Annotated in this window: 48 protein-coding genes (2 of these 48 only partly in view); 29 read left to right on the forward strand and 19 right to left on the reverse strand. The window is 42.9% G+C overall.

Annotated elements, in window-relative coordinates:
• The 3 genes from ACEN9X_RS13745 to ACEN9X_RS13755 form a co-directional block, all read left to right on the forward strand.
• Nucleotides 1-134 carry the 3' end of a PorP/SprF family type IX secretion system membrane protein gene (locus tag ACEN9X_RS13745; RefSeq protein ID WP_413670903.1) on the forward strand. 865 nt of this gene lie to the left of the window's left edge, so the window shows 134 of its 999 coding nt (coding positions 866-999); its start codon lies off the left edge, out of view; its stop codon occupies nt 132-134.
• Between the two features lies 1 nt (nt 135).
• On the forward strand, nt 136-2,085 hold the full coding sequence (locus ACEN9X_RS13750) for an OmpA family protein (protein ID WP_413670904.1): 1,950 nt from the start codon (nt 136-138) through the stop codon (nt 2,083-2,085).
• Nucleotides 2,086-2,205: 120 nt separating this feature from the next.
• Nucleotides 2,206-3,108 carry a sugar transferase gene (locus tag ACEN9X_RS13755; protein ID WP_413670905.1) on the forward strand — a complete coding sequence of 301 codons (903 nt, stop codon included), beginning with the start codon at nt 2,206-2,208 and terminating at the stop codon, nt 3,106-3,108.
• Between the two features lie 361 nt (nt 3,109-3,469).
• Here ACEN9X_RS13755 and ACEN9X_RS13760 read toward each other — a convergent pair whose 3' ends face one another.
• Entirely contained in the window at nt 3,470-4,663 is a 1,194-nt protein-coding gene (locus ACEN9X_RS13760; protein ID WP_413670906.1) for an anhydro-N-acetylmuramic acid kinase, read from the reverse strand.
• Nucleotides 4,664-4,779: 116 nt separating this feature from the next.
• Here ACEN9X_RS13760 and nagB point away from each other — a divergent pair, with 116 nt between their 5' ends.
• From nagB to ACEN9X_RS13780, 4 genes are all read left to right on the forward strand, one after another.
• Nucleotides 4,780-6,699, forward strand: a complete 1,920-nt coding sequence (gene nagB, locus ACEN9X_RS13765; RefSeq protein WP_413670907.1) for a glucosamine-6-phosphate deaminase — start codon at nt 4,780-4,782, stop codon at nt 6,697-6,699.
• A gap of 270 nt (nt 6,700-6,969) precedes the next feature.
• Nucleotides 6,970-8,088 carry an acyltransferase family protein gene (locus ACEN9X_RS13770; RefSeq protein ID WP_413670908.1) on the forward strand — a complete coding sequence of 373 codons (1,119 nt, stop codon included), beginning with the start codon at nt 6,970-6,972 and terminating at the stop codon, nt 8,086-8,088.
• Between the two features lies 1 nt (nt 8,089).
• On the forward strand, nt 8,090-8,647 hold the full coding sequence (locus ACEN9X_RS13775) for a DUF2059 domain-containing protein (RefSeq protein ID WP_413670909.1): 558 nt from the start codon (nt 8,090-8,092) through the stop codon (nt 8,645-8,647).
• 72 nt (nt 8,648-8,719) lie between these two features.
• Nucleotides 8,720-11,581, forward strand: coding sequence for a M16 family metallopeptidase (locus ACEN9X_RS13780; RefSeq protein WP_413670910.1), 2,862 nt, complete (start codon nt 8,720-8,722; stop codon nt 11,579-11,581).
• Nucleotides 11,582-11,794: 213 nt separating this feature from the next.
• Here the strand turns inward: ACEN9X_RS13780 and ACEN9X_RS13785 are convergent, their stop codons facing one another.
• On the reverse strand, nt 11,795-12,463 hold the full coding sequence (locus ACEN9X_RS13785; RefSeq protein ID WP_413670911.1) for a hypothetical protein: 669 nt from the start codon (nt 12,461-12,463) through the stop codon (nt 11,795-11,797).
• A gap of 83 nt (nt 12,464-12,546) precedes the next feature.
• On the opposite strand from ACEN9X_RS13785, the gene ACEN9X_RS13790 reads away from it, so the two are divergent.
• The 7 genes from ACEN9X_RS13790 (at nt 12,547) to ACEN9X_RS13820 (ending at nt 20,945) form a co-directional block, all read left to right on the forward strand.
• Entirely contained in the window at nt 12,547-15,525 is a 2,979-nt protein-coding gene (locus tag ACEN9X_RS13790; protein ID WP_413670912.1) for a ligase-associated DNA damage response DEXH box helicase, read from the forward strand.
• 80 nt (nt 15,526-15,605) lie between these two features.
• Nucleotides 15,606-15,923 (forward strand): hypothetical protein, encoded by a 318-nt coding sequence (locus tag ACEN9X_RS13795; RefSeq protein ID WP_413670913.1) that lies wholly within the window; start codon nt 15,606-15,608, stop codon nt 15,921-15,923.
• 420 nt (nt 15,924-16,343) lie between these two features.
• The gene (locus tag ACEN9X_RS13800) at nt 16,344-16,679 is read left to right on the forward strand and encodes a tRNA-binding protein (protein ID WP_413670914.1); all 336 of its coding nucleotides are present in this window, start codon (nt 16,344-16,346) and stop codon (nt 16,677-16,679) included.
• Nucleotides 16,680-17,153, forward strand: a complete 474-nt coding sequence (locus tag ACEN9X_RS13805; protein WP_413670915.1) for a nucleoside deaminase — start codon at nt 16,680-16,682, stop codon at nt 17,151-17,153.
• Between the two features lie 191 nt (nt 17,154-17,344).
• Nucleotides 17,345-17,956 (forward strand): superoxide dismutase, encoded by a 612-nt coding sequence (locus ACEN9X_RS13810; protein ID WP_413670916.1) that lies wholly within the window; start codon nt 17,345-17,347, stop codon nt 17,954-17,956.
• A 494-nt stretch (nt 17,957-18,450) separates the two neighbouring features.
• Entirely contained in the window at nt 18,451-19,914 is a 1,464-nt protein-coding gene (locus ACEN9X_RS13815; RefSeq protein WP_413670917.1) for an amino acid permease, read from the forward strand.
• Complete coding sequence (locus ACEN9X_RS13820) at nt 19,914-20,945, forward strand: 2Fe-2S iron-sulfur cluster-binding protein (protein WP_413670918.1); 1,032 nt, start codon at nt 19,914-19,916, stop codon at nt 20,943-20,945. Before ACEN9X_RS13815 ends, ACEN9X_RS13820 begins: the two co-directional genes overlap by 1 nt.
• Before the next feature lie 65 nt (nt 20,946-21,010).
• Here ACEN9X_RS13820 and ACEN9X_RS13825 read toward each other — a convergent pair whose 3' ends face one another.
• The 3 genes from ACEN9X_RS13825 to ACEN9X_RS13835 form a co-directional block, all read right to left on the reverse strand.
• Entirely contained in the window at nt 21,011-22,177 is a 1,167-nt protein-coding gene (locus ACEN9X_RS13825; RefSeq protein WP_413670919.1) for a PepSY-associated TM helix domain-containing protein, read from the reverse strand.
• 3 nt (nt 22,178-22,180) lie between these two features.
• Nucleotides 22,181-24,601 carry a TonB-dependent siderophore receptor gene (locus ACEN9X_RS13830; protein WP_413670920.1) on the reverse strand — a complete coding sequence of 807 codons (2,421 nt, stop codon included), beginning with the start codon at nt 24,599-24,601 and terminating at the stop codon, nt 22,181-22,183.
• 244 nt (nt 24,602-24,845) lie between these two features.
• Nucleotides 24,846-25,781, reverse strand: coding sequence for a hydrogen peroxide-inducible genes activator (locus ACEN9X_RS13835; protein WP_112568902.1), 936 nt, complete (start codon nt 25,779-25,781; stop codon nt 24,846-24,848).
• A 93-nt stretch (nt 25,782-25,874) separates the two neighbouring features.
• Here ACEN9X_RS13835 and ACEN9X_RS13840 point away from each other — a divergent pair, with 93 nt between their 5' ends.
• Together ACEN9X_RS13840 and ACEN9X_RS13845 are read left to right on the forward strand one after the other, a co-directional pair.
• Nucleotides 25,875-27,374 carry a catalase gene (locus ACEN9X_RS13840; protein ID WP_413670921.1) on the forward strand — a complete coding sequence of 500 codons (1,500 nt, stop codon included), beginning with the start codon at nt 25,875-25,877 and terminating at the stop codon, nt 27,372-27,374.
• Between the two features lie 102 nt (nt 27,375-27,476).
• Nucleotides 27,477-28,982 carry an NAD(P)H-hydrate dehydratase gene (locus tag ACEN9X_RS13845; protein WP_413670922.1) on the forward strand — a complete coding sequence of 502 codons (1,506 nt, stop codon included), beginning with the start codon at nt 27,477-27,479 and terminating at the stop codon, nt 28,980-28,982.
• Between the two features lie 347 nt (nt 28,983-29,329).
• On the opposite strand, the gene ACEN9X_RS13850 is transcribed toward ACEN9X_RS13845, so the two are convergent.
• From ACEN9X_RS13850 to ACEN9X_RS13875, 6 genes are all read right to left on the reverse strand, one after another.
• Nucleotides 29,330-30,151 (reverse strand): anti-sigma factor domain-containing protein, encoded by an 822-nt coding sequence (locus tag ACEN9X_RS13850; protein WP_413670923.1) that lies wholly within the window; start codon nt 30,149-30,151, stop codon nt 29,330-29,332.
• A gap of 2 nt (nt 30,152-30,153) precedes the next feature.
• Nucleotides 30,154-30,681 (reverse strand): RNA polymerase sigma factor, encoded by a 528-nt coding sequence (locus ACEN9X_RS13855; RefSeq protein WP_413670924.1) that lies wholly within the window; start codon nt 30,679-30,681, stop codon nt 30,154-30,156.
• A gap of 49 nt (nt 30,682-30,730) precedes the next feature.
• The gene (gene lipA / locus ACEN9X_RS13860; RefSeq protein ID WP_091220137.1) at nt 30,731-31,612 is read right to left on the reverse strand and encodes a lipoyl synthase; all 882 of its coding nucleotides are present in this window, start codon (nt 31,610-31,612) and stop codon (nt 30,731-30,733) included.
• Between the two features lie 153 nt (nt 31,613-31,765).
• On the reverse strand, nt 31,766-32,095 hold the full coding sequence (gene ytxJ, locus ACEN9X_RS13865; protein WP_413670925.1) for a bacillithiol system redox-active protein YtxJ: 330 nt from the start codon (nt 32,093-32,095) through the stop codon (nt 31,766-31,768).
• 228 nt (nt 32,096-32,323) lie between these two features.
• Nucleotides 32,324-32,818, reverse strand: coding sequence for a 6,7-dimethyl-8-ribityllumazine synthase (ribH, locus tag ACEN9X_RS13870; RefSeq protein ID WP_413670926.1), 495 nt, complete (start codon nt 32,816-32,818; stop codon nt 32,324-32,326).
• 189 nt (nt 32,819-33,007) lie between these two features.
• Nucleotides 33,008-33,685, reverse strand: a complete 678-nt coding sequence (locus tag ACEN9X_RS13875; RefSeq protein WP_413670927.1) for a tetratricopeptide repeat protein — start codon at nt 33,683-33,685, stop codon at nt 33,008-33,010.
• 237 nt (nt 33,686-33,922) lie between these two features.
• On the opposite strand from ACEN9X_RS13875, the gene recF reads away from it, so the two are divergent.
• Both recF and ACEN9X_RS13885 read left to right on the forward strand, forming a co-directional pair.
• On the forward strand, nt 33,923-35,023 hold the full coding sequence (gene recF, locus ACEN9X_RS13880) for a DNA replication/repair protein RecF (RefSeq protein ID WP_413670928.1): 1,101 nt from the start codon (nt 33,923-33,925) through the stop codon (nt 35,021-35,023).
• Nucleotides 35,016-35,306, forward strand: coding sequence for a DUF721 domain-containing protein (locus ACEN9X_RS13885; RefSeq protein ID WP_377025040.1), 291 nt, complete (start codon nt 35,016-35,018; stop codon nt 35,304-35,306). The genes recF and ACEN9X_RS13885 overlap by 8 nt, the downstream gene beginning before the upstream one ends.
• Here the strand turns inward: ACEN9X_RS13885 and ACEN9X_RS13890 are convergent.
• Both ACEN9X_RS13890 and ACEN9X_RS13895 read right to left on the reverse strand, forming a co-directional pair.
• Complete coding sequence (locus ACEN9X_RS13890) at nt 35,293-35,490, reverse strand: hypothetical protein (RefSeq protein WP_413670929.1); 198 nt, start codon at nt 35,488-35,490, stop codon at nt 35,293-35,295. The two genes, ACEN9X_RS13885 and ACEN9X_RS13890, sit on opposite strands and share 14 nt — an antisense overlap.
• Before the next feature lie 149 nt (nt 35,491-35,639).
• Entirely contained in the window at nt 35,640-36,059 is a 420-nt protein-coding gene (locus ACEN9X_RS13895) for a nucleoside-diphosphate kinase (RefSeq protein WP_110586614.1), read from the reverse strand.
• A 199-nt stretch (nt 36,060-36,258) separates the two neighbouring features.
• On the opposite strand from ACEN9X_RS13895, the gene ACEN9X_RS13900 reads away from it, so the two are divergent.
• The 6 genes from ACEN9X_RS13900 to ACEN9X_RS13925 all read left to right on the forward strand — a co-directional run bounded on the left by ACEN9X_RS13900 (nt 36,259) and on the right by ACEN9X_RS13925 (nt 42,099).
• Nucleotides 36,259-37,269, forward strand: coding sequence for a DHH family phosphoesterase (locus tag ACEN9X_RS13900; RefSeq protein ID WP_413670930.1), 1,011 nt, complete (start codon nt 36,259-36,261; stop codon nt 37,267-37,269).
• A gap of 7 nt (nt 37,270-37,276) precedes the next feature.
• The gene (locus tag ACEN9X_RS13905; protein WP_413670931.1) at nt 37,277-38,266 is read left to right on the forward strand and encodes an FKBP-type peptidyl-prolyl cis-trans isomerase; all 990 of its coding nucleotides are present in this window, start codon (nt 37,277-37,279) and stop codon (nt 38,264-38,266) included.
• Nucleotides 38,267-38,327: 61 nt separating this feature from the next.
• The gene (locus ACEN9X_RS13910) at nt 38,328-39,332 is read left to right on the forward strand and encodes an FKBP-type peptidyl-prolyl cis-trans isomerase (protein ID WP_413670932.1); all 1,005 of its coding nucleotides are present in this window, start codon (nt 38,328-38,330) and stop codon (nt 39,330-39,332) included.
• Between the two features lie 137 nt (nt 39,333-39,469).
• Nucleotides 39,470-40,237 (forward strand): TatD family hydrolase, encoded by a 768-nt coding sequence (locus ACEN9X_RS13915; protein WP_413670933.1) that lies wholly within the window; start codon nt 39,470-39,472, stop codon nt 40,235-40,237.
• A 36-nt stretch (nt 40,238-40,273) separates the two neighbouring features.
• On the forward strand, nt 40,274-41,296 hold the full coding sequence (locus ACEN9X_RS13920) for an asparaginase (protein WP_413670934.1): 1,023 nt from the start codon (nt 40,274-40,276) through the stop codon (nt 41,294-41,296).
• A 362-nt stretch (nt 41,297-41,658) separates the two neighbouring features.
• The gene (locus ACEN9X_RS13925; RefSeq protein ID WP_413670935.1) at nt 41,659-42,099 is read left to right on the forward strand and encodes an SRPBCC family protein; all 441 of its coding nucleotides are present in this window, start codon (nt 41,659-41,661) and stop codon (nt 42,097-42,099) included.
• Nucleotides 42,100-42,134: 35 nt separating this feature from the next.
• On the opposite strand, the gene ACEN9X_RS13930 is transcribed toward ACEN9X_RS13925, so the two are convergent.
• Both ACEN9X_RS13930 and ACEN9X_RS13935 read right to left on the reverse strand, forming a co-directional pair.
• Nucleotides 42,135-42,845 (reverse strand): LytR/AlgR family response regulator transcription factor, encoded by a 711-nt coding sequence (locus ACEN9X_RS13930; RefSeq protein WP_413670936.1) that lies wholly within the window; start codon nt 42,843-42,845, stop codon nt 42,135-42,137.
• Nucleotides 42,842-43,861 carry a sensor histidine kinase gene (locus ACEN9X_RS13935; protein WP_413670937.1) on the reverse strand — a complete coding sequence of 340 codons (1,020 nt, stop codon included), beginning with the start codon at nt 43,859-43,861 and terminating at the stop codon, nt 42,842-42,844. Before ACEN9X_RS13935 ends, ACEN9X_RS13930 begins: the two co-directional genes overlap by 4 nt.
• A gap of 235 nt (nt 43,862-44,096) precedes the next feature.
• Here ACEN9X_RS13935 and ACEN9X_RS13940 point away from each other — a divergent pair, with 235 nt between their 5' ends.
• A complete protein-coding gene (locus ACEN9X_RS13940) occupies nt 44,097-44,909 on the forward strand; it encodes a hypothetical protein (RefSeq protein WP_413670938.1) in 813 nt (270 codons plus the stop codon).
• A gap of 274 nt (nt 44,910-45,183) precedes the next feature.
• On the opposite strand, the gene ACEN9X_RS13945 is transcribed toward ACEN9X_RS13940, so the two are convergent.
• The 3 genes from ACEN9X_RS13945 to ACEN9X_RS13955 all read right to left on the reverse strand — a co-directional run bounded on the left by ACEN9X_RS13945 (nt 45,184) and on the right by ACEN9X_RS13955 (nt 49,729).
• The gene (locus tag ACEN9X_RS13945) at nt 45,184-46,572 is read right to left on the reverse strand and encodes a glycosyl hydrolase family 18 protein (protein ID WP_413670939.1); all 1,389 of its coding nucleotides are present in this window, start codon (nt 46,570-46,572) and stop codon (nt 45,184-45,186) included.
• A gap of 195 nt (nt 46,573-46,767) precedes the next feature.
• On the reverse strand, nt 46,768-48,180 hold the full coding sequence (locus ACEN9X_RS13950; RefSeq protein ID WP_413670940.1) for a glycosyl hydrolase family 18 protein: 1,413 nt from the start codon (nt 48,178-48,180) through the stop codon (nt 46,768-46,770).
• Between the two features lie 367 nt (nt 48,181-48,547).
• A complete protein-coding gene (locus ACEN9X_RS13955; RefSeq protein WP_413670941.1) occupies nt 48,548-49,729 on the reverse strand; it encodes an alginate lyase family protein in 1,182 nt (393 codons plus the stop codon).
• 286 nt (nt 49,730-50,015) lie between these two features.
• On the opposite strand from ACEN9X_RS13955, the gene ACEN9X_RS13960 reads away from it, so the two are divergent.
• The gene (locus ACEN9X_RS13960) at nt 50,016-50,546 is read left to right on the forward strand and encodes an OmpA family protein (protein WP_413670942.1); all 531 of its coding nucleotides are present in this window, start codon (nt 50,016-50,018) and stop codon (nt 50,544-50,546) included.
• Between the two features lie 63 nt (nt 50,547-50,609).
• On the opposite strand, the gene ACEN9X_RS13965 is transcribed toward ACEN9X_RS13960, so the two are convergent.
• Complete coding sequence (locus ACEN9X_RS13965) at nt 50,610-51,077, reverse strand: DinB family protein (protein ID WP_413670943.1); 468 nt, start codon at nt 51,075-51,077, stop codon at nt 50,610-50,612.
• Between the two features lie 210 nt (nt 51,078-51,287).
• Between ACEN9X_RS13965 and ACEN9X_RS13970 the strand changes: the two genes are divergently transcribed.
• The 3 genes from ACEN9X_RS13970 to ACEN9X_RS13980 form a co-directional block, all read left to right on the forward strand.
• The gene (locus tag ACEN9X_RS13970) at nt 51,288-53,000 is read left to right on the forward strand and encodes an arylsulfatase (RefSeq protein WP_413670944.1); all 1,713 of its coding nucleotides are present in this window, start codon (nt 51,288-51,290) and stop codon (nt 52,998-53,000) included.
• Between the two features lie 46 nt (nt 53,001-53,046).
• Nucleotides 53,047-55,524 carry a glutaminase domain-containing protein gene (locus ACEN9X_RS13975; protein ID WP_413670945.1) on the forward strand — a complete coding sequence of 826 codons (2,478 nt, stop codon included), beginning with the start codon at nt 53,047-53,049 and terminating at the stop codon, nt 55,522-55,524.
• Between the two features lie 340 nt (nt 55,525-55,864).
• Nucleotides 55,865-57,671, forward strand: partial view of an AsmA family protein gene (locus ACEN9X_RS13980; protein WP_413670946.1) — the 5' portion only. It continues 1,310 nt past the right edge of the window; only the first 1,807 of its 3,117 coding nucleotides appear in the window; its start codon is at nt 55,865-55,867; the stop codon falls past the right edge of the window.

Genomic DNA, 57,671 nt, shown 5'->3' on the forward strand with positions numbered 1-57,671 from the left:
TCGGCGCCAGCTATGATTTTAATACTTCGGGGCTTCGCGCGGTTACATCTGGCCGCGGCGGTTTTGAATTATCAATAAGCTATATATTTAGTCGCTATACCGATTCTCCGGCCCCAATTTGTCCAAGGATATAATATGAAAAAACTATTACCTTATATTTTACTATCGTTTTTTCCGGCGGTTTCATTTGGGCAGGCAAAAAATTTCAAGGCTCTGGCCGACACTGCTTTTAACAGGCATGAATACTATACTGCAGCCTATTATTACAGGCATATTGCCGATGGCACAACCATCGAGTCAAAAAACAGCGTACCTCTTTCTCCAAACAAAAAGAGTGGCTCAAAGAAAGAAACAACCAATCAATATATAATTTATCAACTGGCCGAATCGTACCGCTTATATAAGGATTATACCGATGCCACTATCTGGTATGCCAAAATGAGTGAGATAGGATCAGCCGGGAAATATCCTTTAACCCCGCTTTGGTACGGTATCTGTTTGCAGGCAAACGGGAAATATGATGACGCTCTTGTGCAGCTAAAGCAATTTGCAGCAAATAACCAGGATCCTAAATATACTGTTCTGGCTAATAAAGAAATTACTTCATGTGAGTATGCCTTAAAACAATTGGAGCATCCGCGTGCCGTTGATGTATCTCCTTTGGTATTTTTAAATAAAGATCAGGGCGACTATGCCCTTACCGTGAATTTGGGCAGATACTGGTTTACCTCATCCCGTATGGTTGATAAGGATAAGTTTTTCACCAACAGGATTTACAGTTCGGCTATTTTAGATTCGACAAAAGCGCTTGCTACAAATTTTAATGCTTTTGATAAGGAAGGGCAAATAGAATATGCAACACCTTCGCTGGATGGCACCGGTACTAAAATGTACCTCACCCGCTGGTATAAAAAGAATGGAAAAACGGTATCTGCTATTTATTACAGTAGGTTGGTGAGCAGCATTTGGCAACAACCGGTAAGGTTAAACAGTACCGTGAATGCCGAAGGCTATAATTCTAAACATCCTTTTGTTAGTGCCGATGGCAGGCGCTTGTTCTTCTCATCCGACAGGCCGGGGGGCGAAGGCGGCGACGACATTTGGGAAAGTAATCTGGATGATGACGGGCAGCCAAAAACGGTGAGCAATTTGGGTAATGTTGTAAACACACCTTATGATGAGCAATCACCTTATTATGACGGGCCGGATAAAGTATTGTTTTTTAGCTCGAACGGTTTCATCGGTATGGGCGGCTTTGATGTTTACCGCAGTGATGGTGACTTTGGCCATTGGGCTGCCCCGGTTAATTTAGGCTATCCGGTTAACTCATCTAAAGATGATTTGTATTACAGTATTGATCCAACCAATCCAAACAAGTTTTATCTGAGCTCGGCCCGCGGTTCTGATTGTTGTTTGAGTTTATTCACCGGGCAATACAAGTTTTTATACATCAGCGGCCGCGTAATTGATTGCCACACTAACAGTGGTATGGCGGGGGCGAGGGTGATCCTTAAAGATCCTAATGTTAAAATGGGTTTGGTTGCCAAGGTTACTGACGACAAAGGGGACTATGTTTTCCAGGTAAAAGAAAAGCTGCCGGCCTATAAACTGGAGATTTCACAAAAGGGGTATTTTACTAAAGTTGTCCCTGCACCTTTAGTAAAGCCGGGTATTGACACGCTCATTAACCCAGAAACTTGCCTGCAGAATTATAAGGTTAATGTGCCGATAGTTATTGAAGATATTTATTTCGATTTTGGTAACGCCCATCTCCGGGCCGAATCATATGATGTACTGGATAAACTGGTTGCCATAATGAACGATAACCCTAAAATAAAGATTGAGCTTGGCTCACACACCGATAATATAGGTAGCGACGCAGGTAACCTGAAATTATCGCAGGCGCGCGCCGAGACTTGTGTTGATTATCTGTTGCTTAAGGGAATTAAATCAAGCCGTATTACAGCCAAAGGTTATGGCAAAAGGATGCCTATTGCACCTAATAAATTACCTAACGGAAAGGATAACCCGGCGGGCAGGCAGTTAAACCGTCGTACCACATTCACCGTAAAATCGGCAGACTAAAAACAAATTATTTTATTTGTTGGCGATGGCAAGGTTATGATATAATTTTGTCTTCGCAAGTTAAATGCCCTGCTACATGCAGGGCATTTAATTTCAATACCGATCTGCTGAAATCATACCATGCAAAATCTTGCCCCAATAGCTCTTTTTGTTTATAACCGGCCCGATCATACGCGCCGTACCATCAGTTATTTGCAGCAAAATTTGCTGGCCGATGAGTCGCGCCTGTACATTTTTTGTGATGCGGCTAAAACTGATGCCGATAAATCAAAGGTTGAACAGGTAAGGCAATTGGTACAGGATGTAAGCGGTTTTAAATCGGTAAAAGTTGTTTTACGCTATCAAAACCTTGGCTTGGCCGAATCCATCATTAGCGGAGTTACGCAATTGGTATACGAATATGGCAAAGTGATTGTGTTTGAGGATGATTTATTGTCCTCGCCTTATACCCTGCAGTATTTCAACGATGCCCTTACAAAGTACGCAAACCAGGAGCAGGTAATGCATATTGGCGCATATATGTACAATCTGCATGATAAAACCCTGCCCGAAACTTTCTTTTACCGCGCTGCTACCAGTTGGGGCTGGGCAACCTGGGCCCGCGCCTGGAAAAACTTTGAGCCCGATGTTGATAAGCTGATAGCGCAGTTTGATAATCTGAAAATAGCCCGCTTTTCGATAGAGGGGAAAATGAATTTCTGGAAACAGATTGAGCAGTTTAAAGCAGGCAAAAATAACTCATGGGCCATCCGTTGGTACGCCTCTATCTTTTTAAAGAACGGGTTAACGCTAAACCCATCACAATCGCTGATTCAAAACATAGGCCACGATGGTACCGGTGTACACTCCAATAATGAAGATATATATCACGTGCAAATGGCCCGTAAACAGGTAACACAATTCCCTGATGTGATACATGAAAATGAACAGGCTTACAGGGCTATCAAACATTTCCTGGCTAACAGAAAAGGAACGCTGCTACAGCGGGTGAGGCGCTTTGTGAGGCAGCAGATGGGGCGTTGATTTTTACTAAACCGTATACGTAAAAGATTCGTCATTGCGAGTAACCATCAGGGAAAACCTGAAAAAAATCGTAATGACGTAAAAAATATATTTCCAGCGATACTGCGTGTGGGCCGCGTTAGCGATAGTAGCGGATACCGGCCATGTGGCTAATGCCTGTGCAGTATGAGCGGATAGCACGGGCCGCAGGCAACGCCCATATTCACAAAACAGATAAAAAAACATACTTAATAATCAATAACATACAATCACGTCATTATAAGGAACGAAGCAATCCCAAACTATACAAAGCCGCTCTGCAAGTCGGGGATTACTTCGTTCCTTATAATGGCGATTTTTTTATTAGTGTTTAAGAATATCTTTAAACCGGGAAACAAAATTTCCCCATCAACACCGCGGGGTTAGTGCCAATCCTGAGCGGTTCTCCACATAAGGCCTCATTACCTAATAAAGCAAACAATATCGCTTCCTTGGCATCAGGATTAATCCCCAGCGCATTGCTGTCTTCAATCAAAACCTCTGGCAATAATTTTTTTAATTCACCAACAACAAACGGATTTCTCGCACCGCCACCGCTGGTGAAAATTTTAATATGATCGCCCGCAATATTTTCCTTAATAAAAGCAGCTATAGATGCTGCTGTAAAAGCGCTTAGGGTACAAATAAGGTCTTCATTACTAATGGCACCTATACCCGATTGTTGTAGTGCTTCAGTAACCATATTAAGGTTAAGCAATTCTGGTCCTGTAGTTTTTGGGGCTTTCTCTTTAAAAAATGGATGGGAGAGGAGCGCTGTCAACAGATCTTCGTTTATGCTTCCGCCATAAGCTATTGCCGAATCTTCATCATAAGGTTTATCAAAATACTTACGGCAAGCTGCATCAATGAGTGTATTACCGGGGCCTATATCTGTGCAAAGGATGCGGTTAAAATCGCCATCGCCAGGCAGCCAGGTTAAATTGGCAATGCCTCCGATATTTAAGAGTACCCGGTTTTCGCCGGTTTTGTGGCCCAATAACACATCGCCATATAATGCCAGCGGTGCACCTTCACCTCCGGCAGCAATATGCTTTTGCCTAAAATCGCTAATAGTTAAGATCCCGGTTTTTACAGCAATATGATCCCCGTCGCCAATTTGCAGGGTGGCGTTAGGTGAGCTTTTGTGTTGATGTAAACGCTGCGGCGCATGGTAAATGGTTTGGCCGTGACTGGCGATGAAATCGACGTTGTGTGGCTCGATATTCCATTGGCTCATTGCCTGCAGTATTAACTCCGCGTGATAGCTACCGATATAAGCATTGAGTAAAGTCACTTTTTCAAGATCGATATTGCGCTTTGCAAATACCTGCTGAACATCCTGCTTAAACTCATTCGGGTAGGGAATGGTGATAAATTGTAACAGCTTAAAATGAGTGTTTAAACCATGACCTGTAAACTGGCAAAGCGCAATGTCAAGTCCATCTAACGAAGTTCCCGACATCAGGCCGATGCCCAATTTAGACGGTTTTTGTGCGATGCTGCACAGGCACTGCAGGTTGTGGTTCAGTGGTATCATGGGCTTAAATTACTATTTGTGCGGCAACTGCAAAAGTTAAAATAAAAGCTACGCTATTTAAATATCTGATATATTTGTTTTGAACAACTAACCTCATTTTACATTTCCTAAAATTCATGGCACGATTAAATTTATTGGAAGAGACGCGTTACGAGAAGTTACCTGTGAGCGTGTACAACAACCAGCATGAAGCCTCGGTGGCTGTAGCTAACCGGATAGCCGATCTGATCCGCACAAAACAAGCTAAAGGCGAGAAAGCGGTATTAGGGCTTGCTACGGGTGTAACCCCTATAGGAGTATACGCCGAACTGGTAAGGCAGCACAAAGAAGCAGGTTTGAGCTTTAAAAATGTGATCACTTTCAACCTGGATGAGTACTACCCGATGAAACCCACAGCAGCGCAAAGCTATGTGACGTTTATGTATGAAAACCTGTTCGGCCATATTGATATCGATAAAGCCAATGTGCATATCCCCGATGGCACGCTGGATAAAGATGCGGTAGCGGGTTACTGCCTGGCCTACGAAAAGCAGATAGAAGAACTGGGCGGATTAGACCTGCAAATTTTGGGTATCGGCCGTACAGGCCACATCGGTTTTAACGAGCCGGGTTCAGCACCAAACTCTGGCACCAGGATGGTTACCCTGGATGATTTAACCAGGAGTGATGCTTCAAGGGATTTCGGTGGTAAAGCGAATGTGCCAACCAAAGCTATTACCATGGGTATTGGTACGATCTTCAAAGCAAGGGAAATCATATTGATGGCCTGGAGCAAGAAAAAAGCACCGATCATCAAGAAAGCAGTAGAAGGGGAGATTTCGGGTGAGGTACCTGCAACTTATCTGCAATTATCACAGCATGTGGAATTTGTATTGGACGAGGCAGCGGCTTCAGAATTAACGAGGTTTGATACCCCATGGTTGGTGAAAGATTGTGTATGGGATAGCCAACTGAAAAAGAAAGCAGTGATCTGGTTAGCCAACGAGATCAATAAACCGGTACTGAAACTAACCGAAGAAGATTATAACAACCATGGTATGGCGCAGCTTGCTGTAGAGCAAGGCCCGGTATACAATATCAACATTGATATCTTTAACCAAATCCAGCATACCATCACCGGCTGGCCGGGCGGTAAACCGGATGCGGACGATTCGCAAAGACCGGAAAGGGCATTGCCGGCCAAAAAACGTTCAATCATTTTTTCACCGCACCCTGATGATGACGTGATTTCGATGGGCGGTACATTTATCCGCCTGGTAGACCAGGGCCATGATGTACACGTAGCGTACCAAACCTCGGGCAATACCGCGGTATGGGATGATGATGTGTTGAGGTACATGGAATTTGCCATTGACTTTACCAACAGTATTGGCGAAGACACTACTCATCTTCAGAAATCATATGAAGATATGCGTGCCTTTTTCCCAACCAAGCAGCCAAACGAAATTGACACCCAGGAGATCCGCAATGTAAAAGGCTTTATCAGGAAAACAGAAGCGATTTCAGGTGCAAGGTATGCAGGTTTACAGGATGATCATATTCACTTCATGGCCCTTCCCTTCTATGAAACAGGCAAAACCAAAAAGAATTCAGTAGGCGAGGAAGATATCCAGCTGACTATCGATTTGCTGCAGAAAATAAAACCACAACAAATCTTTGCGGCAGGTGATTTTGCCGATCCTAACGGTACCCACTTGGTGTGCTTCAAGATCATCTTAGCTGCACTGGAAAGATTAAAAGGTAAAGAAGCCTGGGTAGAGGATTGCTGGTTATGGATGTACCGCGGCGCATGGCATGAGTTTGAAACTTACGAGATAGAAATGGCGGTACCATTGTCGCCACAGGAAGTGATCCGCAAACGTAATGCGATTTTCAAGCACCAGTCGCAGAAAGACAGGCCGGTATTCCCGGGTGATGATGCAAGGGAATTCTGGGTACGTGCGGAAGACCGCACCCGTGACACTGCTCAACGCTACGACCGCCTCGGTCTTGCCGAATATGAGGCCATGGAAGCGTTTAAACGATATATGTTTTAAGAACCCAGCGCCGGTGTTGTCACGGGCGCTTTGCACAATTTACCATGAGCACACGATGAATAAAGCCCATCTTTAACAAATATGTCATTTCGATAGAGCAGTGGGCTGGTTTAAGCACAAGGGCGAAAGAGAAATCTTATACGCCCTGTATGCAAACTATACATCGCGGCTTTGTAGGGCGTATAAGATTTCTCCTCACCCGCTCGCGCATTCCCGTCGCGCTGTTCGTCGAAATGACAATTGATATTGGATAACGATCAGACAATATTTATGACCTCAACCTCAACCATAACCGAAAAACCCAAACGGCTCCTTTCCCTCGATGTATTTCGCGGGATAACCATCGCCATGATGATCCTGGTAAATGATCCCGGAGACTGGGGGCACATCTACGCGCCATTGGAACATTCCAAATGGAACGGCTGCACACCTACGGATCTGGTTTTTCCTTTCTTTTTATTTATGGTTGGCGTATCAGTTATCTACGCTATGGAAAGTAAAAAGGCAACTGTATCGCATCGTAAACTCATCCTGAAAGCGCTACGCCGTACCGTGATCCTGTTGCTGATCCCGTGGATAACCCAACTGATATTTCACCCCGATGGCGGGTTGGCTCATTTACGTTTGCCGGGTGTGCTGCCGCGCATAGCGCTGGTGTATTTTATCAGCACGGTGCTTTATCTCAAGACATCACAAAAAACACGCGACTGGATTTTTGCCATCGCGCTTATCGGGTATTTCATCATCATGACCTTTGTACCGGTACCGGGTGTAGGCTATGCCAACCTTGAACCCGAAACAAATATGGGGGCGTGGATAGACAGGCTGGTATTTACCCCCGATCACCTTTGGCGTGAATCACACACCTGGGACCCGGAAGGTTTACTGGGTACTATCCCCGCAGTAGCCACAGCTTTGCTTGGCATACGTGTTGGCAGCTGGCTTAAACGTAAAGACCGTGACGACCAGGTAAAAACCAATTGGATGTTTACGTATGGAATAATAGCCGTTATGGCTGGTTTGTTCTGGGATTTGTTTTTCCCTATTAACAAAGCCTTGTGGACAAGCTCATTTGTATTGTATACCGGTGGCCTGGCAACCATTGCACTGGCGTTAAGTTACTGGCTTATTGATATACAGGGATACAAACGTTTTACATATCCTTTTGTGGTGTTTGGAACAAATGCAATTACGGCCTATGTGTTATCTGGTTTTATTCCGCATTATATGGGGATGATCAAAATAGGCGGTCATTCAATTTATCAAACATTTTTTGCTCCTTATTTTTCACCGGTAAATGCTTCGCTGGTAAGTGCTATATTTACGGTACTCATTTTATGGGTGGTGATGTGGATCTTCTACATCAAAAAAATCTTTATTAAAATTTAAAATGAACCTAAAACTTAAACTTATCGTACTTGCGGGTGTAATCCTGTTCTCTTTTTCAAGCGTAGAAGCGCAAACAACTAATCAAACTATTACCCCGGCACATTTAGGAAAAGCTGTACAAATGCTTCAGTCTATAGGTATTGATAAACAGTTTGATAACATGGTAAACAACCTGATAACGGCATCAAGCAGCCAGATGCCCGAAAATAACCGATCGGGTTATATTAAAGTTATGAAAACCTTTATGGGCAAATATTTTACCTGGGATTTGCTTAAGGATAAAATGGCCGCTATTTATGCCAATGAATTTAGCGAAGAAGAACTTGGCCAGATAACGGCCTTTTATAACTCGCCAATAGGGCAAAAAGTAAGCTCAAAATTGCCCTCTTTGATGCAAAAAGGGATGATGGTTGGCCAGGAAGTAGTTGGTCAGCATAAAGACGAGTTACAGCAAATGATGGAAGCTGAGTTTGCTGATAAAAATGATCCGCCTGCGGTAAAAGAACAGGTATCCCCTGCCGCTAACAAACCGGCCTCAAAAGCACCTGTAAAACATTAAATTTCCAGAACCATACTTTGTAACTAAGATTTTCGTTTTGCATCTTAGTACCCTGATTATTCAAACTTTATAATGAACCTGAACAAATACGTTCCGTTGGCCTTATTGGCTTTAACCCTTTCGGCGGGTAGTGCTTTTGCACAAGTTAAAAAGAAACCTGTTCCATCTCCTAAAAATAAACCCGGAGCCCCGGCAATTGCCCCTAAAAGTGATGTTTTACCGGTTGATCAAAGCGTCATCATTGGCAAACTGCCCAATGGTTTAACTTACTATATCCGTGCCAATGCCGAGCCCAAAAGCAGGGCCGAGCTTTATTTGGTTAACAAGGCCGGTTCTGTTTTAGAAAATGACGATCAGCAAGGCTTGGCTCACTTTACCGAGCACATGGCTTTTAATGGTACGCGCGATTTCCCAAAAAATCAAATGGTTGACTATTTGCAAAAAGCAGGTGTAAAATTCGGTGCCGATTTAAATGCTTATACCTCATTTAATGAAACTGTATTTCAATTGCCTTTACCAACTGATACGGCCAGCGTGTTTGAAAAGGGATTTAATATACTGGCTAACTGGGCAGGTTATGTAAGTTTTGACCCTTCCGAAATTGATAAAGAGCGTGGTGTTGTTTTGGAAGAGGAACGCCTGCGTGGTAAAAATGCCCAGGAACGCATACAACAACAAACGCTGCCGGTATTACTTAATAACTCAAGGTATGCGTTACGTTTGCCTATCGGTAAGGAAGATATCCTGAAAAACTTTAAACCAGAAACTATTAAGGCATTTTATCAAGACTGGTACCGCCCCGATTTGCAGGCGGTTATTGCCGTAGGCGATTTTGATCCTAAACGTGTTGAGGCGCTTATTAAACAAAATTTTTCGCAACTTAAAAATCCGGCTGCTGAAAAACCGAGGACAAAATATTCGGTACCTGCTACACCGGGTACAGCGGTAAAAATTGTTACCGATCCTGAATACCCGTACACCATAGCACAAATCATTGTTAAACATCCCGGCACTGTTACCAAAACCACCGGCGATTATATGCAGCAGGTAAGGGTGCAACTGTTTAACCAGATGCTTAACGCTCGTTTAAATGAGTTGCTTCAAAGACCTAATCCTCCGTTTTTATACGGTCGTACCAGTTACGGTAATTTTATAGGCGATCAGGATGCTTATACTTCATTGGTTGTTGCTAAACCGGGCGAACTGGAAAAGGCAGTTAAAGCCGTAGTGGCCGAATCAGAGCGCGCCCGTAAATTTGGCTTTACCCTTACCGAACTGGAGCGCGCCAAGCAGGATGCGCTGGTAGGCATTGGTAATGCTTATCGTGAAAGAGATAAAACACCATCGGCAAATTTTGTGCGTGAATACCAGGCCAACTTTTTAACCGGTGAAGCTATTCCGGGCATCGACTTTGAATACAATTTTTATATCGGCAATATCTATAAAGTTAGCCTGGCGGATATGAATGCCATGGCCGGCAAATTTATCAGCGATCAAAACCGCGTTGTGATAGTACAGGCCCCGGATAAAGAAAAGGCTAATTTACCCGATGATAAAACATTGCTGAACTGGATTGCCACAGGTGGCCAAAACGTTACTGCCTATGTTGACAACGTATCGAGCGAGCCGCTGCTGGCCAAAATACCTGAAGGTACCAAAGTAGCTAAACAGGATACAGACGAAGCCATAGGTACAACCACCCTTACGTTAGGTAACGGATTAAAGGTGATATTAAAGCCAACAGATTACCGTAACGATCAGATCCTGATAAGCGGATATGCTTTTGGGGGTACATCGCTGGCAAGTGATGACGAATTTACATCGGCAAACCTGGCTTCATCTATTATCAGCGGCAGCGGTATAGCACAGTTTAACCAGGGCATGCTTGATAAAAAGCTGGCAGGCAAAAACCTAAGTATTTCGCCTTATATCAGTGAGTTTGCACAGGGCATTTCCGGAAATACCTCACCTGCCGATTTTGAAACCGCACTGCAATTGATTTACCTATACTTTACCCAGCCCCGTAAAGACAAGGATATCTGGGATGCCAATATGGAGCAGACCAGGGCCGTACTCACAAACCGCGGTCTTGACCCGGGAAGTGTTTACCAGGATACGGTGTCGGCTGTATTGAGTAACTATAATTTCCGCGGTATGGTTACAACTATTCCAAGGCTAAATGCGGCAACGCTTGATAAAGCTTACGATTTTTATAAAAAACGCTTTGCTGATGCCAGTGCCTTTACCTTTACGCTGGTTGGCAACTTTGATGTAGAAACAGTTAAACCCTACCTTGAGCATTATCTTGGCGGTTTGCCGTCAACCAACAGCAAGGAAACCTACAAAAACATGAATATCCAGCCGCCGGCGGGTGTGATAACTAAAACAGTAAATAAGGGCGTAGGAGACAAAAGTACCGTACAGTTGATTTTCAGCGGCGACTATGATTACAACGAAGCTAACAACATACAAGTTGATGCGCTTGAAGAAGTACTCAACATTAAACTGATTGAACGTTTGCGCGAACAGGAAAGTGGTGTTTATGCGCCGGGTGTAAGGGCAAGTTACCGCAAAATTCCGGGCGCCCGTTATTCATTTACTATTTCTTTTGGTTGCGCTCCCGAAAACGTGGATAAGCTGATCAATGCCACAATGGAAGAAATAGGTAAAATCAAACAGAATGGCGCATTACCGGCGGATATCCAGAAATTTGTTGCTGAAGAAGCCCGTTCAACACAGCAACAGCTTAAACAAAATGTTTTCTGGACGGGCTATCTTGCCTCATCGTCACAAAATGGTGAAAACCCGGATCAGATCCTGGCCCACGTAAGCAGTCTTGAGCAAATAACCCCTCAAACCACTAAAGATGCTGCCAACAAATACCTGAGCGGTAAAAATTTGATTAAACTGATTTTAATGCCCGAAAAAAAGTAAGGTGATAATAAAATAAAGAAAGGCTTTGCTGAATCAGCAAGGCCTTTCTTTATTTTATGTAATCGTTGTCATTTCGATAGAGCAGCGAGGGGAGGAGTGTTAGGGCGAAAGAGAAATCTTATACGTGGTGAAGTGCACAAATTCAATTTGGTAGCCGGGCGTATAAGATTTCTCCCGTTGGTCGAAATGACATTTTATTGAGTTAAAAATCAATTAGTGCATATTCAAATAAGCCGCGGCAGTATCATTGGCTTTATGCACTACCACACCAACGCATTTGCCACTGCTATCTATCTCAAAAGAAATCCCTTTAGCAAGATCGGTATAAACCTGCACCTTGCCACTTTTGTTACTATAAGTTGATGTTGGTTTTAGCGTATAAGCTTTTTGTATTTCCTGTTTGGTTGAACCTACACCAACTCCGCCATCGGTTTTAAACTGTGGCGATGTTACCAGGATCTTTTGTACATGGCTTATCTGTTCATCTTTACCACCCATATTATGATGCGTGAAAACCGCTGTACGATTACCCGTAGGATCGTGACCGGCAAACCAAACCATCAATGAGCTGCCCATAGCCGCGTCTGAGCTATCGGGTTTACCTAATTGCTTTATAATATTCTGAACATCGTCGTTTAATACAATATGCCCTATGCTTTTACCGGGAGTGATAAGCCAATCGGAATGGGAGGTATTGGCGGTACCGGTATCTGAAGCCATGGTATGATGAACGGTGGTGTCATTTTTATCGGGGAGATGCTGGCCTGCGGTATCCTTCGGGATTTTATTGGTATCAGCTATGGTAGCCGGCTTGTTCTTATTGTTTCCGCAAGCCAAAAGGCAAATGGCGATAGAGATAATTATTAAGCTATTTCTGATCATATAACTATAACCAATTAAATGGTTATTTTGTTGGCTCGGTTATCCAGCGATAACCAAACAATAAAAAATTTGTTAAAGGGGTAATGACAAGCATAGGCCAACAGGTTATACAACAATGGTACAGGGAGAAAAACTGGGAACAGTTTCCATTTCAGTCCGAAATGATGGATGCTTACCTTGGCGGGTATTCGGGTTTGTTGAATGCCCCAACAGGCAGCGGTAAAACCTTTGCCTTGTTTCTGCCTTTTTTAGCCGGCTTTATCAATGCCAATCCGGATACTTATAAAACCAAGCAGAATAATGGTTTGCTGATGCTTTGGATAACCCCGTTGAGGGCGCTAACCAATGATATCCGCAAGGCCATGCAGGAGGCCTGTGATGAGATAGGCCTGCCATGGCGCATAGCCACCCGCACAGGCGATACGCCTGCTGCAGAAAAACAGGCCCTCAAAAAGAAGCTACCGGAAGTGCTGCTTACAACCCCCGAAAGCCTGCACCTGATGCTCGCCCAAAAAGAGTATCCAAAGTTATTTAATCAACTAAAGGTAGTGGTAATTGATGAATGGCATGAGCTGTTAGGAACGAAACGCGGGGTGCAGGTTGAGTTGGGTTTGTCCCGGCTAAAGCACCTCACCCCGGCCCTCTCCAAAGGAGAGGGAGCTGAAAAGTTTAATGCTGAAGCAAAGGATAAATACCCAGGTTATCATACTACCGATGCATTGAGCAGGCAGGTAAATATTGATAATGCAAAGCTTATGCGTCATCAACCAACAGAAGCCGAAAATATTTTGTGGCAATTGTTAAGAGGGAAAAAGACGGGTTATAAATTCAGGCGTCAACATCTTGTATTGAATTATATACCTGATTTTATTTGTCTTGAAAAGAAATTGATTATTGAAGTTGATGGAGGATATCATAATGAAATTGAGCAACTACAATTAGATGAGGCAAGAACAGCATATTTAAAATCGCATGGATATGATGTTTTAAGATTTACTAATGATGAAGTTTTAAGAAACCCGGATGGGGTAGTTGAATCCATAAAAGAATATTTAGAAAGGGGCTCCCTCCCCCTCGGGGAGGGCTGGGGTGGGGTGAAAATCTGGGGTATCTCCGCTACTATAGGCAACCTCGAACAAGCTGCCGAGGTTTTATTGGGCAATGATTTTCCGCAGGAACGGGTAAAAATGGTGCGTGCTAACCTGGAGAAGAAACTGGATATCCGGTCTATCATACCGCAAAATATCGAGAACTATTCATGGGCAGGGCACATTGGTTTAAAACTTTTGCCCGAGGTAATGGAGATTGTGGCCAAAAGCAAAACCACATTGATCTTTACCAATACCCGTTCCCAGTCGGAGATTTGGTACCATGCTATTTTGGATAATTACCCCGAATATGCCGGTATCATGGCCATGCACCACGGTTCGCTGGATAATGAACTGCGCAACTGGGTGGAGGCTGCCCTGCACGCCGAGGCCTTAAAGTTGGTAGTATGCACCTCAAGCCTGGACTTAGGGGTGGATTTTCGCCCCGTAGATACTGTTGTGCAGGTGGGGAGCCCAAAAGGCGTAGCTCGTTTTATGCAGCGCGCCGGGCGAAGTGGTCACCATCCCGGTGCCACATCGCTGGCCTATTTTGTACCCACACACTCACTCGAGTTATTGGAAGGGGCAGCGTTGAAAGAAGCAATCAAAGCAAAGATTTTTGAAAGCCGCGATCCGATGCTACTTACCATGGATGTGCTGATCCAGTACATGGTTACGCTGGCAGTATCAGATGGTTTTCGGGCCGAAGAGTTGTTTGAAGAAGTTAAAACTACCTATGCTTTTGCCGATCTGAGCCGTAACGAGTTTGGTCAGTTACTTGATTTTATCACCAGTGGCGGCAAAACGCTTGCGCAGTATGATGAATTTTTAAAGGTTGAGGTTGAAAACGGATTGTATAAAGTAAACAGCCGCAGGGTAGCCATGCGGCATAGGTTAAGCATCGGCACCATCACCAGCGAGCTGAGTATCCGGGTGAAATGGCTTAGTGGAGGGAGTTTGGGTACTATTGAAGAATCATTTGTTTCCAAGCTAAAACCGGGCAATACCTTTTGGTTTGCCGGCCGGAGCCTGGAATTTGTACGGGTAAAAGAGATGACCGCATATGTTAAGAAATCAAATTCAACAAAAGGCATCATCCCAAGCTGGAACGGGGGACGGATGCCGCTTTCATCTCAATTGGCTGCCGTATTCAGGCTTAAGCTGGATGAAGTGGCGCACGGCATCGAAAAGGATATAGAGGTTAAGGCACTGAAGCCGCTTTTTGATTTGCAGCAGCAATTATCGCACCTGCCTCAAAGTCATGAATTTTTAATTGAGTCGTTTAAATCGAAGGAGGGGCATCACTTGTTATTTTATCCTTTTGAGGGGCGATTGGTTCATGAGGGTATGGCTTCATTGCTTGCTTACCGTATCAGTAAAATTAAACCTGCCAGTTTCTCTATAGCAATGAATGATTACGGGTTTGAGCTGCTTACCGATGAGGATATCCCAATAGAGGAAGCACTGGAAGATGCAGGCTTTTTTTCGATAGATAACCTGATAGATGATATTCAGCATAGTTTAAATGCCAATGAAATGGCCCGTCGGCGGTTTAGAGATATAGCACATATCGGAGGCCTTGTATTTACCGGTTATCCGGGGCAGCAAGTTAAGAACAAGCATCTGCAGGCATCAACTTCATTGTTGTTTGAAGTTTTTAGCGAGTACGAGCCGGATAATTTACTGGTGCGCCAGGCATACAACGAAGCGCTGGCTTTTCAGCTGGAAGAGTTTCGGTTAAGAGCTGCATTGCAGCGTATCCAAACACAAAACATTATCTTAAAGGTAATTGAGCGCCCAACGCCTTTCGCCTTCCCGATCATGGTTGATAGCCTCGGCCGGGAAAAACTAACTACTGAAACTATGGAAGAGCGTATCGCCAAAATGGCCCGCAGCTATGGTGCCGAAGGTGTTCCTGAACCTGCAGAACGGAAAAGCAGGAGGCCGGGGATAACGAGGAGGAAAGGGCTTTAAGTCATTAACAAATTTGTTACCTCAATTGCATTAAACCATTCCCTGGTTTATCGCTCATATCTGATAAACACTTATCCAATATGAAAACCTTAAAACTAAACCATTTGATCATTTTGTTATGTCTGTTCCTGGCGTCATGCGCTACAACCAGTTATCTTGGGGATACCTACCCAGCTACGGAAAAAGTAGATGTTTTTTATGATGCAAAAGATGTTAAACAGGATTATAAAGTAATAGGGCACCTGGCTATCGCTTATACCGATAATTCTGCTGAAGCTAAAAACGATCTTTCGATTAAAGCCCGCGAAGTTGGTGCAGATGGGATCATTATTTTTCAGGTGAGCGGCAACACCGACAGAGCCACCATCAGGGCGGATGCTATTAAGTATAATAAGTAACTAAATTATGTTATTGCGAGTGTAGCGTAGCAATCGCACGGAAGCATATACGCCCTGTATAGCTACGAGATTGCCGCGCTACGCTTATAATGACGTGACCGTATATTGCTGATTATTAAGTGTGTTTTTTTTGATTTATTTTATAATATGGGCGTTGCCTGCGGCCGGGCTATCCGCTGCAAGTCCTCGCCTTTCCTGCCCGTAAACCCGGCCCGCGCTGTGGGCTTTACGCTTCTATCCCTAACGCGCCCCGCGCAACAGCCCTAAAACATAGTTTACATGCCATCACAGTTTTTTTCAGGTTCCCTGATGGTTTCTCGCAATGACCTGATTTATTATATCTGCTCCGCAGCGCTGTTTACGGACTAATATGCCTGTAGTTTGTAAAACAGTAACAGTGCTTTTTTTATCTTTGCCGCTATGGAAACCATCACCTGGCATGATTTTGAAAAAGTAGAACTGCGTGTAGGCACTGTACTTGAAGCTATAGATTTTCCTGAAGCCCGTAAACCTGCGTTTAAAGTAAGGGTTGATTTTGGTGAGTTTGGTATCAGGTGGTCGAGCGCGCAAATTACTAAACATTACACCAAGGAGCAATTGGTTGGCAGGCAGATAGTGGGTGTAACCAATTTCCCCAAAAAGCAGATCGCCAATTTTATGTCGGAATTTTTGGTTACAGGCTTTGCCGATGAGAATGGTGATATTGTACTAACTGCTGTTGAAAAACCTGTGCCAAACGGCAGTAAACTTATTTAAATGAGATATATCAGTTTTGAGGATGAGGCCTCAATATCGCCCGACGATTATTTTATGGGCGAAGCCTTAAAGGAAGCCCGCTACGCGCTTGAAGAAGATGAGATCCCGATTGGGGCCGTAGTAGTTTACAACGGTCGCATCATAGGCAAAGGGCACAACCTTACCGAAAGGCTTAATGACGTATCGGCACATGCCGAAATGCAGGCCCTTACTGCAGCTGCTAACTTAATTGGGGGCAAATACTTACAGGGCTGTACGCTGTACGTTACCATGGAACCGTGTGTAATGTGCGCCGGGGCGTCGTACTGGTTCCAGGTAAGCAAGATCGTTTTTGGCGCTTATGACAATAAATTGGGGTTTGGCCGTATCAATCAAAAAATTACCCATCCAAAAACTGTGATTACCGGTGGCATCCGCGAAGCGGAGTGCAGCCAACTGGTAAAAGATTTTTTTAAGGGGAAGAGGAAGAAATAGGATAGTTGATGGTTCATAGATCATAGTTCATAGCAGAAGGAGTGATAGTTGATGGAAAATTGCTATGATCCATGAACCATCAACTATGAACTAAAGAAAACATGACAATTATTTAGAACAAATACCTCCGTCAACGCTTATATTTGTTACGTCACAACAAACATTAAACTTTAAAATTAATAACTAAAATTATGGCATTTACACTACCGGCGTTATCCTACGCTACTGATGCTCTGGAACCGCACATTGATAAACTGACCATGGAAATTCACCATGGCAAGCACCACCAGGCTTATGTTACCAACTTAAACAAAGCTTTGGAAGGTAAGCCGGAAGCCGATAGCAATATCGACGATATCATCAAAAACATTTCTAAATTCCCTGCTGCTGTACGTAACAATGGCGGTGGTCACTACAACCATACTTTGTTCTGGACTTTGTTATCACCAAACGGCGGCGGTGAGCCTGCAGGCGCTTTGGCCGATGCTATTAAAAGCACTTTCGGTTCATTTGCCGATTTCAAAACCAAAGTATCTGAAGCTGGTGCAACCCGTTTTGGATCTGGCTGGGCATGGTTAATTGTTACTGCTGACAAAAAATTAGCTATAACTTCAACTCCTAACCAGGATAACCCGTTAATGGATATCGCCGAAGTAAAAGGTACACCAATCTTAGGTATCGATGTTTGGGAGCATGCTTACTACCTGAAATACCAAAACCGTCGTCCGGATTACTTAGCAGCTATCTGGAACGTAATTAACTGGAACCACGTTGCCGAGCTTTACGCTAAAGCAACTGCTTAATATTAATTAAGCTCATAAATTTGAAGCGGCAGGATCTGATGGTCCTGCCGTTTTTTTGTTGGCATTAGACTAAAAACCATGTCATTGCGAGCGTAACGTGGCAATCTCGTAGCCAATGCATGTCCGATCTGCATTGCTACGAGATTGCTTCGTCGTTCCTCCTCGTAATGACATGAGCCTTATTTTTATTGGCGTTCGTGAGGACACGAACGCGGGGGATTATTTCTTCCCTCGATCCGTGTCTCCACGGATCATCGCTATTGACATTGCCAAGGCGTATATTTTATCTGTACTTGCGCTCGTTTGCAACGAGCGCTTAACTTGGTTTGGCGATTGTATCGCCTGGGTTTACGTTACAAACGTAAACCCAATTAAGCACACGTTTTAAACGTGCGCAAGAAAGATTATAGATAATAATCTTATTTTACCCGCTAATTATACACCTCAGCCTAATCAATCCAATAATCTACTAACTTTGTGGACTTTTTTATATTATGATCAAAAAGCCCATAGAAACCCTGCTCCGTGAATCAAAGGAGGAAGGAGAACATTCGTTAAAACGCTCACTTGGGCCGGTTAACCTTATCCTTATTGGGATAGGTATCATCATCGGGGCCGGTTTATTTTCATTAACCGGCATAGCAGCAGGCCAGCATTCAGGGCCTGCGGTAACCATTTCCTTTTTAATAGCTGCCATAGGTTGCGCATTTGCGGCCCTTTGTTATGCCGAGTTTTCGGCTATGATACCAGTTGCAGGGAGTGCTTACACTTACTCGTATGCGACTATGGGCGAGCTTTTTGCCTGGATCATAGGCTGGGACCTCGCGCTTGAATATGCCGTGGGTGCGGCAACGGTGGCCATCAGCTGGTCGCAATATCTTACTAAATTCTTGTCCTGGTTTGATCTATACCTGCCGCCGCAGCTTACACTGTCGCCTTTTGAAACTGCCAAAACGGCCAATGGCGATATTGTAAATGGGATCATCAACTTACCCGCTGCTTTGATTGTGATTTTGGTTACAAGTATCATTATCCGCGGTACTAAAGGTTCGGCATTGGTTAATGCCATTATTGTAACCTTAAAAGTTGGGGTGGTAATTGTATTTATAGCAGTGGGCTGGTCGTTCATTAATCCGCAAAACTATCATCCATACATTCCGCAAAACACCGGGGTTTGGGGCGATTATGGCTGGTCGGGCATATTAAGAGGAGCCGGACTTGTATTCTTTGTATTTATTGGTTTCGATGCCGTATCAACTGCAGCACAGGAAGCGAAGAACCCGCAGCGTAACATGCCTATCGGTATTATCGGTTCACTGCTCATCTGTACAGTATTGTTCATTGTTTTTGCTCACGTAATGACAGGCATGGCCAATTATAAAGAGTTTATAGGTTCGGGCGCTCCGGTTGCTATTGCTATTGAAAAAACACATTACCAATGGCTTAGCAAGGCAATAGTATTGGCTATATTGATAGGTTATACTTCGGTAATACTGGTTGATCTGTTGGGGCAATCACGCGTGTTTTTCTCTATGTCGAAAGATGGCTTACTGCCTAAAGTGTTTTCAGAAGTACACCCCAAATTTCGTACACCCTGGAAATCAAATATCATGCTTTGCGCTTTTATAGCTCTCTTCGCGGCATTTGTGCCGATACGTGTGGTTGGCGAAATGACCAGCATTGGCACCCTGCTTGCATTTGTTATGGTTTGTGCCGGCGTACTTATTTTACGTAAACAACAGCCCAATGTTCACCGGCCATTTAAAACGCCGCTCGTTCCGCTGGTACCTATACTGGGAATCCTAACCTGCTTTGCCATGATGACATTTTTGCCCGGAGATACCTGGCTGCGCCTGATCATATGGCTTGCAATTGGTTTGGTTATCTACTATACTTATGGCAAAAAGAACAGCGTTATCCGTAAAGTGCTGAAGAATAAACATAGCGCCGCTAATTGATGGTTGAGGATATCTTAAAACTAAAAGTTGATCGCATAAAATGGGAAACTCCTGATACTGCTACGTTTTACTTAAGCAGCATTAATGGAGGGGATATCTCATACATCGCAGGTCAGTTTATCACGCTGATATTTAATCACAGACAGGAAGAGATCAGGCGCTCCTATTCCTTAAGTTCTTCTCCTGATGAGCCATATTTGGCTATTACTATAAAACGCATCAGTAACGGCGAGATCTCCAGGTTTATGCTCACCAAAATAAAAGAGGGTGATGAGTTAACAGCCCTGGCGCCCGCCGGTCGTTTCACGATTAGGGATCATCAACAGGAAAAAGATATCTTTTTATTTGCGGGCGGCAGTGGTATTACGCCTGTTTTTTCGCAACTGAAATACATACTTGGGAGGGAGGGCAAAAGCCGGTTGATATTGATCTACAGCAATCAAAATGCAGCTTCTATTTTATTTAAAGATGAATTGGACAAGCTGGCAACAGAACATCCTGAAAGGTTAACTATTGTACACTTGCTGAGCATCGAGGGCAACCGCCTCAACACCGATAAAGTTGAAAAGTTAGTGAAGCAACAAGTTCGTTTTAATTTAACCGATGCGGAGTTTTACCTCTGCGGCCCGTTTGCTTACATGCGGATGATCCGGTTCGACCTGGTTTATATGGGCGTTGATCGGTCGAAGATCCGCCGCGAAAATTTTGTGCTTGAAACTGTGCCTGTAAAAAGTGGCATCACCAGTTTTCCGCCACAAAACATTAAAATAAAATACAGGGGCGAACTGCATGATATTACGGTAGGTGAAAATCAATCCATATTGCAGGCCGCCCTGCAAAATAACATTCCATTACCTTATAGCTGCCGGGGTGGGGTATGCTCAACCTGTATGGTTAAATGTACCGGTGGTAAAGTAGAGATGGTGAAGAATGATGTGCTTACCGATGCGGATATCGCTCAAGGCTGGATCCTGACCTGTACCGGGCATCCGCTTGATGATGGAGTGGTGATAAGCCCCCCGGCCCCCTAAAGGGGGAGTTTCTTAATTCGTCATTGCGAGGCACGAAGCAATGACTGGTGGTAAGTGAGGGCTTATTACTTTGCCGGTAAGTGCTGCCTTACTGTCCTTCTGTGCACCACCGTTTTTACCTTTTTTGATTTTGATTTTTTGCGTTTACCCAACCAGATGATAAAACCGGTAACAGGTAAACTGGCGCAAATTAAACTGGCCAGAAAAGCGATGATTTTACCCGGAAGTCCCAGGATCTGGCCTACGTGAATGTCATAATTCATATTATTCATCTTCATGCCGGCACTTTTTTGATCATGAGCGGTACGGTTCAGTAATTTGCCGGTGTACTTATCAAAAGCATAGCTATCGCTTTTGTAATAGTGTAAGGCCTGTGCATATGCGGTTACACCAACTGCGCCGGCCTTTGTAGCATCGTCATAAATTAAAAACATTTCGGCATTTGGGGAAGCTGCTTTAGCTGCCAGGTAAGCTTTGTTGATGACTTGTGTGGTATCTATCTTGCCCTTCAATAACGAATCGGACTTGAAAACCACTTTTTCTTCAGGGTGTGCTTTACCAAGATTAGCGGCGGCATAAATACCTTCGCGCATCCAGTCAAATGATATGGAAAGACCTGTTATGGCTAATATAATAGCCACGCTTGTTGCATAAAAGCCTAAAACATTATGCAAGTCATAATTCACTCTTCTCCAACGGCCGCCCCATTTAATAGTGAAGCTCCGTTTGCGATCGCTTTTGCGTTTTGGCCACCAAAGTATAATGCCGGTGATCATCAGTACCACAAAAACAATTACCGAAATACCCACCACCCAAGTGCCAATATTGGCCGGTAACAACAGGTACAGGTGGATGTACTCAACAATGATGAAGAAATTTGTAGTAGGGCTTTCGGTATGTATGATCTTACCGGTGTAAGGGTTCTGGTACACAAACAGCAGACCTTCTTTCTTATCGGTTACCAACACTCCTGCTGGGCGGCCTATACCGTAATAGTAAATATAACTGGCAGTAGCACCTTTGCGCCCTTTCAGCGCTTCGGCTTTAAGTACGGAAGGCGCTATGTAGGGTTTATTTTGTATTTCAACTTTTCGATAACTGTGTATAGCATCCTGGATCTCATCCTGAAAACAAAAGATACAGCCTGTGAGACTCACTATGAACACCACAAGCCCGGATATAAATCCGAGCCAGCGATGTGTGAATAATAATCCTTTTTTAAATGGCGTCATTCATTAAAATTTATAAGTAGCGCTCAGGGCAAAGCTTCTCAACTTTTGCGGGTTCATTGTGCCGTAGCCTATCCAGTATTTTTGATTGGTAAAGTTGTCGAGCCTGGCACCGAACCTGTACCTGTTGGTATCGTAAAATGCTGAAGCGTTTAATATTGTGTACGATGGCAGTGTAAATACACCTAAAGTATGGCTGTTGATCACCTTGTTATCGCTGGCGTAGTTGCCGCCAATACCAAAACCTAAGCCTTTAACCGCGCCCTGCTGAATTTTGTAGCTTGCCCAGAAGTTAGCCTGGTAAGGTGACCCTGCCGTGGCAGGGCGACGGCCTTCAATAGTAGCATCTGCCGTTTTGGTAAGTTTTGAATTGTTGTAAGTAAAGCCTGCTATTAAGTTTAAACCTGGTACCGGGTTGGCTATTACTTCGGCTTCAAAACCTTTGCTGAATTGCGTTCCGTCCTGTACTGAAAGCACCGGGTTTACGGTAGATGGGCGCACGATATCCTTTACTTTGATGTCATAGTAGCTTACAGTACTGCTTAATTTACCATCAAACAGATCTAATTTTACACCTCCTTCAATTTGATTGGCCTGCTCAGGTTTAAGTGGTTTATTGTTTTCGGTAGTACCGGTTTGGTTATTAAAACTGTTTTGGTAGTTGGCGAATAAGGATACGTGGTCTTTCACCGGTTGATAAACCAAACCGAATTTTGGTGAGAACGCGGTTTGTTTATAAGCGCCGGAAGTTTTTTGTGAAACCGGGTCGTAGTTGCCTTTATTATCAAACCTGTCTACACGTAAGCCTGCAGATGCCATTAACTGATCGGTGATGTTAAACACATCCGAAATGTAGGCACTATAAGTATTGTGTTTATACATAGCCGGATAGGTAAAACCTATGTTGCCTGCCGCATACATTGCATCCAGTGCAGCACCGTTAAAACTGCTATAGTTATGATTGCCTGTTACGGATACGGTATCAAGTGTGCTGCCATAGAAATATTGTTTTGAATTTTCCCTGAAGAAATCCCAACCACCAACAAACCTGTTCCGGAACTTGCCTATTTTAAAATCGCCGTTAAAGTTTTGCTGAATTTCCATCATGTCGTCCTTGCTGTTGCGGGTAGCCTGGTCATTTCGGGAAATCATATCGCCTGGCAACAGGTAATAGTAAAGTCCATGACCATCTGAGTAGCTATGTGTATAGCTCAGGTTGGTACGTGAGGTCCAGGCATCGGAGATCTTGTATTTCACTTCGCCATAGAAATTCTGGTTTTGAGATATTTGGGTAAGACCATCGCCGTGATAGCTTTGCCTGTAATCAATATTTGATTTATCGGCGCTGCTGAAACCCATCTGTTCAACTGTTTGTCCGTAAGGGAAAAAGAAAATAGTTTTACCTACGTTTTTACCATAAGATAATTCCGCGTCGGCACTAATGGTTAACCTGTCGGTAGCTTTGTAAACGATGCTGGGATCGACAACCAAATTGCGTGAAAATCCGTTGTTCTGGAAACTGCCGTCATGGCTAAATGCGGTATTTAAGCGGAATAATACTTTTTTATCTTTATCAAGCGGTGTGTTGATATCTGCACTGCCACGGTAAAAACCGAAGTTACCACCCGATAAGCTCACTTCACCACCAAAAGTGTCATAAGGCTTTTTGGTTACGCGGTTGATCAAACCGCCGTAAGATGTTAATGCATTCCCAAACAAAGTGCCCGACGGGCCTTTGATAACTTCTATCCTTTCAATGTTTGCGGCATCGACGCTGTTGGTAACCTTACCTGCAATACCGTTACGAATAGAGCTTTGCACAATGAAACCACGGCTGTTAAAGTAAGCGCCGCCATCACCACCACGACCGGTAGCGTCCCACATTTTTTGTAATCCGGGAGCGTTCCTGAGCGCATCATCTACAGAAAAAACTAATTGTTCCTGTATCAGCTGGCTGCTAACGGTATTATAAACCTGCGGGTTTTCAAGGTTGGCTAATGGCATTTTAGCCACGTCCTCGCTGCGGGTACGTTTAAATTTATTGGTTTTGTTGGCGTTGATATTTACTTCCTGTAAACCATGAACGGTATTATCAACAGTTATGGTTTGGAGATTGGTTGTTTGGCCTGCTTTTACAGTTACGGCCTTTTCCTGGCTTTTGGCGCCAACTTCGGATACTACTAATGTATAGTTACCCTCAGGGGCTTTTATTTCGAATAAACCGTTTTCGTCGGTTATGGTGCCGTATTTGGTGCCCTTAAGTGTTACCGAAACGTTTTCGGCCGGGTCATTTTTAACAGTCACAACTTTGCCTTTGAGGGTACCCCTTGTTTGCTGTGCGAATGATGGGATTGTATTGATAAGCAGCAGAATTGCTAAAATCGAAAAAGAAAAGAGTTTTTGAAAGGATAGTTGGAGTTGATCCATTTTAATTTAGACTAATTATAAATAATTGCCCAAAAGTAGTCACGTGGGGGTTATAATGCAAATTATTTATAATAAATCTAAATAGTTGGATCGTAGGCTCTGTTATACAGTGACTTATGGAAGATTGGTTATGTTGCGGAAGGCAGCTGTTTCCAAAATGGAAATAGCTCAAAAGAGAAGAAAGAAAAAACTTACGAAGTTTTTAAAACTTCGTAAGTTTAGCCTGAGGGACAGGCTCAAACTCCTAAATATCCATCACTTCCTTTTTCTTCTTACTTTTCATTCGCTTTGGCACAAACTCCAGTATCTCGGCTTTCAAAGCTTCAATCATGCGGCGTTTTAAAAAGTTGCGTTGTATCACAATGCTTACTTCGCGGGCAGGTTCGGGCGATTTAAAATAGCGTACTTTATCCAGTTGCTTTTCACTCAGTTCGGATAGGGCCAGCTCGGGCAGGATGGTAGCCCCGTTGTTTTGGTCCACCATACGTTTTAGGGTTTCAACGCTGCCGGTATTGTATTCAAAATGCTGAAAACCACGGGTTGATTTGCGTCGTTGGCAAATATTCAACACTTGTTCGCGCATGCAATGGCCTTCGTTCAGGATCCAGATCTCTTCCATATCTATATCGTCCGGAACGATATTTTTCTTTTTGGAAAGCTTACTATTTTTGGATACATAAGCCACAAAGTTTTCATAAAACACAGGTATCTCAGTAAGGTTGCTTTCATGCAGCGGGGTTGAGAGGATACCGCAATCAAGCATGCCCAGTTTTAACTGCTGAATGATCTCTTCGGTAGTTTGTTCCCACACAATTAGCTTTACCTGCGGATATTTTTCGATAAAGCCATGAATGATCTTGGGTAATATATATGGAGAAACGGTAGGGATGATGCCAACCCGTAACTCGCCCGAAAGTTCCTTTTGCCTATCGGAAATGATCTCTTTGATCTTTTCACTTTCAGACAGCATCACGCGTGCCTGGCTAATGATTTCAATTCCTATTTCGGTAGGGACTACCGGTTGTTTACTCCTGTCAAAAATCTTGACGCCAAGTGTATCTTCCAGTTTTTGTACCTGCATACTCAATGTAGGCTGGGTAACAAAACATTTTTCGGCGGCTAAAACAAAGCTCCGGTAGGTATCAACCGCCACAATATACTCCAGTTGTGTAATAGTCATGTAATATAGATAAATGCTATGCAAAGATAATAAATATTGATTTTTTCTATTGGAATATTTTTGTGAGGTTTGAATTATCAAACGCAACTAAATATGGAAACAAACAAAAAGAAATTAACTACAGCATCGGGCAGGCCATACGTGGAAAATGAGAACTCAATGACCGCCGGCCCACGCGGACCGATATTGCTGCAGGATTATATCCTGCATGAAAAAATGGCGCACTTTAACCGCGAAAGAATTCCTGAGCGGGTGGTTCACGCCAAAGGTTCCGGGGCTTATGGCACTTTTACAGTTACACACGATATTTCAAAATACACCCGTGCTAAACTATTTAACACAATAGGTAAGCAAACCAAATTGTTTCTGCGTTTTTCGACCGTTGGAGGCGAAAAAGGTTCGGCTGATACGGAACGTGACCCACGCGGCTTTGCCATTAAATTTTATACTGAAGACGGCAACTGGGATTTGGTGGGTAACAATACCCCGGTGTTTTTTATAAAGGACCCCAAAAAATTCGGTGACTTTATTCACACCCAAAAACGAGATCCATATACCAACTGTAAAAGCGCAACCATGATGTGGGATTTCTGGTCGCTGAATCCGGAAAGTTTGCACCAGGTAACAATTTTAATGAGTGACCGCGGTACACCTTACGGTTATCGCCATATGGATGGGTTTGGCAGTCATACCTTCTCGTTCATCAATGCAAAAAATGAAAGGTATTGGGTTAAGTTTCACTTTAAAACCCAGCAGGGCATCAAAAACTTTACCGACGCTGAAGCCGCGGAGATGCGCGGTAAGGCTCCGGATTTTGCACAGCATGATCTGTTAACGGCTATTGATAATGGCGATTTCCCTAAATGGACACTCAAGATCCAGGTGATGCCAGAGGCTGATGCAAAAACATATCATATCAATCCATTTGATTTAACCAAAGTATGGCCGCATGTCGATTATCCATTGATTGATGTTGGCGTGCTTGAATTAAATGAAAACCCTGATAACTACTTTGCTCATGTTGAACAGGCAGCTTTTGCGCCGGCACATGTGATTGATGGGGTAGGCTATTCGCCAGATAAAATGCTGCAGGGCCGTATTCTTTCCTATCCGGATGCACATCGCTATCGTCTGGGAGGCAATTATGAGCAGATCCCTGTAAATAAATGCCCTTACCTGGTAAGTAATTATCAGCGCGATGGCCAGATGGCTGTTAACGGTAATGGCGGATCAAATCCAAACTATTTCCCTAATAGTTTTGATGATATCGAAATAGATCAAAGCTATAAGGAACCAGCCTGGGATTTTGGCAGTCCGGTAGGCGATTGGTACGATCGTAATGCCGAAGGCGAAAATGATCATTACACCCAGCCGGGCAACCTTTACCGCCTGATGGATGGCCGGCAAAAGAAAGATCTGGTTGCCAACATCGTAAATTCAATGAGCGGTATTGAAGGGCCTAAAAAGGATATGATCGTTAACCGGCAGCTTTGTCACTGGTTTAGGGCCGATATCAACCTGGGCATGGCTGTTGCCAAAGGCCTTGAGCTTGATTTGGCCGAAACCATGAAGCAAATGCCTCAAACTGTTTAACCCCTACATTTTCTGATAATTAGGGCGGCCGGGATGGCCGCCTTTTTTTGTTTATCCTAATTTCTCCTCAAACAAATCACATAAATCCTTACTTTAGGATATATGCTTCCTTTATTAATTGCCGAACAAATTCGAGAGGGCGATGCCTATACCATTGCCAATGAACCGATATCTTCCATCGACCTGATGGAGCGTGCCTCAAGGGCTTTTGTTGGTTGGTTTGCTAACCATTTTCCCGATAGAAATCAGGGGATAACGTTTTATTGCGGAACCGGAAATAACGGAGGCGACGGATTGGCTATAGCCCGTTTGCTTTGTGAGCATCATTACAACAAACTAAATGTTGTTGTTGCAAGGTTTTCGGATAAAGCATCAGATGATTTTAACACCAACCTGCAAAGGATCAAAAAAACATGTGTAAAGTTATCGGAGCTTGCCTCGGGTGAAAAAATTCCCTTCGACGACAGTCCGGTAATTATTGATGCTTTGCTTGGCAGCGGCTTAAACAAGCCGCTTTCCGGCGATTATAAGAAGCTGGTTACATACATCAATGATCTTGAACGCACGGTTGTTGCGGTTGATGTGCCTACTGGTTTCTTTTCGGAAGGAGAAGCTGCTAAAGATACCGTCGCAATAAAAGCCGACCTGGTAATTACCTTTCAGCAACCCAGGATCAATTTTCTGCTACCCGAATCTGCTCCTTACATCAATTGCTGGGAAGCGGTGAATATTGGCATCAGCGAAAAATTTGTACAGGGACTGCATTCGCCATACCAATTTGTTGAAGAAAAGGATATCAGGCAAATGCTGAAACCCCGGCATCGTTTCAGTAACAAAGGAACTTATGGGCATGCGCTGATTGTTGCGGGGCAAGCCAAAACCATGGGGGCGGCGTTGCTAAGCTCATCAGCGGCGGCACACGCCGGGGCCGGCCTTACAACAGCCTGCATCCCCGAAAGCGGTTTAACGGCACTTAATAGCTATCTGCCGGAAATTATGGCCATAGTGAGAAATAGTGACGGGCTGCCAGAAATTGAATGGGATAAATTTAGTTCGATAGCAGTTGGGCCTGGTTTAGGAAAAGACGATAACTCATTATCGTTGTTAAAAGCTATCATCAAAAACTATAAAAAGCCAATGGTTATTGATGCCGACGCTTTAAACCTGCTTGCCGAAAATAAGGAATTGTTACAAGGCTTACCGCCCGGAAGCATCTTAACCCCGCACATGAAAGAGTTTGACCGGCTTTTTGGCGAACATACCAACTGGTGGCAACGACTGCAGACATCCATAAAAAAAGCAAAGGAGCTGAATTTATGTATCCTGCTTAAAAATGATTATACCATTGTTGCCACTCCTAACGGTACAGCTTATTTTAATTCATCAGGAAATGCTGCTATGGCAAGCGGAGGGATGGGTGATGTACTTACAGGAATTATAGCGGCTTTGCTGGGTCAAAAGTATCCACCGGAGCAGGCCTGTATTATTGGGGCCTATATTCATGGTAAAGCCGGAGACGAACTGGCGCTCCCAAACCGGATGCATGTAGTTTTGCCTGGTAAACTTATCGCGCAACTGCCGGTTACTATGGCAAAATTAAAGGCATAAAAAAACGGCTGCAAGTATCATACAGCCGTTTTAATTAACTATTAACTGATCTTATAAAGAACTAAATACTCAAATCTGGGGGTTAGGATTTTTATGGTTTATTTGTCGTTTTATTTCCTAACTATTCATAAGACGCCTGCACGTACTTATTAGTTACAAAAAAACTAATAATTGGTTTTGGTTTTCGTTAAAGATATGTTAAATTATTTATTCAGTGTACATTAGGTTTACACGAAATATAAGTACCTAACGCATAAAAAACAAAAAGCTTACATCATTTTCGGAATAAATCTGAAAAAAATGTAAGCTTTTTTATTGGGGGCACTTTTTTTGGCCTTTTAAGTGCTTTAGTATTTGCCAAGCACTACCATTTCTGATAATGTTGGGCTTGCACTGCCGCCTCTTGGTTCAAGAGTTACTGCAAAGGCGTCGGCAGAGGCTATTGCTTTCATGTTCTTAAATCCACTTGAATCTGCTGTTGAATCAAATACACCCAGGTCAACCGGTTTGCCGCCTACCAATGCCCAAAGCTGGTACTGATGGGTTTTGTCATTTGCAGGGAGTTTAAGGCTTTCCATGTCAATAACCACTTTTTGTTTAGATGGGCTGAAGGCCACTGTCATTATTGATTCAGGCGATTTAGCAGTACCTTTCAGGTGGATCAACTTAAACGAGGTGTCTCTTAACAGGTTCAGCTCGCTATCTTTTGCGCTAACTGTAGTGCTGAAATGCTGGTTTTGCACCTGCATGGCATTTAGCTGCGTGTTTGTATCGTTAAGACGGTTATAAAGATTATACAAAGCCACGGCGCTTGCTATTAATAAAGCAAGACAGGCGGCAAATGCATACTTGTAAAAATTGGTTTCTTTTTCCGGCTGCATAACAACAACGTTTTCACGTTCTACGTGCGTTTGTGTAGGAAAGTTATTGTCGTCGCCAAAGTTGGTAAGTAAGCTGCCTAATATCCGGCCGCGGAGATGTTCGGGTGGTTCAATGGCGTTTTCTTCAGCATACAGTTCTATCGAGCGCTCAATTTCATCCAGTTCAGCTTTAATAGCCGGATGTTTTGAAGCCATCTCTTCAACCTGTAACTTTTCGGCAGAGGTTACATCCCCCAAAACGTAAAGTTCCAGTATCCCTGATTCTATATATGCTTTTAAATCTTCCACTTTCAATTAAAATGTTTTCTGAGTTCCTGGATAGCCATCCGTAACCTGGTTTTAATGGTGCCCAACGGAATGCCCAATTCTTCGGCAGCTTCCACATGGGTATAGCCTTTAAAATACACCAGATCAATGATCTGCTTTTGCTCGGGTTTTAGTTTTTGCACTAAATCTTTAACCCCCGTTAACTCAGGCTTGTAAACTGTGTTTCTTTGCTCGTCAATGAAAGTTACGTTATTTTCAATCTCCTGGTTTTTGTTTTGGTTTTTAAAATCTTTTGATCTGATCTTATCTATCGCGAGGTTGCGCGCGATATTAACCATCCAGGTAAATAAACGGCCTTTTTCAGTACTGTAGCTTGAAAAGGAATGCCAGATTTTTACAAAAGTTTCCTGTAAAACATCTTCGGCTATAGCGGTGTCATTTATAATGCGTGATATTACCCCGAATAACGAGGCCGAATACATATCGTATAACGCTTCGACGGCGATTTTTTCCCGGTGCTGTAATGACAGCACCAGTTCATCTTCCGACATCGATATTTTTCGTTTTTTACTCAACTTGGTGAAAGATATAAAGGAATTATCACATTTCAAACAGATGTTTTTCTGCATGATAGGATGAGCGTACCAACGGGCCGCTTTCCACATATCTAAAACCCTTATCAAGTCCAAATTGTTTGTAACGGGCAAACTGGTCGGGATGGATCCAGTCTATCACCGGGTGATGGTTACGTGTAGGTTGTAAGTACTGCCCTAACGTAAGGATGTGAACACCGGCAGCTAGCAAATCGTCCATTGCTTCCAGTACATCATCTTCAGTTTCACCTAAACCGAGCATAATGCCTGATTTTGTACGTAAGCCTGCTTCTGAAATATGTTTCAGTGCTTCAAGGCTACGGTCATATTTCGCCTGGATGCGTACCTCTTTGGTAAGTCGCCTTACGGTTTCAAGGTTGTGCGATACCACCTCGGGCCTGGTTTCTAAAACGCGGGCAAGGTTATCCCAGTTGCCTTTAAAATCAGGCAGCAGGGTTTCTAAAGTAGTATCAGGGCTTTGGCGGCGGATAGCATTGATGGTCTCAGCCCAAATAATGGAACCTCCATCTTTTAAATCGTCGCGGTCAACCGAGGTAATAACACAATGTTTTACCTGCATTAATTGTACCGAGGTTGCTACGCGGTTTGGCTCATCAACATCAACGGCTAAAGGCCTGCCGGTTGCAACAGCACAAAACGAACACGAACGGGTACAAATGTTACCAAGGATCATGAAAGTGGCTGTACCGGCTCCCCAGCACTCGCCCATATTGGGACAATTACCACTTTCACATATAGTGTGCAGCTTATGGGTATCAACCAGGCTGCGAACATGAGCATATTCTTTTCCTGTAGGAAGCTTAACCCTAAGCCAATCGGGCTTACGTACGGGCTGGCTAACAGCAGGAACTACCGGCAATTCTATCATGGTACAAATGTAGTTAAATATTTAGTTGATGGGGAATGGTTCATAGTTCATAGTAGCAGCAAATGACTGCAAAATGATCATTTGCTGTAACGTACTAATATTAAAAATACTTTATGAACCCATGAACCATGAACTATGATCCATGAACAAAATCTAATTCAATACCTCTAAAGTTTCGTCAATCGAGATGCCGCTGTGCGATTGATCAAGGATGCATTCGCCATCTTTAATAAGTAATAATTGTGGCGATTCATGGTGTACCTGGAATAATTGCGCTACCTGGTTTGACAGGTCGCGATATTTGATCAGGTCTAAAAAGTAAAGGGGCATATTTTCGGGAAGATTATCCCAGTCGAGTTCAAAACGTCTTTTTGCCATCATGCTGATGGAGCAACGCGTACTATGTTTAAATATAAGGCTATAGCCTTCCTGTTGTTTGATCGCCATTAGCTGATCGGCCGTCTCCAACGAAATCCAGTTCATATTATTAATAGTTAAAATGCTATAACGTAATTATAACACAAAAACTGCGTAGTGTGTTTAAGCAGGTTTAAAAATGACAATTATCTGTTAACGACCTGTTTTAGGATATGAACCGTAAGCCGGGCATAATTTATTTGAGCAGGATGACACTGTTGCAACCGCAGCGGCTATAAGTGCTATGTAAACTAATTTTTTCATATTGAGCTAAATTAACTGCTTTAACGGGTTTTAACTGTTTAATGTTTCAGCAAGGGCGGCCATTTTAATGGCGGTGATAGCTGCTTCATCGCCTTTGTTGCCATGTTTGCCGCCAGCCCTGTCAATGGCCTGTTGCTGATTGTCGGTAGTTAATACACCAAATATAACAGGTTTTGAATATTTTATAGATACATTGCTTACGCCGTGCGCCACCGCGTCGCAAATAAAATCAAAATGCCTTGTTTCACCCTGGATTACACAGCCCAGACAGATAACCGCATCAAGACCACCTTTTTGTAATAACAGGTCGGCCCCCGAGGTAAGCTCAAAGCTGCCCGGTACCTGGTATGAAAAAATGTTTTCGGCCAGTGCTCCATTACTTACCAGGCTTTGATATGCGCCCTGGTAAAGGGCATTGGTAATTTCGGCATTCCATTCGGCCACAACTATGCCAAAACGGTATGGTGCTGCTGATGGTATTTCGGTATTTGAAAAGTCTGAAAGGTTTTTAAGATGGGTAGCCATTTTGATTTCGGATTTGGGAATTTCGATTTCAGATATTTTTTATTTCGAATGTTCGATTTCGGATTTAGTTTATGGCGCATATGTAAATAAAAGGCCATAAATAAAAAATGTTCGATCTCTGAATTATGTAAGTTGTAATATCACTACTTCATAAATCCGAAATCGAACATCCGAAATCCGATATTAAAATTATTGTTTTGCTTCGGCGCGGGCTATATATTCGTCGATATTTTGAGCCTCTGCGCTTTCTGGATATTCAGTTTTTATTCTCTTGTATGCTTCAGCCGCATCTTTGTTGTTTTTCTGAGCTTCGTAAGTTAAACCTAACTTTTTAAGGTAAAGCGGAGATAAAAATTTATTTTTTGCTTTATCAGCAGCTTTGCTGAAATAGGTTTCTGCTTTTTCGTAATCTTTCAGTTCAACATAAGCGTCGCCGGTGCTGCCAAAAGCTTCAGCTGCAACCATGTTGTCGTCTCCGCGGTAGTTGGTAAGGTTGTCAATAGCTTTACGGTAATCGCCTTTGTTTAAATAAGCTGTACCTAAATAAAAATAAGCAAGGTTAGCAGCTTTGGTATTGCTGTAATCACTGATGATCTTTTCAAAACCAGGGAAACCGGCATCACCTTTAATAGCTTTATCCCAGTTTTTTTGCTGCCAAAAATCCTGAGCTTTATACATTTGGTTAGCAGCAGTTACTTCACGTGGACCTAAGTATAATTTAATGTAAATGAAATAGATTGCAATAAGGGCAATAATAGCCCCTACAATAAACAGTAAGCTTTTCTGGTTCTCGCGTACAAATTTGCCACTCTGACCAAAATTGTTTTCTGGTGCTGCAATTTTGGTGTTCGCCTGGGTTTTTGACATTGTTGTTCTAAAATTAAGTTTGCAAAAATACGGTTTTCAAATTTACTGGCAATACCTTTTGTATTAAATCTTTAAAGAGGGATAGTTCATAGTTGATAGTTCATGGTTCATAGCCTTAGGCTTGTAGTTTTTAGGCTATTTAGGGAGATATAATTTGGTCTATAAATGATGATAATAGCCATGAACTATCAACCATGAACCATGAACAACCAAATAAAACCGTAAATTTGCCATCCCATGCACCTTCAGCAACTGTCAGTTATTAACTTTAAAAATTACGATGAGGCCGAACTGGTTTTCAGCGAGGGGGTTAATGCTTTTACGGGTAATAACGGTGCAGGTAAAACTAACTTGCTTGATGCCATTCATTATCTGTCGTTATGCAAAAGCTATTTTAACCCGATAGACAGCCAGCAGATTAAGCAGGACGCCGATTTTTTTATCATTACAGGGGTTTTTAATAAAAATGACCAGCCCGAGGCTGTAGCCTGTTCGGTAAAGCGCAATCAGAAAAAACAATTTAAACGTAATAAAAAGGATTATCAGCGCCTGGCCGATCATATTGGATTACTGCCGCTGGTGATGATATCGCCAAACGATACCGGTATTATAACCGAAGGAAGCGAAGAACGCCGTAAGTTTATTGATAATGTGATATCGCAAACAGATAATCATTACTTAGATGAGCTGATTGTTTATAATAAGATCCTCACTAACCGCAATGCGCTTTTAAAGCAGGTTGCTGATACCGGCCGTTATGATGCGGGGCTGTTTGAAGTGATTGATGAGCAGCTGACAGCTTCGGGAAATCGTATTTTTGAAAGGCGGCGTGCTTTTATGGAGACTTTTGTGCCGGTATTTAACAGGCATTATGATTTTTTAAGTGATAACGCTGAGCGCGTTGAGCTGGTATACGAGTCTCAACTGCTTAATGATGATTTTAATAACTTATTAAGCAAAAGTATTGACCGCGATAAGGTATTGCAACGTACCACCGCCGGTATTCATAAAGACGAGCTGCAATTTAATATTCACGGCATGGCAATGAAGAAATTTGGATCGCAGGGGCAGCAAAAATCATTTTTAATTGCGCTTAAGCTTGCTCAGTATACTTTCTTGTACCAGCAAAAAGGGTTTAAGCCATTGCTTTTGCTTGATGATATTTTTGATAAGCTCGATGATGGACGGGTTACCAAATTAATGCAAATGGTATCTAACAACGATTTTGGCCAGGTTTTTATCACTGATACCGGCGTTGAGCGTGTTGAAAACGTTTTTAATAAAATAGGAGTGCCTGTTAAGCTATTTAAAGTAAAGGGAGGAACGATTGATGCGTAAAACTAACGACAAAACACTTAAAGAAGCTATTGAGCAAATGCTTAATGTGTATAAGATCAAAAGGCGTTTTGATGAAACCGGCGTTATTACAGCATGGCCAAACCTGGTAGGCAAATCGGTAGCTAACCGCACTAAAGAGTTATTTGTACGCGACAAGAAATTATTTCTGCGGATAGAATCATCAGTAATAAAAAATGAACTGATGCTGATGCGCAGCCAGATAATTGAAAAAATAAATAACGAAGCCAAAAGTGTGCTGGTTGAAGAAATTATCTTCCTCTAAGCATGCGCAAACTGTGGTGCTTTAATTTAAGATCGTCGGTAAGCTTTGAATAGGCAAGGATGAACAAGCCCGGGATAGTGAAAGCAAGTTGTGCTTCAGGATGAGTTCTGTAAAGCATAATAGAGCCAATAACCAATAATACCAATATTAGTACGTAAAATATGTATTTGAATAGCGGTTTCATGGTGCTCAGGGTTATCGGTTTTTCTAAATATGTAATACAGTTCAGGTGCGGATGTAAAGTTAAAAAAAATGTAACCATACTTGCAAGAAAAACGTAAACATTTCGGGCGCAACCCGCTGATTGCTTGATTACGCCCGAAATAAGGCTAATTAAAACCTTTCAAAAGCCGAGAAAAAGAAGTTTCCTTCAATATCGGCATTCTCATCAGAGTCTGAACCGTGAACAGCATTTTCGCCAATTGACCTTGCATAAAGGTTACGGATAGTGCCTTCGGCAGCATCAGCCGGGTTAGTAGCTCCAATTAAAGTGCGGAACTCAGTAATAGCGTTGTCTTTTTCAAGGATCGCCGCTACGATAGGGCCTGATGACATAAATTCAACTAACCCATTATAGAAAGGGCGCTCTTTATGTACTTCGTAAAACTGTCCGGCTTTTTCGGCAGATAGTTTAGTGTATTTAAGCGCTACAATTTTAAAGCCGTTTTTGGTTATAATGTCTAAAATTGCACCGATATGGCCGTCAGCAACAGCATCAGGCTTGATCATGGTAAATGTTCTGTTAGTTTTCATTGAAATAATTATTACTTTTTTGGGTTATTAATAAACTATTTGCCTTTGTTCGGTTAGTTTTAATCCACACTTGCGCGGATATTTAAAATTTGCGGCAAAAATAGGCTTTTGTAACTGTAAGATAAAGCTTTTTGAATTAAATTAGATGGTTTGTATTTCATTTATTTATTTAGCTTTGCAACTCTTTTTTTAAGAATTGATGTTAGATTTAGCTTCGCTTACTGACCTTTTAACGAAACCTCAAAAAATAGTGATCACTACCCATCATAAACCTGATGGTGATGCTATGGGTTCGTCATTGGGCTTATATAATTATTTAATACAGCAGGGCCATCATGCCAGGGTTATTGCCCCTACAGATTATCCTGACTTTTTAAGCTGGCTGCCCGGTAATGAGAATGTTATTATTTATACTGAGCACCGCGAAGAAGCTGCCGCGCTGATAGCCGACGCCAATCTTATATTTTGTCTTGACTTTAATGCCCTAAGCCGTATCAATGATATGGGCGAACTTGTAGGTGCAAGCAGTGCCTATAAGATCATGATCGATCATCACCTGGAGCCGGCCGATTTTGACGATTACAGGCACTGGGATATCAATGCCTGCGCCACCGCGCAACTGGTATATGATTTTATTGTAAATGAACTTCACCATAAAGAGCTTGTAAACAAGGACGTGGCAACCTGTCTTTATACAGGTATCATGACCGACTCTGCTTCGTTCAGGCTTCCAAACACTACATCGGCAGTGCACCGCATTGTAGCCGACCTGATTGATGCAGGTGCGGTGAACTGGCGTATTCACGAATTGGTGTATAATAGTGCGTCTGAAAACAGGCTCCGCTTTTTGGGGCATTGCCTGGCTAATTGCCTGGAAGTACTGCCCGAATTTAATACCGCTATTATTGCCGTTAGCAAACAAGATCTGGAACGGTTTGACGTTGAAACCGGCGATACAGAAGGCGTAGTGAATTATGCATTATCAATGGCAAGCATCCGTTTGGCAGCCTTTATAGTTGAACGTAGCGACAGGGTAAAACTTTCGTTACGGTCAAAAGGAGAGTTTCCGGCTAACGAGATTTGCAAAAAATACTTTAATGGGGGAGGTCACCGTAATGCCGCCGGCGGCCATTCTGAACATAGCCTTGAAGAGGTTATAACTCAATTTAAACAAATTTTACCCGAATATAAAAAGCTATTAATACAGTAAAAAAGTAATGATGAAAAAAAAACTGATGTTTCTGTCACTTGCGGCTATAGGATTTGCAAGTTGCAACGGTGGGTTTAAGCAGGGCGAAGGCGGCTTGCTTTATAATATCCACACTTCAAAAGGCAATCCTAAAGTTAAGGAAGGTGACTTTTTGACACTGAACATGATCCTTAAAACGGATAAAGATTCAATTATCAATAACTCATATGATAATGGCCAGCCTATACCAACGCTGATGCCTAAACCTCAAACTAAAGGCGATATTGTTTCTGGTTTAAGCTTACTGGGTGAAGGCGATAGTGCTACATTCAAAATAGCTGCCGATTCGGTATTTAAAGGTGGCCAGCAACGCCCGCCGGGCTTTAAAGGCAAATACCTGGTTTATACAATTAAAATTGAAAAGGTTATTCAAAAAGGCGCTCTTAATGAGCAAGCTTTCCGCGATCGTGTTACTCAATACATGAAAGGTCAAACCGATGCGCTTAAAGGTAAAGAGCCTGCTAAAATCCAGGGTTATTTAGATGGTCATAAAGACCTGAAATTTGTAAAAACAGCTTCAGGCTTAAACTATGCTGTTACTACTCCGGGCAGCGGTGCAAATGTAGCGGTTGGTGATACTGCAGTAATCAACTATACTTTAAGGCTTGTTAGCGGCAAAGTTTTGGAAACAAGTATTAAAGAAGTTGCTGTGAAAGAAAAAATGCAGATCAACCCGATGAACCCTTATCAGCCTATCCGTATCCCGGTAGGTGAAGGTAAAGTGATTAAAGGTTGGGATGAAGCTTTCCAACTGTTTAACAAAGGTACCAAAGCGGTGTTGGTTGTTCCTTCATCATTAGGTTATGGAGATCAGGGCAGCCCGCAAATGCAGCCATACACACCGCTTGTATTTGAGGTTGAGTTGGTAAATATCGTCCACCCAAATCCAAATGCACCAAAACCGGTTATGCCGCAAATGCAAATGCCAACGCCAACGGCAGCTCCGACCACGAAATAATTATACTATTTTACAAAGCCTTTCCTGCCCAAAACAGGGAAGGCTTTTTTATTTATAGCTTATGAAAAAATACATCTTATATTTTATAGCTCCTTTACTAACCATTTCGGCTTTAAACGCTAATGCACAAACAGGTGGCGTGAAAAAGCGTACGGTTGCAGCTAAAAGCGGAGTTGTAAAAAAGCCTGCTGTTGTGAAAAAGAGCGTCACTCCCGCCGAAGTGACCGGAATGCTTAAAACAAGCAAAGGTTCATTTTATAAAATCTACACTGCTAACCCTGGTCCAAAGGCTAAGATTAGCGACGTGATCACCTTTAACTTTATTCAAAAAACAGGTAAGGACTCCGTGTTATTTAGCAGCTACACTGCCGGGCACCCTGCACAAGCGCAAATTCAGCCATCGCGCGGTTTGGGCGATATGATGGATGTTTTTCCATTACTTGCAGCCAAAGACAGCGCATTGGTGAAAATTCCTGCCGATTCAATATTTAAAGGCCATGAAGAGGCCCGTCCGCCGTTTTTCCCTAAAGGCAGTTTCCTAAGTTTCGTGATAAAAATGGAAAAAATCCAGTCGATAAATGAAGCTATGGCCGAAAGAAATGCTGCGATGGAGAAACAAAAGCAAGCCGAAATTGCGGCTGCCAATGAATACATAACCTCTCACGGACTTAAAACTACCAGCACAAGCTCTGGTCTTCAGTATGTTATTACAGCGCCTACCGATAAATACAAACCGGTAAATGGCGATACCGTACTGGTAAATTACACAGGCAAATTACTTAACGGAAAGGTATTTGACAGCAGCATTGAAGCTAACGCCAAAGCTGCAGGTTTAGATCAGCCTGGCCGTCCTTATGAGCCTATCAGTGTTGTTGTTGGCGAAGGCCGTGTGATACCTGGATGGGAAGAAGCCTTACTGTTGATGAACGAAGGCTCAAAAGCTACCTTCATCATTCCGTCGGGCCTTGCTTATGGCGAAAGAGGTTCGGGGGCTATCCCGCCAAACAGTACGCTGGCGTTTGACATGGAACTGGTAAAAGTGAAACCTGCCAAAAAGACCAATTAATTGGAAATGTATCATAATCAACCTTCTGCCCCAAAAGCAGGAGGTTTTTTGTTTACAGGAGGCAATTTTTAATTAAGCGGGTTTATACTTTGCAGTTATAAATTCGTTATTAAGTATTCAAGGTTTATTTTTGCAGCATGGTTTTAACCGACACGCATACCCATCTATATTACGAAACCATTCCTGAAAAGCGCGCAGCGTTAATGCAGCGTTGTATCGATAATAACATCACCCGTTTATTTTTGCCCAATGTTGATGCCGCTTCTGTGCCATTGGTTTATGGCCTGGTAAACGATTATCCTCAATATTGTTACCCGATGCTGGGTTTGCATCCCTGCGATGTAAAGGAAAATTGGGAGGCCGAGCTTGCAGCGATTATGGATGCCCATCAGCAAAATAAAATTTATGCCATAGGCGAGATCGGTATTGACCTGTATTGGGATAAAACCCACTTGAAGGAGCAGGTAGATGCCTTTGTAAAGCAGATCAACTGGGCTAAAAGCCTTGACCTGCCGATAGTGATTCACTGCCGTGATGCTTTTGACGAGGTATACGAAGTGCTGAAACAGGAGGCCGATGAAAAACTGCGCGGTATTTTTCATTGCTTTGGCGGTACAGTTGAGCAGGCGCAACAGGTGATCGACCTTAATTTTTATCTTGGGATAGGGGGCGTAGTGACCTATAAAAACTCAGGACTCGATAAAGTAATACCGGAAATTGACTTAAAGCATATAGTTTTAGAAACAGATTCTCCGTACCTTACGCCCGTTCCGTTCAGGGGTAAACCTAATGAAAGTTCGTACCTGGTGTATATTGCCGAGAAGGTAGCCGAGCTTCACCACACAAGCATTGAAAAAGTGGCCGGGGTCACTACCGAAAATTCCAGGCTTGTATTCGGAATTTAAATTGTTTAATATTTTACCACAGCATAAACTTAATTAATGAGCCAAATTTTAATCATCTATACCGGAGGGACAATAGGTATGATGAGTGATCCGGTTACAAAGGTGCTCAAGCCTATCAACTTTGAGCAAATAATGGATAATGTGCCTGAGCTTGAAAAGCTTAACTGCCGTATCAAAGTACATTCATTTGATGAGATCATTGATTCGTCGAACATGAACCCTGAGATCTGGAGCGAGCTTGCCGGACTTATCCAGTCTAACTATCATGACAACGATGGCTTTGTAATTTTGCATGGATCAGATACCATGGCTTACACTGCATCGGCATTAAGTTTTATGTTAGAGAACTTAGGCAAGCCAATCATTTTCACAGGCTCACAATTGCCTATCAGCGCTATCCGTACGGATGCGAAGGAAAACCTGATGACGGCTATTGAGATAGCCAAAGCCAAAAAGAATGATCGCGCCCGTGTGCCTGAAGTTTGTATCTATTTTGATTATAAACTTTTCCGCGGTAACAGGGCTTTTAAGTACAATTCATCAAAGTTTGAGGCTTTCCGCTCACCAAACTATCCAATACTGGCGGAATCGGGAGTGCATTTACGTTTTAGCGTAAACGATATCAGGTTGCCCGAAGATGAAAGCTCCCTCATTGTGCACAACAACCTGGTAAGTGATGTGGGCGTATTGAAACTCTATCCTGGTATAAGCCCTAAAGTGGTTGAAAATATTTTAAGCGCTGATGTGCGGGGCATAGTAATGGAAACTTTTGGCGCCGGCAATACTACCACCGATAGCTGGTTTATCGATCTGTTGAAAAACGCCATCGATAGTGGCAAAGTAATTCTTGATATCTCGCAATGTAAGGTTGGTACCGTTGAACTGGGGCGTTATGAAACCAGCAAACACCTGAAGGATGTAGGAGTGGCTAACGGTTATGATATGACTTTCGAGTCTGCGGTAACCAAAATGATGTACCTGCTGGGCCAAAGCGATGACCCATTGCAGGTTAAAGAATGGCTGGAAACGGATTTGAGGGGGGAGATAACAGTATCGTAAAGAGATAAGCATTATGTAATTTTTTATAGCAAAGAGGCTGTATCATAAACCGTGATACAGCTTTTTTTTACTTATTCAGATACTCAAGCGATACATAGTTTCCATTTAATTAACTTTATTAACAAAATAGGGGTTAACAGGGTTAACATAATTTAGCACTAATTTTTATTTAAACTATTTATAATAAGATAGTTAAGTATTTTTTAGGCCCAAAAAGTGTTAACCCCCTTTTTTAGTGTATGGTTTTTTCGGACGAGTCAAATGTTATAGTTTAAATTTCAATTCATAGGTAACACAACATCCGGAGCATATTTTAGGTTAAAATATATATATGACTCATTTACAATATTTAAGATTACCTAATGGAAGCAACGGATACCATAAACATAGCATACCACATTAATGCAACTATAGCCGGAGTTTGGAAAGCCTGGACAGATTCCAGCCTTATTCTGAAATGGTTTGGCTCCGATCCTCAGGGCACAGGGATTAAAGCCAGGCTTAATGTACAACCAGGTGGTACTTTTGAGGTTACTTTTAAAAACGGTGACGGAACGGTACATACCTGCTATGGTGTTTATGCAGAAGTTGACGAACCGAATAAACTAACTTTCACATGGAACTGGAAAAGTGAACCCGGAGTTGAATCATTTGTTACGGTATTGCTGAGGCCTGATGGCGAATCCACTCAAATGAAATTTCAACATGCTCATGTCGGGCGCGAATCAGCCCATGATTATGAGTTAGGTTGGAAGTCGACCTTTCAAAAACTGGATAAAATGTTGGTTCAAACCAATTCATGAACTGATAAATTTTACTCATGTACCAGTTCCTATGCTCAAAATATCCTTTTATTAATGATCGCCATAAAGCCATCCTTAAATTTTTCGCTCACCGGGATATGTTTATCGGCGATATAAATGTGATTGTCCTGAATTTTTACCAGTTGCCTGGTGTTTACAATATAGGAGTTATGTACACGTACAAATGGGGCCGAAAGCTGTTCTTCAATATCCTTAAGCCTGCGGTAAATAAGCAGTTGTTCTCTCCCGGTAACGAGGCGTACATATTCCTTTTCGCCTTCAAAATATAAAATCTCATCCAGCAGGATCCTGCGTAATACTTTGCCCGATTTTACGAAGAAGTAGCCTTCATCAACGGCTTGGGTTTTAGGTACTACCTGTGCAGCCTTCCCAAAATAAGCTTCAATCTTTTGCATAGCTGCTAAAAAACGTTTCAGTGTAATGGGCTTGAGCAGGTAATCGATGGTTTGATAGGTGTAGCTCTCAGCAGCGTATTCCGAATAGGCGGTTGTGAACACGATTTTGGTTTGCGGGGGCAGCAGACCGGCCAGCTCCATACCGGTTAACTGCGGCATGTTGATATCCAGAAAGATAAAATCGACCTTGTGGTTTTTCAAAAAAGCCAATGCCTCCAGCGCGTTATAGCACTTGGCTTTAAGCTGCCATTGGGTACTTTGCTGCACCAGTATTTCGAGCAGGTTTACCGCGTTGGGTTCGTCATCAATTATGATACAGCTTAAGTTCATGCTACCGGGATCTTTAAAAATGCCGAAAAGGTATTATTGCTGTTATCAATTTTCAAATCAAAATCTGCGCCGTACAGCATGGTTAGCCTTTTGGTTAAATTGGCAATACCAAAGCCGGCAGTTCGCTTGCTTCCTGCTTCGGTGTGAATAGCATTGTTGGTTTTAAAAAACAAGTAGCCATCCTGCTGAACCAAAGATATACCAATAAGGTTTTGCTCGCTTGATTTATCTATGCCATGCTTAAAAATATTCTCAACAAAAGTCATCAGCAACATAGGCGGAATACGGAGATCGGAATTAAAATTTTTTTCAAAAAATACTACTACTTCATGCCTGATCCTGATCTTTTCTAATGCGATGTAGTTTTCGATGAACTGTACCTCGGTACCAATGGTTACATCATCCTTCGGGCTTTCATCAACAAAATAGCGCATGATATCCGAAAGTTTTTCAATTAATGCCGCCGTCCGGGGCGCTTCCCGATAAGCTTCGTAATAAATATTATTGAGTGTATTGAACAAAAAGTGCGGCTGTACCTGCGATTTTAACAGGTTTAGCTCGGCCTGGCTTTTTTGTATGATGATCTCTTCGGTTTGTTGTTTCAGCTTAAAATATTCCAGCGCTATCCGGAATATCAGGCTCAGCATATAAATTAGTACCCCGCCCGCAATATAGTTAGTAATAGCTTTTAAGTTGACCGGCTCCGGCGTTTTCGCAAAGTAGCTGTTGTAGAGTAATAAAGTAATATATCCGCGCAGTGCACCAGTTGCCGCTATAAATAGGATCACCAGCAATACATACCAAACATATTTGCCTGTTTGATAAAACAGTGGATATAAAACCGATATGTTGCCATATATAATGATGGCATAAAAAGCGGTAGTTACACTGGCGTACATGGCCGATTGAGATGCCCCATCCATCGGCAAATAAGAAAAAAAGAGGAGCAGGCACACAGATACCCATACCAAAACCTGGAGCTGTTTAATTGTTGGACGGGCTTCAAATAGTTGCATTTTTTAAAATTACTAAGCTTTTTGTTTGTTAATGCCGGGTTTAAACCATCGCTGCTATTTATTCAATAAATGCAGGTAATAGTTCAACAAACCGTGCTATGGGTACATTATTGAATAAATGTAGTATCGGGCTAAAAAGAAAGAGGCAGTGGTTTAATTGATTTTACCCGGCGGTTGATAAAAAGCAGCTTTGAATTATTAACAGAAAGCGTCCTTATCAAACAATCAAATTATCATGAAAACCGAACAATTAGCCGAGAAAATCATAGCCGTGAGCCTTAGCCTTTTACTACTGTTATCACATACGCCCAAAGTATTTGCCCAAACTGATACCATCCGCATAAAAGACAAGCGCCTGAATACTTCAACGCTTAAACCGGGGTTAAGACAATACCTGGTATATTTTCAAAATACCAAAGACAGCCGCGCCCTAAAATTCTGGCTTTGGCTGCGCGATATCAATCTCGAAACCCGCAACGGTGAAAAGGTATTTACCGTAACCCAGCACTGGTATGGCAGCGATAGCTCATCGTATCGATCGATATATTCCATCAATAAAGCAGCGAATTTTGAGCCGATCTATCATTCAGAAACCATCGGCAAAAAAACAAAAGCGTTTAACTGGGCCTCTGATAAGATCACAAGTGCCGATACCGTTGCCAATAATGAAGCAAAGAATTTTAAGCTTGATTTTACTTTCCCTAACCTTAACTGGAATTTAGACATTGAAACCTTTGAGATGTTACCGCTGGCCGAAGGCAAAAGTTTTGCCATACCTTTTTATGAGGCCGGAATCCCGGCACCGCTTTATGTGGTTTATAAAGTAACCGGCAGCGAGGTAATTGCCACTTTAGATGGTAACAGGGTTGATTGCTGGAAGCTATACAACGAAAGCGATTACAATGGCCGTCACTTTACCGAAACATACTGGATCGGCAAAAAGAACCACGAGTTTTTAAAAGAAGAAGATGCTTTTGGCGGAGGTTATCGGTATAAAATAAAAATGATGGGTGCCGCCGCTAACCTGTTGCCGAGGTTTGTAAAGTGATTTTTGATGAAAATAACAAATTACTGTTGTCATTTCGAACGAACAGGTAGGGGACTTGTGTGGTAAGGGTGAGGAGAAATCTTCTACGCCCTGCATTTGCGTTTGTCCGGGTGTACAAGATTTCTCATTCGCCCCAGCGCCCATGTCCGTCCGGGCTCCATCGAAATTACATTTTCATGGATTAGCAATAAAAAGATATACAATACTTTGAAAAGCAGCCGGGGCTATGATACTGAAATCATAGCCCGGCCTTTTGTATAAGCAGTTAATAGTTTTATTGATTTAAACCAAAAGCTTCCCAGCCCGATGCTGTGGCCCGGTTACAGGTCATGGCTTGCGTACCGTTTTCGCTGGAAATGAATTTGCCGTTGTTGCCACGCAGTGTTATTTTGCCGTCGGTGGTAACTATCCAGTCAAATTTTTCCCAGTCGCCAGGTGTGGTCCGGTTACAGGTGATGGCTTGGGTGCCGTTCTCTGATGATACGTATTTACCCATGCTGCGCAGATAGATTTTGCCGCTGCCTGCATCAAGCACAGTGAAATGTTCCCAATCGCCCGCTGTTGCCCGGTTGCAGTTCATAGCTTGCGTGCCATTTTCGCCACTTACGTATAGGTTGTTGAAGCCTTTAAGCGAAATAACGGTACCGATTGGCGGAGATGATGGCGGCGTTGTGCTGCCGTTGATAACAGAGTTAATGGCCGAAAGCAATGAGTTGGAACCTGTAACATCCTGAGATAGTTCCCACATCATAATACCGCCGCCCTGGTTAATGGCCAGGGTAGTTTTGCTTTTAATAGTTGGGATGCCGTTGTAACCAATGCCATTCCAGGTATCTGAATTAGGACTGCCGCCTCCGGCAAGAATATCTGCATAAGAAGTGTAAGGTTCCCTGCCATAAAACGGAACTCCCAAAATGGCTTTAGCCTTTGGCAAGCCGCGACCGATCCAGTAGTTTAATGATGTTTGTGCCAGTGAGTATGGTGAGTGGTTTGAGCCATCGCCATCATAAGCCATCAGGTTAAGGAAGTCGACATAACCAAATACGCTGTTCAATACACTTGAGCCATCACTTGATATTACTGCTGCGGTTAACAATTTACCCTGGTTGTGAAGCGCTGTGCTTAACTGTGACATTAAGGCGGCATAGTTGTTAGCCGAAGCGCCGTCATCAGGATATTCCCAGTCGATATCGATGCCATCCAGGTTGTATTGATTGGCAAAGTTGATAAGATTGTTAACAAAATTGGTACGGGATGTTGCGTTGGCAGCTAATGTTTCAAATGCGCTGTCGTCGCCATTATTCCAGCCGCCAAATGATACCAGTACTTTTACACCATTGGCATGGCCGGTTGATACCAGGCTTTGCAGCTTGGATACATTATCTACCGCGCCAATACCGCCCGACGGAGTAGGCGCCACAAAAGCATAATTAACATGGGTAAGTTTTGAAAACTGAACGGAGCTTACCGCACCGGCCCAGCTTGGCAAATAGCCTACCACTTTAAAGCCGGGTACAGCATCAACTGCTACAGGTTTTTGAGAACTGTTATCAACCGGGTTATTAGGCTGATTGGGTGAAAAATTGTCTTTACGGCATGATGAAAGCGCGAAGAATACTACTGCTATGCACCATAGCAGGCGGGAGTTTAAAGTTGTTTTCATAAAGGTGGTTTATTGGTAAATGGATTAAGGCATAAGTCTTAAAATTCCCTCCCTTGGGAGGGGCGCGTAGGGATAGAGCGATAGCAGGGAGGGGTTATACGCTTTGCCTATAACAGCATGTCATCGAACCCCCTCCCTGCACCCTCCCAAGGGAGGGAACCGCTCGTCCCCCCTGCTTTAATAATATTTTTTTTTCTACTGATTCAACCCAAAAGCTTCCCAACCTGATGCTGTGGCCCGGTTACAAGTCATGGCCTGGGTGCCGTTTTCGCTGGAGATGAATTTTCCGTTGTTGCCGCGCAGGGTGATCTTGCCGTCGGTGGTAACTATCCAGTCAAATTTTTCCCAGTCACTTGGGGTTGTGCGGTTACAGGTGATGGCTTGCGTGCCGTTTTCTGATGATACATATTTGCCCATGCTGCGCAGATAAATTTTGCCATTGCCTGCATCAAGTACGGTGAAGTGCTCCCAATCACCGGCGGTTGTGCGGTTACAGTTCATGGCCTGGGTACCGTTCTCGCCGCTTACGTATTTGCCGTTAAAGCCTTTAAGTGATATAACAGTGCCTATTGGCGGTGTATTTGGTGGTGTGGTAGTGCCGCCTGTGATAACCGAGTTAATGGCCGAAAGCAGGGAGTTAGCCCCTGTTGCATCGCCGCCCATGTCCCAGATCATCATACCGCCGGCCTGGTTAAGCGCCAGCGTGGTTTTGCTTTTAATGGTTGGGATACCGTTATACCCAAAAGTTTGGAAAGTATCTGAATTAGGACTGCCGCCAATAGCCAACACGTCAACATAGTTCATGGTCGAATAATCGTACCGGTTATCCCTGGCATAGAATGGAACACCCAGTATGGTTTTGGCAACAGGTAAACCGCGTCCGGCCCAGTAGCTTAAACAATCAACTGCCGACTGATAAGTTGAATGCTGGAAGTTGTTATCATCATAATCCATGATGTTGATCCAATCCAGAATGGAGAACATATTATTGGTAACATAGGTTGCTCCGACCGAAATGGAAGCAATGGTACAAACCCTGCCACTATTGTGCATAGCTGTTGATAACTCCTGCAGCAGTAAATAAAAATTATTGGTTTCGGTACCTGCCGATGGGAACTCCCAGTCGATATCTACCCCATCAACATTGTACTGGTTACAAAAATTAACCATGTTATTAACAAAAGCAGTACGGTAGCCCGAATTAGCTACAATAGGGTGGAAGGCATCGCCACCACCACCGCCGCCAACAGATATAATTACTTTAACATTGTTATTGTGCGCGTTTGATACCAGGGTAGTGAATTTGGAAAGGTTATCAAGCGGGTTCAGCCCTCCGGTATTGGTGGGGGTAAGGAAAGCATAGTTAACATGGGTTAATTTGCTGTACTGTACCGTATTTACGTCGCCCTGCCAGCTGGGGAGATAGCCAACTACTTTAAATGAAGCAACCGGCACTGCGTTGTTAACAGCTACTGTTTTATTGCTGTTGTTGGTGTTAGCGTCGCCACCGGTTTTAAACTGGTTCATGTTATCCTTTTTACAGGATGATAGTGCCGCCATAGCGACCAGGAATAGCCCAAGGAGGTAAGAGTTAGATTTTGATCTCATAAGTTAAGTTTGTTAAGTGGTTTTTGATGTATTATTTGGTTTATAAATAAGCCGGGCAATAAAACACAAACCTGTTAACCAAATTCATGATACTTATGAATATCATATACTAATATCAGGAAAGACGCGTTAATAGGTGTAATAGATGTTTTGGTATGAGTAAAATTATATAAACATCTATTTATAAATACCTAATAATAACCTCAATACGATTTAATCGCAAGCGTAGTAGTGCTTTTGTAGTGCAATTTTAACGGGGGAAATCCACCTTTTTAGCAAAGAAATATTTTTGTGATACGCTTAACTCACAGTTATATATTATTATAGCAGGGGAAAATGAGCTGCTGGGATAAATCGCTTACCCGGTTTAAAGCCAGATAAGCGGGTGCCTGATGGGTAAATTGCGGATAACTTCTTCAACCTGAGGGTTATGGTCAAGTTTTTGCCAGGTAGTAAGCCATGTATTTTCATGATATGCATTAGCGCCAAACAGCAGGAAAGGTTGTGCAACTGGCCAGTTGTTCCAATACATTACATCTGGCTTTAAAGTCCACTTGTTTTTGTCTGCTACAAAGGGGTAAAGGTAGCTTATTCCTTTTTTGATGGATTTGCCATCCGGTGTTTCAAAATTCCATAAGTTATCCTGTGAAGTTGAAAGGATCTGGCAAAGCATGGTCATGGCATCAAGATTGAATATTGAATAGCCATACGGCTTGGTACGTGCAAGCTCTAAAGGGAAGCTACCGTCAGTTCCCATTTGGCGGGGAAGTAATATATTTTTATATCTAAAACGTATGGAATCAAGCACTACATCGTTTTTACATAGTTTGGCAAATGAGGCTACCTGCATGGCCCAGCAGGTGGCATGGTTGTTTTTGACATCTCTTTCCTGTATGCCCGGTTTGCTGGTCATGAGCCATTGGGTATAGTCGGCAAACCATTTTTTAGCACTGGCAACGGTTTCAGCATCCATGGCTTTTTCCATCACAATAATGCCCTGTGCAACTTCCATCAGGTGAATGGTATCGATAATGCCATAATTACGACCGGTAAATTGCCCTTTAACTGCCTGTGCAAACCATAGGCTTGGGTTCATCATGGTTTCAGGATCAATAAACCAGGCTTTGAGGTGGATAACGGCCTGTTTAACATATTTTACATCGCCGGTTAATTTATATGCTGAAGCCAACGCGCCGACGATCTTGCTGAAGCGGATCATTGCTTTGCGGTGTTCCACAAAATTATCCGGGTTGGTCATGCCATCACGGTTTATGTACGGGCCGTCGGGATTTTTTGGATCGGGCCAGAAATAATCGGCTTCCGAAAAAAAGTCGTGCTTACCACCCGCACTTCTGGGTGAAGATGACGCTGTAACGGTAACCGGTTGCTGCTGCATGGCCCAGGCAGCTTCGGTCATGATTTGTTTTTTGAGGATTTGTTCGGCAGCTTTTTCTGCAGGAGATTTATCTGGCTTGGCTTGTTCAGGCGTAAACGCAAATTGCGTGAGGGTTGTAACAGCAATTAAAATTGCAGCAAATAATTTTTTCATGGCGATGGTTTACAAAGGTGCCGGCAAGATAAGAATAGCCAAGGGAATTGGGTTGGTATTTTTAGTGTGTAGGGGATTTGCAGAGGCTTTTTTTAACGACAACGTTGAAGTAAGAGACTCTTAAAAGCGATTCTTCATCAGGATTTGCAGGTCCCAAGGCAAATGGCATAACTATTGATTAAATAATCTACACCCGTATGTAAAAAGCGTTGTTTAACCATAAAATTATGGTTGGGCACTATAAACATTATGCCAACGTTTTTTATGTTTACGCAAATCATTAGATATGAAAACTCTAAAAACACCTTTATTAGCTCTTGCAATAGCTGTTTTAGCTATCACTACCCAGGCCTGCAAAACCAAAAAAGCTGTGGTACAAACACCGCCCCCGGCTCAGCCAGCACAACCTGCAACACCTCCGCCTGCTCCAAAACCAGCACCAACTCCGCCGCCGCCACCTGCTCCGGCTCCGGAAAAACCAGATTATAATTTCACCAATATTCAGTTTGAGTTTAACTCTGCAGTGTTAAAAACTGCATCTTATCAAACTTTAGATCATATTGTTAAGGAATTGAAGTTAGACCCATCGGCTAAGTTTATTTTAAATGGTAATGCTTCTGCCGAAGGTACCGCCGAGCATAACATGTCATTATCTGTTGACAGGGCAAACTCTGTAAAATTGTATTTAGTTAACAGTGGTGTTAACGGCGATAACCTGACTGTAAAAGGTTGGGGCGAAAGCAAACCGATTGCTGATAACTCTACCGAAGAAGGCCGTGTACTTAACCGTCGCGTTGAAGTGAAGTTGGCACAGTAACAAAAAATTTAATAATAAAGTATAAAAGGCAGCTCATCGGGTTGCCTTTTTTGTTGGATAAAATTATTCGGTACCGTTAACTAATTGAAAAATGGTAAACAGGTGATGAGCCTCGTGCAGTACAAGAAACTCAGCCCATTTTAAAATGGTAAGCCTGCCATATTTAGGGTGCACTCCAATACGAGACAGTTCTATTTCATTAAGCCCCGATAGCTGGTTGACGATAGTTGTTCTGTCTGTATTAATGATATCAAGTAGTTCGGCCAAAGGCATTAACCTGAATGGTGTAAAATCCGGGTCGAGATCTCCGTTGTACCGATCAAAAACAGGTGTATCTTTATTAAGGATCAGATGTATGCGGGCTATAAATATTTTCTGGTATCGGGCAAGGTGGGCTATATTGTCTAACGCGCTCCATTTACCGGGCGCAGAAAGTTTGGTTAGCTTATCATTGCTGATGTTAGCAACCAATTGTTCGATAGTAAGGTGCTGGGTTTTTAATCGTTCGGAAAGGGAGATGTATAAGCTCATATGCTTGATAGATACAAAGTTCATCACAAAAATGATACGATTTTACCAATAATTGAGCCGTTTTGTGTAAAATGATTGCTTTAATTTGGAACATGCAAAACTGTTCGTTGTGCTGTATGTTGAGGCATAATAGCTCCGGCCATTTTTAACCTTCCTGCTTTGTTGAAAACATAAATTTAACCAGCTCTGGCGCAGGTAAATTGATCGCCTATGAATAAATATAAACTATATGCCGGTTTGTTTTTTACTGGCACAATAGCGCTTGTGTCGGGTGCCTGGCAAACAAAGGCTGTAAAGTCACCCGGGCAGCCATCTAAGCGTCCCAATATTATCGTAATATTAGCCGATGATATGGGTTTTTCTGACCTGGGCTGCTATGGCGGCGAGGTTAATACGCCCAATATCAACTATCTTGCTCAAAACGGCATCAGGTACAGGCAATTCTATAACACATCGCGCTGCTGCCCAACAAGGGCTTCATTACTTACCGGTTTATATAATCAGCAGGCAGGCATAGGCAAAATGACCGACGCTGAAGACGAACCCGGCTACCTTGGCCATATTACTGATAATGCGGTTACTCTGGCTGAAGTGTTGAAATCTGCCGGTTATCATACGGCCATGTCGGGCAAATGGCATGTGTCAAATACCAACGGTCAGCCTAATGCACAGGATCAGTTAGCCTGGTTAAACCACCATAAAGATTTTGGCGATTTTTCGCCTATCAGCCAGTATCCAACCAGCCGTGGGTTCGAGAAATTTTTCGGAACCATTTGGGGTGTGGTTGATTTCTACGATCCGTTTAGTTTGGTTAGCGGTACCACGCCTATTAAAACAGTCCCCAAAAATTACTATCATACAGATGCTATTAACGATACGGCGGTAGCTTATATCAGGGGCTATGCTAAATCGTTAAGGCCATTCTTTTTGTACGTTGCCGAAAACGCACCGCACTGGCCGTTAATGGCAAAGCCAGAGGATATTGCCAAATATAAAGACGCCTACAAAGGTGGCTGGCAGGCAATCCGCGAAGCGAGGTACAAAAAAATGGTGAAGCTTGGCCTGATCGATCCGACAAAAACTAAACTATCCGACCGATGGAATGGCGACCTCCAATGGGAGAATAACCCTGATAAAGAGTGGGACGCTATGGCGATGGCTGTTCATGCCGCCATGATCGATAGGATGGATCAGGGCATTGGCCGCATCATCAAAACATTGAAGGAAACCGGTCAACTGGATAATACGCTGATTGTTTTCCTGTCGGATAATGGTGCCAGTGCCGAAAACTGCGCTGCGTATGGTCCCGGATTTGACCGCCCGAATGAAACTCGTGATGGCCGTAAAATAGTTTATGCTACAAAAAAAGAAGCATTGCCGGGCCCGGAAACTACTTATTCATCCATAGGGCCCCGCTGGGCAAATGTGGCTAATACCCCGTATGAGTATTGGAAAGCCGAATCATACGAGGGCGGCATCCACACCCCAATGATTGCCTTTTGGCCAAAGGGAATTACTGTCAACAAAGGAGGTTTTAATGACCATGTGGGCCATGTGATGGATTTCATGAGCACTTTTGTTGAGTTGGCCGGGGCTCAATACCCTAAAACTTATAGAGGGCATAACATCCCGCCAACTACAGGGATTAGTCTTGTACCAAGCTTTAAAGGCAAACAAACTCGCGGTCATGAGGATTTGTTTAACGAACATTTCGGCGCGAGATACGCCCGTTCAGGAAACTGGAAGCTGGTATCGCTAAGTAATGATACAACCTGGCATTTGTATGATCTGTCGCAGGATAAAACTGAAACTACCGATCTGAAATCAAAACATCCCGAAAAAGTGCACCAATTGGATAGCCTTTGGCATAACTGGGCAAACACACACCAGGTTTTTCCAAAGCCGGGTAATAAGAGTAAATAGTAAAACCCAACGATAAACATTAAAACCAAAAAGTAAAACGTAGTTTATGAATCGCATTTTCAAAAAAACGTACCTGCTCGTTTCCGGATTAGCAGCATCGTTTGCTGCACAAACAGCGTCGGCTCAGGATAAGATGCCTTCTTATCCATTGATCACGCACAATACTTATTTCTGTGTTTGGTCGAACACTGATAAGTTAAATGAGTCAACCACCAAACACTGGACAGGAAAAGACCAATCATTATTGGGTTTAATTAAGGTTGATGGCAATTATTACCGTTTTATGGGAGCATCAGCCGTTAATTACAAAACCATTTTAGCGGCTACCGACGAAAAATCATACAGCAGCCAGTACCAGGCCGAAACAGCGCCTGCAGAAGGCTGGGAAAAACTAGGTTTTAATGATCAAAGCTGGAAAAGCGGCAACGCTCCATTTGGCGATGAGCGCGCAAGCAAAGGCACCGATTGGAGAGGTAAAGACATTTGGGTTCGTCGTAAATTTAATGTCGCCGAATTACCAAAAGGGCGTTTAATGCTGAAGATCTATCATGATGATGAAGCCGAAGTATACCTGAACGGGCAGCAGATTGCTACCGAAGGTGGCGCTAATGGCGATTTTGAATCCGTTGCTTTGCCGGCCAGCGCAAAATCAAATTTAAAAGTAGGCGAAAACATTTTGGCTATCCATTGCAAAAACACCGGTGGTGGCTCATTTATTGATGCCGGTTTGGCCGAGGAAGTGTTGAGCAAGGATGACGAAGCCGTTAAACTGGCCGAGCAAACGAGCGTTAAAGTTACTGCTACCCAAACAGTATACAACTTTAAAGCCGGTGATGTGAACCTGAAACTTACTTTCACCTCGCCATTGGTTATAAACGATTTGAAATTGCTTACTACCCCTGTATCATACATCACTTATCAATTAAAATCAACTGATGGTAAGGCGCATGACGTTCAGATTTATCAGGGTGTATCAAGTAACCTCGCTGTAAACACCCCGTCGCAGGAAGTTACAGCATCAAAATACAGTCAGAATGAGCTTAAACTGTTAAAAGTAGGTACTGTTGAACAACCTGTATTACAGAAAAAAGGTGATAACCTGCGTATTGACTGGGGCTATGTTTATGTTGCTTCATCAACCGCGGGAGCTAAACAATACATCACTCCCGAAGGTGATGCAGTATCATCATTCCTGGGCGCACAAAAAGGTGAGGCTACAGCTACTGGTAAACAATTAATGTTAAGCACGGTATTGCCATTTGGTAAAGTGACCGCTACTCCGGTATCTAAATTTATTTCTGTTGGATATGACGACATCTATGCTATTCAATATTTTAAAACCAACTTAAGGCCATGGTGGAGAAACACCCCGGGAGCAACTATTGAAGGTGTACTGAGCGATGCTACCAAAACTTACGCTAAAGTAATAGGAACATGCGCAAAAACAGATGCGAAGATCTGGGCCGACGCAGTTAAAGCCGGTGGGGAGAAATATGCTAAGTTATGTGTTATGGCTTATCGCCAAAGCATTGCTGCGCATCAGTTGGTTAAAAGTCCTGAGGGCGAATTGTTATTCTTATCAAAAGAGAATTTCAGCAATGGCTCTATCAATACAGTCGACATTACTTACCCTTCGGCTCCAATGTACCTGCTTTACAACCCTGATTTGCTGAAAGGCATGATGAACGGCATCTTCTATTTCAGCGAAAGCGGTAAATGGAATAAACCTTATTCATCTCACGATTTAGGTACTTACCCATTGGCTAACGGCCAAACTTATGGCGAGGATATGCCAGTAGAAGAAAGCGGTAACATGATCATCCTCAACGCTGCTTTAGCGAAAGTTGAAGGAAACGCCAACTACGCTAAAAAGCATTGGAAAACATTAACCACCTGGACGGAATACCTTGCCAAATCAGGTTTTGATCCGGGTAGTCAGTTGTGTACTGATGATTTCGCCGGTCACTTGGCGCATAACGCCAATCTATCGGTAAAAGCTATTGTAGCTATAGATGCTTACGGCGAATTGGCCGGTATGATGGGTGATGCTGCTACTGCTAAAAAATACAAAGCGATGGCTAAGGACATGGCCAAAAAATGGCAGGAAAAAGCCAACGCCGGCGACCATTACGGTTTGGTGTTTGACAGCAAAGATACCTGGAGCCAAAAATATAATATGGTTTGGGATAAAGTTTTGGGCTTGAATTTGTTCCCTCAAAAAGTGTATGATACTGAAATTAAATATTATTTAGCACACCAAAATGAGTTTGGTTTACCATTGGATAGCCGTAAAACCTATACAAAAAGCGACTGGATCCTGTGGACAGCTGCAATGGCCGACAACAGGGCCGATTTTAGCGCTTTAGTTGCCCCTGTTTATAAATTTGCCACTGAAACTTCATCGCGTGTACCCTTAAGCGATTGGCACGAAACTACCAACGGTAAAATGGTAGGCTTCCAGGCACGTAGCGTAATTGGCGGTTATTACATGAAAATTTTGAGGGATAAGTTGGCGGCGAAGTAAGCGCTGATATTCTTTTAACTTGACAAAGGGCCCGTTTTCGCGGGCCCTTTGTTGTTTTATATTTCTCCTTGTGCTGGTCGAAGTTTAGCGATAGCGCAACTTCGTCCCAAAATGATGGAAGCATCCTGCTTCTGTAACCCGACTGCCCACTTATTTGTAGCGGTTAAGCTGAAAGCTTAACCTGTTTTAGGACGAAGTTACGCTATCGCTAAACTTCGACCAGTACAAGTACCACTTGGCCTCTTCCTTACTTTCCCCTAACATTGCAATCATCATAATTTGATATCTAATAATTAGGTTTTATGATTACTTTCATGCTTCGTTAGCTATAATAATTTCTATGCCGTTCCCTTTGAAAAAAATATTGGTTAAAACGCTTAAAATAAGCGCTATTACCGTTGTTAGTTTATTGCTGCTGATGTTCCTGTTACCTTATCTTTTCCCGGAAACGGTAACTCAAAAAATAAAACAATGGGCGGCAGGCAGCGTAAACAGTAAGCTTTCGTTTTCGAGTACGCGCCTATCTTTCTTTAAAAAGTTCCCATCGTTAACGCTTACACTTAATGATTTTGTGCTGAACGGCAGTGCACCCTTTCAGAATGATACGCTGGTTTCGGCTAAAGAAATTTCACTGGCAATTGATCTTTCGTCGGTGTTTAAGAGCAAGATCAACGTAAACAAGATCTATCTTGACCATGCGCTGATCAACATCCAGGTTGATAGCGCCGGTAAAGCCAATTATAACGTTTACAAGTCATCACCTCCCAAACAGGATAACAAAGCTGATACTGCCAGTGCATCGTTAGGAATTGAACAAATCCTGATAGACAAAAGTCATTTGGTTTATGACGATCGTTCACTGCCGATGCAGATCAATGCGCGGGAACTTAACTATAAAGGCAGCGGCGATTTAAGCAAGGATATCTTTGACCTTTACAGCCACGTGGATGCCGCTTCAGTAGATTTTTATTACGGCAACAAGGCTTACGTGCTGAAGAAAAAAGTAAATGCTGACCTGGTTACCAGTATCAATACCAAATCATTGGCCTTTGCATTTCAAAAAAACGACCTGCTTATTAACAAGCTCCCGGTTAAATTTAAAGGCCGGTTTGAGTTCCTGAAGGATGGTTATGATATGGATTTCAAGATCAGGAGCGATCAGAATGATCTTGGCGATGTTTTTACCGCCATCCCGGATGAATACGCAAAATATGTTGATAACATGGATATCAGCGGTAACGGCATCATCCAGCTTGACCTTAGCGGAAAGTACATCGCCTCAAAAAACATGATGCCTAACTTGAGCATCAGTATGAAAGTGCGCGATGGTTCCATCGTTAACAAAAGTACTCCCGCACCGGTTAAAAACCTGTACCTGAACATGGATGCCAGTCTGCCGGGCCTTAATCCTAATAGCTTAAACGTTAATATTGATTCGGTTTATTTTAATATTGGTAAGGATTATTTTGGTTCGGTATTGAAATTAAAGGGGATCAAATCGCCATATATTTATGCTAAGGTGAACACGGAAATTGACCTGGAGCAATGGTACAAGGTTTTTGGCATTAAGCCATTCCAGGTAAAAGGAAGGTACGGTCTACATTTATTGGCCGAAGGTAAATACACCACCGGAATCAGGAAAACGGGCTTAAGAAAAAAGGTTGATACAGTGATCACCAGTATCCCCCAATTTAAACTTAAGTCGACATTCAGGAACGGGTATTTTAAATATACAAAACTGCCGCAAGCCATCAATAATATCAGTTTTGACCTGGATGCCGCCTGTCCCGATCATAATATTGCCAATGCCACGATGGATGTGCGAAACCTCAATATCAATGCACTTAATAATTACATCAAAGGCTATCTGAAGCTCAGCAACAAAGCCGGTGCCTTGATCGATGCCGGGTTGAATGCTAAATTCCATTTAGACGATATCAAACAGTTTTACCCGGTTGACAGCATTGATTTCCGTGGCGATTTTGATGCTAATCTGCAATCTAAAGGCAGATATATTCCTGCCCGCCGCATTTTTCCGGTTACCAATGCCGAGATCAACCTGAAAAACGGCTACATCCAAACCAAATACTACCCGCACCCTATGCAGAATGTACAGGTAAGCGTGAATATATTTAATAATACAGGTT

It is taken from the genome of Mucilaginibacter sp. Mucisp86, from assembly GCF_047324315.1.
GTDB lineage: Bacteria > Bacteroidota > Bacteroidia > Sphingobacteriales > Sphingobacteriaceae > Mucilaginibacter.

Excerpts from the sequence above, each read along its gene's own strand:
- ribH (WP_413670926.1), bottom strand. The coding sequence starts at position 32,818 with ATGGCTACCCATCTTAAAAACCTTTCAGACTTTTCAAATACCGAAATA.
- ACEN9X_RS13750 (WP_413670904.1), top strand. The coding sequence starts at position 136 with ATGAAAAAACTATTACCTTATATTTTACTATCGTTTTTTCCGGCGGTT.
- ACEN9X_RS13965 (WP_413670943.1), bottom strand. The coding sequence starts at position 51,077 with ATGAGCTTATACATCTCCCTTTCCGAACGATTAAAAACCCAGCACCTT.
- ACEN9X_RS13805 (WP_413670915.1), top strand. The coding sequence starts at position 16,680 with ATGAGATATATCAGTTTTGAGGATGAGGCCTCAATATCGCCCGACGAT.
- ACEN9X_RS13895 (WP_110586614.1), bottom strand. The coding sequence starts at position 36,059 with ATGAAAACTAACAGAACATTTACCATGATCAAGCCTGATGCTGTTGCT.
- ACEN9X_RS13775 (WP_413670909.1), top strand. The coding sequence starts at position 8,090 with ATGAACCTAAAACTTAAACTTATCGTACTTGCGGGTGTAATCCTGTTC.
- ACEN9X_RS13955 (WP_413670941.1), bottom strand. The coding sequence starts at position 49,729 with ATGAAAAAATTATTTGCTGCAATTTTAATTGCTGTTACAACCCTCACG.
- ACEN9X_RS13795 (WP_413670913.1), top strand. The coding sequence starts at position 15,606 with ATGAAAACCTTAAAACTAAACCATTTGATCATTTTGTTATGTCTGTTC.
- ACEN9X_RS13815 (WP_413670917.1), top strand. The coding sequence starts at position 18,451 with ATGATCAAAAAGCCCATAGAAACCCTGCTCCGTGAATCAAAGGAGGAA.
- ACEN9X_RS13960 (WP_413670942.1), top strand. The coding sequence starts at position 50,016 with ATGAAAACTCTAAAAACACCTTTATTAGCTCTTGCAATAGCTGTTTTA.
- ACEN9X_RS13975 (WP_413670945.1), top strand. The coding sequence starts at position 53,047 with ATGAATCGCATTTTCAAAAAAACGTACCTGCTCGTTTCCGGATTAGCA.
- nagB (WP_413670907.1), top strand. The coding sequence starts at position 4,780 with ATGGCACGATTAAATTTATTGGAAGAGACGCGTTACGAGAAGTTACCT.
- ACEN9X_RS13915 (WP_413670933.1), top strand. The coding sequence starts at position 39,470 with ATGGTTTTAACCGACACGCATACCCATCTATATTACGAAACCATTCCT.
- ACEN9X_RS13950 (WP_413670940.1), bottom strand. The coding sequence starts at position 48,180 with ATGAGATCAAAATCTAACTCTTACCTCCTTGGGCTATTCCTGGTCGCT.
- ytxJ (WP_413670925.1), bottom strand. The coding sequence starts at position 32,095 with ATGAACTGGATTTCGTTGGAGACGGCCGATCAGCTAATGGCGATCAAA.
- ACEN9X_RS13825 (WP_413670919.1), bottom strand. The coding sequence starts at position 22,177 with ATGACGCCATTTAAAAAAGGATTATTATTCACACATCGCTGGCTCGGA.
- ACEN9X_RS13940 (WP_413670938.1), top strand. The coding sequence starts at position 44,097 with ATGAAAACCGAACAATTAGCCGAGAAAATCATAGCCGTGAGCCTTAGC.
- ACEN9X_RS13830 (WP_413670920.1), bottom strand. The coding sequence starts at position 24,601 with ATGGATCAACTCCAACTATCCTTTCAAAAACTCTTTTCTTTTTCGATT.
- ACEN9X_RS13890 (WP_413670929.1), bottom strand. The coding sequence starts at position 35,490 with ATGAAACCGCTATTCAAATACATATTTTACGTACTAATATTGGTATTA.
- ACEN9X_RS13945 (WP_413670939.1), bottom strand. The coding sequence starts at position 46,572 with ATGAAAACAACTTTAAACTCCCGCCTGCTATGGTGCATAGCAGTAGTA.
- ACEN9X_RS13790 (WP_413670912.1), top strand. The coding sequence starts at position 12,547 with ATGACAAGCATAGGCCAACAGGTTATACAACAATGGTACAGGGAGAAA.
- ACEN9X_RS13760 (WP_413670906.1), bottom strand. The coding sequence starts at position 4,663 with ATGATACCACTGAACCACAACCTGCAGTGCCTGTGCAGCATCGCACAA.
- ACEN9X_RS13900 (WP_413670930.1), top strand. The coding sequence starts at position 36,259 with ATGTTAGATTTAGCTTCGCTTACTGACCTTTTAACGAAACCTCAAAAA.
- ACEN9X_RS13905 (WP_413670931.1), top strand. The coding sequence starts at position 37,277 with ATGATGAAAAAAAAACTGATGTTTCTGTCACTTGCGGCTATAGGATTT.
- ACEN9X_RS13845 (WP_413670922.1), top strand. The coding sequence starts at position 27,477 with ATGCTTCCTTTATTAATTGCCGAACAAATTCGAGAGGGCGATGCCTAT.
- ACEN9X_RS13820 (WP_413670918.1), top strand. The coding sequence starts at position 19,914 with ATGGTTGAGGATATCTTAAAACTAAAAGTTGATCGCATAAAATGGGAA.
- ACEN9X_RS13920 (WP_413670934.1), top strand. The coding sequence starts at position 40,274 with ATGAGCCAAATTTTAATCATCTATACCGGAGGGACAATAGGTATGATG.
- ACEN9X_RS13780 (WP_413670910.1), top strand. The coding sequence starts at position 8,720 with ATGAACCTGAACAAATACGTTCCGTTGGCCTTATTGGCTTTAACCCTT.
- recF (WP_413670928.1), top strand. The coding sequence starts at position 33,923 with ATGCACCTTCAGCAACTGTCAGTTATTAACTTTAAAAATTACGATGAG.
- ACEN9X_RS13910 (WP_413670932.1), top strand. The coding sequence starts at position 38,328 with ATGAAAAAATACATCTTATATTTTATAGCTCCTTTACTAACCATTTCG.
- ACEN9X_RS13885 (WP_377025040.1), top strand. The coding sequence starts at position 35,016 with ATGCGTAAAACTAACGACAAAACACTTAAAGAAGCTATTGAGCAAATG.
- ACEN9X_RS13925 (WP_413670935.1), top strand. The coding sequence starts at position 41,659 with ATGGAAGCAACGGATACCATAAACATAGCATACCACATTAATGCAACT.
- ACEN9X_RS13785 (WP_413670911.1), bottom strand. The coding sequence starts at position 12,463 with ATGATCAGAAATAGCTTAATAATTATCTCTATCGCCATTTGCCTTTTG.
- ACEN9X_RS13755 (WP_413670905.1), top strand. The coding sequence starts at position 2,206 with ATGCAAAATCTTGCCCCAATAGCTCTTTTTGTTTATAACCGGCCCGAT.
- ACEN9X_RS13930 (WP_413670936.1), bottom strand. The coding sequence starts at position 42,845 with ATGAACTTAAGCTGTATCATAATTGATGACGAACCCAACGCGGTAAAC.
- ACEN9X_RS13970 (WP_413670944.1), top strand. The coding sequence starts at position 51,288 with ATGAATAAATATAAACTATATGCCGGTTTGTTTTTTACTGGCACAATA.
- ACEN9X_RS13875 (WP_413670927.1), bottom strand. The coding sequence starts at position 33,685 with ATGTCAAAAACCCAGGCGAACACCAAAATTGCAGCACCAGAAAACAAT.
- ACEN9X_RS13770 (WP_413670908.1), top strand. The coding sequence starts at position 6,970 with ATGACCTCAACCTCAACCATAACCGAAAAACCCAAACGGCTCCTTTCC.
- ACEN9X_RS13935 (WP_413670937.1), bottom strand. The coding sequence starts at position 43,861 with ATGCAACTATTTGAAGCCCGTCCAACAATTAAACAGCTCCAGGTTTTG.
- ACEN9X_RS13835 (WP_112568902.1), bottom strand. The coding sequence starts at position 25,781 with ATGACTATTACACAACTGGAGTATATTGTGGCGGTTGATACCTACCGG.
- ACEN9X_RS13855 (WP_413670924.1), bottom strand. The coding sequence starts at position 30,681 with ATGTCGGAAGATGAACTGGTGCTGTCATTACAGCACCGGGAAAAAATC.
- ACEN9X_RS13800 (WP_413670914.1), top strand. The coding sequence starts at position 16,344 with ATGGAAACCATCACCTGGCATGATTTTGAAAAAGTAGAACTGCGTGTA.
- ACEN9X_RS13810 (WP_413670916.1), top strand. The coding sequence starts at position 17,345 with ATGGCATTTACACTACCGGCGTTATCCTACGCTACTGATGCTCTGGAA.
- ACEN9X_RS13840 (WP_413670921.1), top strand. The coding sequence starts at position 25,875 with ATGGAAACAAACAAAAAGAAATTAACTACAGCATCGGGCAGGCCATAC.
- lipA (WP_091220137.1), bottom strand. The coding sequence starts at position 31,612 with ATGATAGAATTGCCGGTAGTTCCTGCTGTTAGCCAGCCCGTACGTAAG.